This window comes from Rossellomorea sp. LJF3 (assembly GCF_037046045.1).
Lineage (GTDB): Bacteria > Bacillota > Bacilli > Bacillales > Bacillaceae_B > Rossellomorea.
Window position 1 is genome coordinate 1 of the sequence record NZ_JBANLY010000010.1, and the last position, 57,671, is coordinate 57,671.

55 protein-coding genes and 2 other annotated features (1 of these 57 running past the window's edge) are annotated in these 57,671 nt (G+C 47.1%); of the genes, 47 read left to right on the top strand and 8 right to left on the bottom strand.

Annotated elements, in window-relative coordinates; genetic code table 11:
• Window positions 1-149 precede the first annotated feature (149 nt).
• Window positions 150-476 (bottom strand): cyclic-phosphate processing receiver domain-containing protein, encoded by a 327-nt coding sequence (locus V8G47_RS11195; protein WP_034760934.1) that lies wholly within the window; start codon window positions 474-476, stop codon window positions 150-152.
• A 161-nt stretch (window positions 477-637) separates the two neighbouring features.
• On the bottom strand, window positions 638-1,573 hold the full coding sequence (locus tag V8G47_RS11200) for a glycerophosphodiester phosphodiesterase (protein ID WP_336200182.1): 936 nt from the start codon (window positions 1,571-1,573) through the stop codon (window positions 638-640).
• Window positions 1,574-1,796: 223 nt separating this feature from the next.
• Here V8G47_RS11200 and V8G47_RS11205 point away from each other — a divergent pair, with 223 nt between their 5' ends.
• The gene (locus V8G47_RS11205) at window positions 1,797-2,846 is read left to right on the top strand and encodes an ATP synthase beta subunit C-terminal domain-containing protein (RefSeq protein ID WP_336200183.1); all 1,050 of its coding nucleotides are present in this window, start codon (window positions 1,797-1,799) and stop codon (window positions 2,844-2,846) included.
• Window positions 2,847-2,989: 143 nt separating this feature from the next.
• Entirely contained in the window at window positions 2,990-4,300 is a 1,311-nt protein-coding gene (locus V8G47_RS11210) for an ATP-binding protein (protein ID WP_336200184.1), read from the top strand.
• A 40-nt stretch (window positions 4,301-4,340) separates the two neighbouring features.
• Here the strand turns inward: V8G47_RS11210 and V8G47_RS11215 are convergent, their stop codons facing one another.
• Window positions 4,341-4,988, bottom strand: coding sequence for a YczE/YyaS/YitT family protein (locus tag V8G47_RS11215; protein WP_336200185.1), 648 nt, complete (start codon window positions 4,986-4,988; stop codon window positions 4,341-4,343).
• Window positions 4,989-5,042: 54 nt separating this feature from the next.
• Between V8G47_RS11215 and V8G47_RS11220 the strand changes: the two genes are divergently transcribed.
• Window positions 5,043-7,313, top strand: a complete 2,271-nt coding sequence (locus V8G47_RS11220; protein ID WP_336200186.1) for a helicase C-terminal domain-containing protein — start codon at window positions 5,043-5,045, stop codon at window positions 7,311-7,313.
• A gap of 32 nt (window positions 7,314-7,345) precedes the next feature.
• On the opposite strand, the gene V8G47_RS11225 is transcribed toward V8G47_RS11220, so the two are convergent.
• On the bottom strand, window positions 7,346-7,783 hold the full coding sequence (locus V8G47_RS11225; protein WP_034760943.1) for a ferritin-like domain-containing protein: 438 nt from the start codon (window positions 7,781-7,783) through the stop codon (window positions 7,346-7,348).
• A 148-nt stretch (window positions 7,784-7,931) separates the two neighbouring features.
• Here V8G47_RS11225 and V8G47_RS11230 point away from each other — a divergent pair, with 148 nt between their 5' ends.
• Window positions 7,932-8,087 (top strand): hypothetical protein, encoded by a 156-nt coding sequence (locus V8G47_RS11230; protein ID WP_167562109.1) that lies wholly within the window; start codon window positions 7,932-7,934, stop codon window positions 8,085-8,087.
• 61 nt (window positions 8,088-8,148) lie between these two features.
• Window positions 8,149-8,388, top strand: coding sequence for a YkuS family protein (locus V8G47_RS11235; protein WP_336200187.1), 240 nt, complete (start codon window positions 8,149-8,151; stop codon window positions 8,386-8,388).
• A 91-nt stretch (window positions 8,389-8,479) separates the two neighbouring features.
• Here the strand turns inward: V8G47_RS11235 and V8G47_RS11240 are convergent, their stop codons facing one another.
• Window positions 8,480-9,442 (bottom strand): S8 family peptidase, encoded by a 963-nt coding sequence (locus V8G47_RS11240; RefSeq protein WP_336200188.1) that lies wholly within the window; start codon window positions 9,440-9,442, stop codon window positions 8,480-8,482.
• Between the two features lie 357 nt (window positions 9,443-9,799).
• On the opposite strand from V8G47_RS11240, the gene V8G47_RS11245 reads away from it, so the two are divergent.
• Window positions 9,800-10,321 (top strand): superoxide dismutase family protein, encoded by a 522-nt coding sequence (locus V8G47_RS11245; RefSeq protein WP_336200189.1) that lies wholly within the window; start codon window positions 9,800-9,802, stop codon window positions 10,319-10,321.
• A 46-nt stretch (window positions 10,322-10,367) separates the two neighbouring features.
• Here the strand turns inward: V8G47_RS11245 and V8G47_RS11250 are convergent, their stop codons facing one another.
• A complete protein-coding gene (locus tag V8G47_RS11250; RefSeq protein ID WP_336200190.1) occupies window positions 10,368-11,711 on the bottom strand; it encodes a sodium-dependent transporter in 1,344 nt (447 codons plus the stop codon).
• 74 nt (window positions 11,712-11,785) lie between these two features.
• Window positions 11,786-11,995 (bottom strand) — a binding site (T-box leader).
• Window positions 11,996-12,248: 253 nt separating this feature from the next.
• Between V8G47_RS11250 and V8G47_RS11255 the strand changes: the two genes are divergently transcribed.
• Both V8G47_RS11255 and V8G47_RS11260 read left to right on the top strand, forming a co-directional pair.
• Entirely contained in the window at window positions 12,249-13,364 is a 1,116-nt protein-coding gene (locus tag V8G47_RS11255; protein WP_336200191.1) for an NAD(P)/FAD-dependent oxidoreductase, read from the top strand.
• Window positions 13,365-13,467: 103 nt separating this feature from the next.
• A complete protein-coding gene (locus V8G47_RS11260; RefSeq protein WP_336200192.1) occupies window positions 13,468-15,024 on the top strand; it encodes an ABC-F family ATP-binding cassette domain-containing protein in 1,557 nt (518 codons plus the stop codon).
• A 48-nt stretch (window positions 15,025-15,072) separates the two neighbouring features.
• On the opposite strand, the gene V8G47_RS11265 is transcribed toward V8G47_RS11260, so the two are convergent.
• Window positions 15,073-15,756, bottom strand: a complete 684-nt coding sequence (locus V8G47_RS11265) for a GntR family transcriptional regulator (RefSeq protein WP_336200193.1) — start codon at window positions 15,754-15,756, stop codon at window positions 15,073-15,075.
• A gap of 239 nt (window positions 15,757-15,995) precedes the next feature.
• Here V8G47_RS11265 and V8G47_RS11270 point away from each other — a divergent pair, with 239 nt between their 5' ends.
• Both V8G47_RS11270 and V8G47_RS11275 read left to right on the top strand, forming a co-directional pair.
• Window positions 15,996-16,451: a MarR family winged helix-turn-helix transcriptional regulator gene (locus tag V8G47_RS11270; RefSeq protein WP_336200194.1), complete on the top strand. Its 456-nt coding sequence runs from the start codon at window positions 15,996-15,998 to the stop codon at window positions 16,449-16,451.
• 12 nt (window positions 16,452-16,463) lie between these two features.
• A complete protein-coding gene (locus V8G47_RS11275) occupies window positions 16,464-18,062 on the top strand; it encodes an MDR family MFS transporter (RefSeq protein WP_336200195.1) in 1,599 nt (532 codons plus the stop codon).
• 45 nt (window positions 18,063-18,107) lie between these two features.
• Here the strand turns inward: V8G47_RS11275 and V8G47_RS11280 are convergent, their stop codons facing one another.
• Window positions 18,108-19,016 carry a DUF899 family protein gene (locus tag V8G47_RS11280; protein WP_336200196.1) on the bottom strand — a complete coding sequence of 303 codons (909 nt, stop codon included), beginning with the start codon at window positions 19,014-19,016 and terminating at the stop codon, window positions 18,108-18,110.
• Between the two features lie 256 nt (window positions 19,017-19,272).
• Between V8G47_RS11280 and V8G47_RS11285 the strand changes: the two genes are divergently transcribed.
• The 37 genes from V8G47_RS11285 to leuD form a co-directional block, all read left to right on the top strand.
• Window positions 19,273-20,598 carry a phenylacetate--CoA ligase family protein gene (locus tag V8G47_RS11285; RefSeq protein WP_336200197.1) on the top strand — a complete coding sequence of 442 codons (1,326 nt, stop codon included), beginning with the start codon at window positions 19,273-19,275 and terminating at the stop codon, window positions 20,596-20,598.
• 73 nt (window positions 20,599-20,671) lie between these two features.
• Window positions 20,672-21,640: a 1,2-phenylacetyl-CoA epoxidase subunit PaaA gene (gene paaA / locus V8G47_RS11290; RefSeq protein ID WP_336200198.1), complete on the top strand. Its 969-nt coding sequence runs from the start codon at window positions 20,672-20,674 to the stop codon at window positions 21,638-21,640.
• A gap of 16 nt (window positions 21,641-21,656) precedes the next feature.
• Window positions 21,657-22,013, top strand: coding sequence for a 1,2-phenylacetyl-CoA epoxidase subunit PaaB (gene paaB, locus V8G47_RS11295; protein WP_034760966.1), 357 nt, complete (start codon window positions 21,657-21,659; stop codon window positions 22,011-22,013).
• The gene (paaC, locus tag V8G47_RS11300; protein ID WP_336200199.1) at window positions 22,010-22,828 is read left to right on the top strand and encodes a 1,2-phenylacetyl-CoA epoxidase subunit PaaC; all 819 of its coding nucleotides are present in this window, start codon (window positions 22,010-22,012) and stop codon (window positions 22,826-22,828) included. Before paaB ends, paaC begins: the two co-directional genes overlap by 4 nt.
• Before the next feature lie 13 nt (window positions 22,829-22,841).
• Window positions 22,842-23,321, top strand: a complete 480-nt coding sequence (gene paaD, locus V8G47_RS11305; RefSeq protein ID WP_336200200.1) for a 1,2-phenylacetyl-CoA epoxidase subunit PaaD — start codon at window positions 22,842-22,844, stop codon at window positions 23,319-23,321.
• A gap of 41 nt (window positions 23,322-23,362) precedes the next feature.
• The gene (locus tag V8G47_RS11310; protein ID WP_034760972.1) at window positions 23,363-23,671 is read left to right on the top strand and encodes an EthD family reductase; all 309 of its coding nucleotides are present in this window, start codon (window positions 23,363-23,365) and stop codon (window positions 23,669-23,671) included.
• Entirely contained in the window at window positions 23,664-24,443 is a 780-nt protein-coding gene (locus V8G47_RS11315) for an enoyl-CoA hydratase/isomerase family protein (RefSeq protein ID WP_336200201.1), read from the top strand. The genes V8G47_RS11310 and V8G47_RS11315 overlap by 8 nt, the downstream gene beginning before the upstream one ends.
• 12 nt (window positions 24,444-24,455) lie before the next feature.
• Window positions 24,456-25,229: an enoyl-CoA hydratase-related protein gene (locus V8G47_RS11320; protein WP_336200202.1), complete on the top strand. Its 774-nt coding sequence runs from the start codon at window positions 24,456-24,458 to the stop codon at window positions 25,227-25,229.
• Window positions 25,230-25,253: 24 nt separating this feature from the next.
• Window positions 25,254-26,771 (top strand): aldehyde dehydrogenase family protein, encoded by a 1,518-nt coding sequence (locus V8G47_RS11325; protein ID WP_336200203.1) that lies wholly within the window; start codon window positions 25,254-25,256, stop codon window positions 26,769-26,771.
• A 65-nt stretch (window positions 26,772-26,836) separates the two neighbouring features.
• A complete protein-coding gene (locus V8G47_RS11330) occupies window positions 26,837-27,712 on the top strand; it encodes a 3-hydroxyacyl-CoA dehydrogenase (protein ID WP_336200204.1) in 876 nt (291 codons plus the stop codon).
• Window positions 27,709-28,914 carry a thiolase family protein gene (locus V8G47_RS11335; protein WP_336200205.1) on the top strand — a complete coding sequence of 402 codons (1,206 nt, stop codon included), beginning with the start codon at window positions 27,709-27,711 and terminating at the stop codon, window positions 28,912-28,914. The genes V8G47_RS11330 and V8G47_RS11335 overlap by 4 nt, the downstream gene beginning before the upstream one ends.
• A gap of 74 nt (window positions 28,915-28,988) precedes the next feature.
• Window positions 28,989-29,210, top strand: coding sequence for a hypothetical protein (locus tag V8G47_RS11340; RefSeq protein ID WP_219167958.1), 222 nt, complete (start codon window positions 28,989-28,991; stop codon window positions 29,208-29,210).
• A 152-nt stretch (window positions 29,211-29,362) separates the two neighbouring features.
• Window positions 29,363-30,238 carry a phenylacetic acid degradation operon negative regulatory protein PaaX gene (gene paaX, locus V8G47_RS11345; RefSeq protein WP_336200206.1) on the top strand — a complete coding sequence of 292 codons (876 nt, stop codon included), beginning with the start codon at window positions 29,363-29,365 and terminating at the stop codon, window positions 30,236-30,238.
• 125 nt (window positions 30,239-30,363) lie between these two features.
• A complete protein-coding gene (locus V8G47_RS11350) occupies window positions 30,364-31,320 on the top strand; it encodes an NAD(P)H-dependent flavin oxidoreductase (protein WP_336200207.1) in 957 nt (318 codons plus the stop codon).
• A 372-nt stretch (window positions 31,321-31,692) separates the two neighbouring features.
• A complete protein-coding gene (locus tag V8G47_RS11355; RefSeq protein WP_336200288.1) occupies window positions 31,693-32,664 on the top strand; it encodes an ABC transporter substrate-binding protein in 972 nt (323 codons plus the stop codon).
• Between the two features lie 16 nt (window positions 32,665-32,680).
• Window positions 32,681-33,709 (top strand): ABC transporter permease, encoded by a 1,029-nt coding sequence (locus V8G47_RS11360; RefSeq protein ID WP_261748910.1) that lies wholly within the window; start codon window positions 32,681-32,683, stop codon window positions 33,707-33,709.
• Window positions 33,684-34,478, top strand: a complete 795-nt coding sequence (locus tag V8G47_RS11365) for an ABC transporter ATP-binding protein (protein WP_261748909.1) — start codon at window positions 33,684-33,686, stop codon at window positions 34,476-34,478. Before V8G47_RS11360 ends, V8G47_RS11365 begins: the two co-directional genes overlap by 26 nt.
• A 216-nt stretch (window positions 34,479-34,694) precedes the next feature.
• A complete protein-coding gene (locus tag V8G47_RS11370) occupies window positions 34,695-35,090 on the top strand; it encodes a thioesterase family protein (protein WP_336200208.1) in 396 nt (131 codons plus the stop codon).
• Between the two features lie 101 nt (window positions 35,091-35,191).
• Complete coding sequence (locus V8G47_RS11375; protein WP_336200289.1) at window positions 35,192-36,298, top strand: Leu/Phe/Val dehydrogenase; 1,107 nt, start codon at window positions 35,192-35,194, stop codon at window positions 36,296-36,298.
• Between the two features lie 62 nt (window positions 36,299-36,360).
• Window positions 36,361-37,425, top strand: a complete 1,065-nt coding sequence (pdhA, locus tag V8G47_RS11380) for a pyruvate dehydrogenase (acetyl-transferring) E1 component subunit alpha (RefSeq protein ID WP_336200209.1) — start codon at window positions 36,361-36,363, stop codon at window positions 37,423-37,425.
• 1 nt (window position 37,426) lies between these two features.
• On the top strand, window positions 37,427-38,422 hold the full coding sequence (locus V8G47_RS11385; RefSeq protein ID WP_336200210.1) for an alpha-ketoacid dehydrogenase subunit beta: 996 nt from the start codon (window positions 37,427-37,429) through the stop codon (window positions 38,420-38,422).
• 15 nt (window positions 38,423-38,437) lie between these two features.
• Entirely contained in the window at window positions 38,438-39,616 is a 1,179-nt protein-coding gene (locus V8G47_RS11390; protein WP_336200211.1) for a dihydrolipoamide acetyltransferase family protein, read from the top strand.
• Window positions 39,617-41,044 (top strand): dihydrolipoyl dehydrogenase, encoded by a 1,428-nt coding sequence (gene lpdA / locus V8G47_RS11395; protein ID WP_336200212.1) that lies wholly within the window; start codon window positions 39,617-39,619, stop codon window positions 41,042-41,044. It begins immediately after the preceding gene.
• A gap of 120 nt (window positions 41,045-41,164) precedes the next feature.
• Window positions 41,165-42,280 carry a 4-hydroxyphenylpyruvate dioxygenase gene (hppD, locus tag V8G47_RS11400; RefSeq protein ID WP_336200213.1) on the top strand — a complete coding sequence of 372 codons (1,116 nt, stop codon included), beginning with the start codon at window positions 41,165-41,167 and terminating at the stop codon, window positions 42,278-42,280.
• Window positions 42,281-42,460: 180 nt separating this feature from the next.
• A complete protein-coding gene (gene hisC, locus V8G47_RS11405) occupies window positions 42,461-43,570 on the top strand; it encodes a histidinol-phosphate transaminase (RefSeq protein WP_336200214.1) in 1,110 nt (369 codons plus the stop codon).
• Between the two features lies 1 nt (window position 43,571).
• Window positions 43,572-44,183 carry a flavin reductase family protein gene (locus tag V8G47_RS11410; RefSeq protein WP_336200215.1) on the top strand — a complete coding sequence of 204 codons (612 nt, stop codon included), beginning with the start codon at window positions 43,572-43,574 and terminating at the stop codon, window positions 44,181-44,183.
• A 6-nt stretch (window positions 44,184-44,189) separates the two neighbouring features.
• Window positions 44,190-45,155, top strand: coding sequence for a fumarylacetoacetate hydrolase family protein (locus tag V8G47_RS11415; RefSeq protein ID WP_336200216.1), 966 nt, complete (start codon window positions 44,190-44,192; stop codon window positions 45,153-45,155).
• Window positions 45,121-46,266 carry a homogentisate 1,2-dioxygenase gene (locus V8G47_RS11420; RefSeq protein WP_336200217.1) on the top strand — a complete coding sequence of 382 codons (1,146 nt, stop codon included), beginning with the start codon at window positions 45,121-45,123 and terminating at the stop codon, window positions 46,264-46,266. The genes V8G47_RS11415 and V8G47_RS11420 overlap by 35 nt, the downstream gene beginning before the upstream one ends.
• Window positions 46,267-46,765: 499 nt before the next feature.
• Window positions 46,766-47,665 carry a branched-chain-amino-acid transaminase gene (ilvE, locus tag V8G47_RS11425; RefSeq protein ID WP_336200218.1) on the top strand — a complete coding sequence of 300 codons (900 nt, stop codon included), beginning with the start codon at window positions 46,766-46,768 and terminating at the stop codon, window positions 47,663-47,665.
• Between the two features lie 15 nt (window positions 47,666-47,680).
• Complete coding sequence (gene ilvD, locus V8G47_RS11430) at window positions 47,681-49,348, top strand: dihydroxy-acid dehydratase (RefSeq protein WP_336200219.1); 1,668 nt, start codon at window positions 47,681-47,683, stop codon at window positions 49,346-49,348.
• Window positions 49,349-49,607, top strand: a binding site (T-box leader).
• Between the two features lie 114 nt (window positions 49,608-49,721).
• A complete protein-coding gene (gene ilvB / locus V8G47_RS11435; RefSeq protein ID WP_336200220.1) occupies window positions 49,722-51,443 on the top strand; it encodes an acetolactate synthase large subunit in 1,722 nt (573 codons plus the stop codon).
• A complete protein-coding gene (ilvN, locus tag V8G47_RS11440) occupies window positions 51,440-51,964 on the top strand; it encodes an acetolactate synthase small subunit (RefSeq protein WP_034761039.1) in 525 nt (174 codons plus the stop codon). The genes ilvB and ilvN overlap by 4 nt, the downstream gene beginning before the upstream one ends.
• A gap of 49 nt (window positions 51,965-52,013) precedes the next feature.
• Window positions 52,014-53,045, top strand: a complete 1,032-nt coding sequence (gene ilvC, locus V8G47_RS11445; RefSeq protein ID WP_079530754.1) for a ketol-acid reductoisomerase — start codon at window positions 52,014-52,016, stop codon at window positions 53,043-53,045.
• Complete coding sequence (locus tag V8G47_RS11450; RefSeq protein WP_336200221.1) at window positions 53,032-54,582, top strand: 2-isopropylmalate synthase; 1,551 nt, start codon at window positions 53,032-53,034, stop codon at window positions 54,580-54,582. Before ilvC ends, V8G47_RS11450 begins: the two co-directional genes overlap by 14 nt.
• Window positions 54,583-54,643: 61 nt before the next feature.
• The gene (leuB, locus tag V8G47_RS11455) at window positions 54,644-55,756 is read left to right on the top strand and encodes a 3-isopropylmalate dehydrogenase (protein ID WP_336200222.1); all 1,113 of its coding nucleotides are present in this window, start codon (window positions 54,644-54,646) and stop codon (window positions 55,754-55,756) included.
• A 104-nt stretch (window positions 55,757-55,860) separates the two neighbouring features.
• Complete coding sequence (gene leuC / locus V8G47_RS11460) at window positions 55,861-57,276, top strand: 3-isopropylmalate dehydratase large subunit (RefSeq protein ID WP_336200223.1); 1,416 nt, start codon at window positions 55,861-55,863, stop codon at window positions 57,274-57,276.
• 12 nt (window positions 57,277-57,288) lie between these two features.
• Window positions 57,289-57,671, top strand: the 5' portion of a protein-coding gene (leuD, locus tag V8G47_RS11465; RefSeq protein WP_336200224.1) for a 3-isopropylmalate dehydratase small subunit. 223 nt of this gene lie beyond the right edge of the window; the window shows 383 of its 606 coding nt (coding positions 1-383); the start codon lies at window positions 57,289-57,291; its stop codon lies beyond the right edge, outside the window.

Consider the following 57,671-nt stretch of genomic DNA (forward strand, 5'->3'; position numbering starts at 1 on the left):
ACTGGACATGGCGAGGGCCATGTCCAGCCTAGAAACAGGAGAAAAATCTTTTAAAATATCAGAAAACCCCACCTTCGGTTAAAGTGAAGGTGGGGTTTGTCTACAGTCTGAAAGAACTGTTCAGGGAACAGTTCTTTATATATGATAACTCATCTTAGAGGCAGTGGCCGTAATAGGATTTGGATCGACTGAGGCATCTTCCGGTCGTTCTGTGCCTCTTTTAAATACTTGAACATTCTTTTGCCCGCACCAGAGTTTGCAGAATGAATCGTGATTCTTTCTGCAAATAACTGTTTTTCCACCATGTAGTGGACGAGCATTAAACCATTACGAGTCTTACTCTCTAAGTCGTGATCCAGTGAAAGATGAGCGATAGAAAAATTAAGAAGCAGGTCAATACATTCATCGATGTCTTTCGCGAGAATGTACCCTTGGGGACAGTGTCGATAATCATCTAAAAACACATTTACTGTCATTTTTATTCTTCTTTCGTCATTTGACTTAATTTAAGCCTAACAGAGATTGACAAATACTTATATAGGTCGATAGTATGAACATTACCATTATATTTGTAATTTTTTTGTAGGTTTTTGATGAGTAATCTTTATATCATACACTTGTCGTAGAGAAGAAAGTATTATCTTTCCCCCAGTATGTTCAATAACAAATCAGGTCGATCGGTGATGATGCCGTCTGCACCAAGGTTTATGAGTCTTTCCATGGTTTCCCGGTCGTTGACGGTCCAGTAATGTACCTGAAGTCCGATGCGGTGGGCGCCTGAGATCAGAATCGGTTGTGTCAGGTCCAGATTTCCTTCTTGCAGGGGAAGTTGAAAAGCGTCGACACTCGTTTTATAAAGGTTTCGCATGAACAGTTTGTGCAGGATGACGAATTTCTTTGCTTCTTGTTTCCCTCCTTGTGTGGCAACCCTTCCTTTGGAGTAGGCTTCGACTAAATTGATGATGTCCTGGTCGAATGAGGCGATGAGGACTTTATCCTCCATATCGTATTCTTCAATCAGTTTCATTAATTTCCGGACGATTTCGTCTATCCGTTCTTCAGGGTTGTCGTCTTTCACTTCAATATTGATCCTCATATCGGGAAACCGCTGAAACACTTCCTCGAGGGTCGGGACATATATATGTTTTCCTCTGAAGGAGTACTCTCCCTTCAGATCCTGGAAATAGTATGCCGCATCAAGCCGTTGGAGCTCTTTCAATGTGTAATCTTTTACATATCCACGTCCGTCCGTTGTTGCATCCACTGTGGGATCATGAATCGTTACCAAATGGCCGTCTTTGGTAATATGTATATCCGTTTCGATGACATCGGCACCAAGATCCACGGCATTTTGGAACGCTTCAACGGTATTCCCGGGTGCAAGATGTTTTCCCCCCTGATGGGCAATGACAAGGGGACGCTCATTTTCCTTTTGCAAGAAAGGAGGAGGGTTTTCCTTTTCAACAGGCAACCAATACACGATGATGGAAAACAGGACAAAGAAAGCGACCATCATCTCGATTAAGATGAAGCGCTGATTTTTGGACGTTTCGGGTAAATTCGTATTTTTCATCTGCTTTCATCCTTTTAAATAAAGAATCTTATTTTTTATTATAAGTACGACCTTGGATATTTAGGACAATAATGTAAGAGAAATTCAGATTAATATTAAAAGTGGAATAAGGAATAATGATGGGTTTTTACTTTTAAGAGTAAAAAAATTACGCTTTAAACATAAAAATATTGCTTTTAAAAGTAAAATAGATTACCTTATAAAGTAAGGAGGGATTATTACCATGAAAGATCATTTGAGGTTAAATGTTTCATTGCTGCGTAAGCGTGTACCGAATCTCACATCTGCGGCCAAAACGGTGGGATTAAGGCCTGCCACTGTGTCAAATTTATGTACAGGGAAAATATCGGTGGGCCGCGCCGAGGTGAAAACGATCGTGACCCTTGCAAACCTGGCGAATTGCACGTTGGATGAATTAATTATTCAAGGAGGGAAAGTAAGTATGATTGAAACGGGGATTAAACCGCTTGATTTATTTGCGCCCATAGTTCAGGGAGGGACCAACGGATTCGTTGCGAGATCCCAGATCGGCCAATTTGTCGTATTGGCTGAAATGACACAAGTGTTGAAGGAGAAGGGTTATCAAGCCATTTTATTAACTCCGGATCGAACCTATCCCGGTTTAAGTGACCTTGAAGGGTTCGTCGATGCAAAATGCCACACGATCGGGGATGCCTTTGCGGAGGTTTCGCTGGTGGGGGATAAGGAAAGTATTATCTTGTATGTTGATCGTTCGTTTATCGTCTCAGGGGAGCTGTATGAGTTGAGAGAGAGGTTCGAAGCAGAGGGCTATCCGGACATCACGACCATTTTATTTGATCCAAGCGGAGAAGCAGTCGATGAAGATGACCCGTTCGGTCCACTTGATACCTTGTGTTATTTCGACATAGATCTCGCTACCCGTGGTATGTACCCGGCCATTCATCCCGTTCAGTCAACGTCAGTCCTACTCGAAGACGAAGCAATGGATGCAAGCCATGCCGAGACCCATAAGAAGGCAAAGAAAGTGCTGAGACGATATAAAGAAATCCGCGTTTTGATGAATACAATCGGTAAGGATAAAATCCCGGAATCTGATCTTGAGCTGTTCGAAATAGGGGAGAGACTCGAAGCATACTTGAGTCAGCCTTTCTATGTAGCCGAGGAGTTCACCAAGGTGAAAGGACAAAGTGTTCAGATACAGCAAACCATAGGGGATATACAGAAAATACTCCAAGGCCATTACAACCATCTCGCCCCTAAAGACCTCACCTATAAGGGACAATTGAATTAACCTTCTTATGAGGGACGGACCCCGGGCAGGAATGCCGGGGTCCGTCCCTATGACTTTTTTCGTTATTTTATATGTGTTGAGAAAGGATTTACCCAAATTTTGTCGTATGTGTAAAGTAATACTTTTTTCTGGGAGACATTTCGATGCTGATTGAGAAATTATTATTACATGTACTGATTATACTGGCTCCTGTTCTCATTCAAACCTCGCTCCTGGAGAATCACAGGCTGGGGAAATCCCCTGTTTTCGTTGGGGTATTACATGGGGTTGCAGCATTTATGTGTTTGATTTTCGCCTATGAAAGCTTCGGGTTGTATTGGGATTTCAGGTATATCCCTTTGGTGCTGGCGATGTTGTATGGGGGAAGGAAGACTGGGATCATTGTTTTTCTATTCATCTTGGCGGCACGCATCATCAATGGGGGGGACACGGTTGTCTTCGGGTTCATCAGTGCGTTTCTAGCAGGAATCCTGCCATTTTTGATTTCCAATCGTTTCTGGTCATTCCCGCCACGTAAGCGAGTGACATTTGCTGTGTTACTGGGTTTTTGGCCGGCCCTGGTCATGCTCGGCATCCTGCTTTCCTATGCCTTCATATCCGGTGTCCCTGTTTCGGGTAACCGGGAGATGGGGATCTATATTCTCATATTCGGCGGGATCCAGGTGCTGGGTGTGGGACTCGCAGCTCAACTGAATGAATGGATGATTGAAAAGAAGTTAATGCGGGAAGAAATCATGAAGTCGGAGAAACTCAATACTCTTGGTGAACTTGCAGCTTCCATCGCTCATGAAGTGCGCAATCCCCTGACCGTTGTGAAAGGGTTCCTTCAATTAATGAAAAAGCAGGTCAAAGGTGATCATGATGAATATTTGAAGATCGTACTAAGTGAATTGGGAAGGGCTGAGGACATCATCAATGATTATTTGAACTTTGCCAAGCCGGAGCTCGAAAAGGTCGAGAAGATCAATGTCAAAGAAGTCCTTTCAGATGTCACCGTCCTCCTCAATGCCTACGCATTGAAGGAAGGGGTTTATCTTGAGGCAGACTTGAGGGAAGATGGTTATTTATTATCAGATCGGAATAAATTGAAACAAGCATTCATCAATATTATCAAGAACGCCATTGAGGCAACTCCTCCCCAAGGCACTGTCACCATTCATCTGGAAGTCACACATTCACAGGTGATCATCACCGTCACGGATACAGGCAAAGGCATGACGAAAGAACAGATCGCACGAATCGGAACACTATTTTTCACGACAAAGGATCAGGGGACTGGTCTCGGTACATCCGTGTCCATGCGGATCATCGCTGCCATGGGTGGACATGTCCATTACTCAAGCATTGTGAGTAAAGGAACGGTGGCGACGATAAGCCTGCCTCTAAATAATGAAAAACTTGCAAAATTTGATTCGAAGCCTGCAAATGCTTATATAAATAATCAAAACGCTTAGGGGAGGGCTAAGTGTTTTTTTGTTGAGCTTAAAAAAATCTTCAACTCCATTTCCCGTACATACGTTCCATGATAGGATAGAAGATATGAATGATAAATCCTAACGTGCAGGCGACTATGACCGTTCCAATGCCGACAGCCCCATGGAAGACCATGGCGAGGGTGATGGCAATCGCTTCATTTAACAAACGGGAATTGCGCAAGTTCAATCCGAAACGTTGGTGGATAGCCACCATGAAGGTATCCATGGGACTTGAAGGGAGCTTTGCTTGAAGATAAATGGAAATTCCGATCCCGAGAAGCAGGATGCCGATCAAGACTAGAGATAATTGCTGCCCGAATCCAACGGGTTCAACTGTTTTGAGGCCGGCAGTGATCCAGTAATCAACCATCATCCCGATCACAAAGATGGAAAGGGCTGCTAACCACTGAATCCCTTCTTTTAACAGGAGTGCGTTTATGAGGATGAGAATGCATCCATTCATGAAAATGCAAGTCCCGATAGAAAGGTGAAGCAGTGTGGACTCCCCGACGGCAAGTGCATCCCAGGGAGCTGCCCCCAAATCCCCTTTGATAATAAGTGAAACCCCTAATGATAGAGACAGTAATCCAATGCAATAAAAGACGAATCTTGCCTTCATTCTCCCGAATCCTCCGTTCCAAACAGCTTGTCTAATATATATGTGCATCTGAAATCAGTTAGAATCATCATTTTCCTTTTGAAAACTGGAGGTGAAACATCTGTGAAGAAAACCATGAAGGTATCCATCAGGGAGTTAGTTGAGTTTGTTTATAAGGAAGGGAGCATTGATCTGAGATTCCAGTCCCGTTCCTCTATGATTACCGGCACAAGACTCCATCAGAAATTGCAGAAACAATATAAAGAAGGCGATGAGAAGGAAGTCTTCCTGAAAGGGGAGAAAGCAGCCGGTGGTCTCGTCTATCATCTTGAGGGCCGTTGTGATGGCATTCACTATAACGACGGAGAAGTGACTGTTGAGGAAATCAAATCGACGGCAAAAAATCTGGACTTGATTGAAGCAGGAAGCCGCGTTCACTGGGCTCAGGGTGAATGCTATGCTTACCTGCTGGCAAGGGAAAAGGAGCTCTCCCAAGTAAGTGTTCAATTAACCTATATCGAGGTTGAAACAGAAAGAACGAAATCATTTAAGAATACCTATTCCATTGAAGAGCTTGAACGCATCGTGAACGAAACACTGGTCGCGTATACACCGTTTGCCACTGTGATACTGACAAATGAAGAAAATAAAATGAAAAGTATCCCGGATCTGACATTTCCGTATCCTTCTTACCGGAAGGGCCAGAAGAAACTCGCAGGTGCGGTATATAAAACAGTAACCGAATCGAAATCCCTTTATGCCAATGCTCCAACGGGAACAGGCAAAACCATTTCCACCCTGTTCCCTGTCATAAAAGCAATGGCAGAAGGGAACAACAAGTGGTTTTATGTGACGGCAAAAACGATCACACGTACAGTGGCAGAAGAGGCACTCCTTCTTTTGGAAAAAGAAGGTCTGGTACACAGGACGGTTACGATTACGGCGAAAGACAAGATTTGCTTTAAAGAAGAAACGATATGTCAGAAAGAGTATTGTGAATTTGCAAACGGCTATTATGATCGCATTAACGGAGCACTGATTGATATTCTGACCCAGGAAACCATCATCACGCGTCCAATCATCGAATCATATGCGAGAAAGCATAAGGTGTGCCCATTTGAATATTCCATCGACCTTTCCTACCTGGTTGACGGAGTCATCTGTGACTATAACTATATCTTCGATCCGAGGGTTTCCTTGAAAAGAATGAGTGATGAAAGTAAGAGAAAGACGAATCTCCTTATTGACGAGGCCCACAATCTTGTAGGCAGGGGACGGGAAATGTATTCTGCCGCCCTGAAAAAGTCTGCTTTCTTACAAATCAAAAAACGGTATCCTGACCATGAAGGATTGAAGCAGGGAATTTCTGCTGTTAATAAGCAATTTCTGCGGTTGAAAAAAGAAGACGGTGCGGATACCCGGGTGGAATTGGACGGTACATTCGTTGAGTCGATTGTAGGCTTCATCGAAATAGCGGAAAAGTGCCTGGGGGAAACGGGCAGGGAGTGGTCGGAGGAATTTATGCAGCTGTATTTCGATAGCATCAGCTTTGTGAGGATTTCAAACCTTTACTCCGAAGAACATCGCTTTGTCATTGGTCGCAGCTCCCGGGATTTAGAAGTGAAACTTTATTGCATCGATCCCTCGAAGCTTATTAAGCAGGTTACACGTCCGTATCAATCATCGGTATTTTTCTCTGCTACACTACACCCGTTTTCGTACTATTTTCAGCAGCTGGGCGGGAGTGAAGAAGATTATCGATTCCTGATTCCTTCCCCATTCCGGCACAGCCAGTGGCAGGTGGGAATTCACCCGATTTCCACCCGATTCAGGGACAGGGAACGGACCCTTCCCATCATTACGCGTTCCATAGAGGAAACGTTCAATGGGTACAAAGGGAATTATCTCGTCTTCTTTTCTTCTTACTCTTATATGCAGGAAGCGTATGACAGGATGAATAAAGAATCATTGGACGCTAGTGTCCTCATTCAGGAGCCGAATATGAGCGAGAGAGAAAGAGAAGAATTCCTCCAGGAGTTCCGGAGTGATAGAGAACAACCTGTTATCGGTCTGGCGGTCCTGGGTGGTATTTTCTCAGAAGGGATCGATCTGAAAGGAGACCGGTTAGAGGGTGTGATCGTGGTAGGGGTGGGGCTGCCCCAGCCTTCTGTGGAACAGGAAATCATCAAGGATTATTTTAATGGTATGGGAATGAATGGGTATGATTATGCATATGTATATCCCGGGTTGAATAAAGTATTTCAATCAGGAGGCAGGCTTATCCGTTCGGAAGAGGACAGGGGGGTCCTGAAGCTGATCGATGATCGGTATTTGACCCCGAAATACCAGGGTATATTGCTGGATGAATGGAAAGAGTTTCGCATTATAACGTAAAAAAGACCGCTGAAAACAGCGGTCTTTTATCATTAGTTAAAGGAAGGGTCCTTTAACAGACGGTCAAATTCTTCAAGGTGATGAGTTTCATCAGCAATCATATCATCAAGCTTGATGCTGAGCTCAACAAGACCCAATTCTTCTGCTTGTTCTTTACGCTTCTTATAGCGCTCAATGGTATCTGCTTCGGCTTTACGTCCTTCTTCCAGCATTTCCTTCACATTATCCGTTTGTTTAACGGCTGCAGGCGTCGTTGTCGGTTGACCACCTAACGTTTTAATCTTTTCGGCAAGGTATAAAGCGTGACCCTGCTCATCAGGAATTTCCTCTTCAAAGAAAGGTTTTAAGATTTGACGATATAAGCCGCTGACTACAGCAGCGTAGTTAGTGTAAAGAATGACTGCCGCATATTCATTGGCTAAATCTTCGTTTAATCCATCAATCAATTCATGTAATTTTGCTTCATCCATGTAAATACCACCCTTTGCATTGTTGTTATAGAGACTATTTACCCGGGCCGATGTAAAAATAAACATTCCGGTGGGAAACGGATGCCCTTCAAATATTTTGTCTGAAAATGGGGATTCTAATTCTATAAAAGTCAGAGGAGGGATGAGCATGTCTAAGCAGGGTAGGAAGAGTATGGATCAAACTTCTCAACAGCTGGCAAAACAAAAGGCCAAAAACGATGTGGAATTTGCATCTGATACCCAGACGGGAAATACAGAAGGACAAAGTCAGAAAAAAAGCGGCAGACAAGTAAATAAAAAATAATGGACGAATATCTTTTTCATCGAAAGAAAAACCTATATGTAGAACCAGGAGGTGTAAAGGCATGAGAATTGGTGTTGAACAATCCTTAACAAACGTTGTTGAAGCCTTACGGGCACAGGGGCATGAAGTAGTGGAGCTTAAGCAGGAATCAGATGCAAACGGGTGTGACTGCTGTGTCGTGACAGGAATGGATACCGATGTAATGGGTATTCAAAATATAGCGACTCAGGGTCCTGTCATCGAAGCAAGCGGACTGAGTGCCGATCAAATCTGCCAAGAAGTCGAAAGCAGACTGCAATAACTCCAACACAAAAAAGAACAGCCATTGATGGCTGTTCTTTTTTGTAGGGATATTAAAAAGCGTGATGCGCGTATATTTAGATCCACATCCATCACCCAATCTGGGCAAGAGGCTGGTTTCTTAAGTGTTCGCGCAGGAGGTCAGGAGCGGTTAAAAAGATCAGACCATTCCCTTCCAATGTTTTCGGGAAGCCAAGTGGTACTGTCCGCTTAACGAGCTGCGCATATACTTCACATTCAGAAAGTTTCCGGTCAAAGGATGCCTGTTCAAATTCTTTGATCAGGGCTAATGCTCCAGAGATGTGGGGAGCTGACATGGAGGTTCCGCTGAGCTTGGCGTATTTTTCTCCGGGAATGGTCGATAGGATCTGTTCGCCGGGGGCCACCAGGTCAACTTCATTGTTGGAATTGGTAAAGTAGGAAGACTTTCTTTGAAGATCGATGGCGCCGACCGAAATGACTTCATTGTAGCAGGCAGGGTAGGAAAATTCATCAGTGCCGCTATTAGAGTCGCCTTCATTCCCTGCAGCGCACACCACCAGGATATTGGCATCCACCGCTTTTTGAATGGCTTCGTGCAGAGGGGCATAATCTGTTGGCCCTCCCAATGACATGGAAATGATGTCGACCTTTTGCTCGATGGCATAGAGAATACCATTCACGATCCAATCATACTGACCACTTCCACGGCTGCCGGCAAGGACTTTAATCACCAATAAGTCAGCCATTGGAGCTACTCCGATGACCCCATCACCATTTTCGTTTGCGGCAATTGTTCCAGCCACGTGGGTACCGTGTCCGCTGTAATCCGTCACATTATCTTCTACACCTTCATCATCGTCGGTGAAATTTCGGAATCCTTTCACCCTTCCTGTAAGATCAGGGTGGTTCATATCACATCCCGTATCAAGGATGGCTATGGTTACACCTTTCCCTTTATACCCATTTTTCCACATACTGGGGGCTTGGATTAAGTCAACGCCTTTAGGAATTTCATTTGCATCCACAATCATTTCGTCCATGAAATATGGAATTAACCTCATTTCACCTTGCATAGCAATCCCTCCTAAAATAGTGTTGGACACAGGAATAGAAATCAGAAGTTTCTGAAAATATAACATTTTTTGGACAAAATGAAAAGGGATAATAGTAATAGGAAAATAAAACCAATCATATTTTCGTTCACCTTAGCATATAGGGAGGATTAATCCATCTAATTGAGGGGATGAGCGGGGAGGTCGCTCCATTTGGGGAAGAAAATTTAAACAAACGTTTGACTAACGGTGCGAACCCTTGATCTGAAAAGGGTTTTCGGTGTTAAACAAACGTTTGGTTAAAATCAAGGTTCCAGGTTTTTCATCATGTCGCCCCGGATTCCAACATAAAATAGGGTGAAGAAAGGGGGCACACAGATGAATTATTATCAATATGGCTATCCTGCCTACTCCTATTATCGAAATGCTCCGAATATGGCCTACGCTCACATTCAGGGAGGTCCACTCGCTCCAGGGCTTAAAGGATATGTATTTTTTCGGGAAGTGCAAAATGGTGTGGAAGTATTTGCCGAGGTGACAGGTTTACCACCCTATAAAGAAGGAAAGGGTGATCAAAAGCCGATCGGTCCCCACGGATTTCACCTCCATGAAAAAGGGGCTTGTGAAATAGGGGATTCCAATGAACCTTTCACATCTGCAGGAGGGCATTGGAATCCGACCAATCAGCCCCATGGGAATCATGCAGGGGATTTTCCCGTTTTGTTTTCGAATGACGGCTACGCAAAGATGTCCTTTTTCACGAATAAATTCAAAGTGAAAGATGTGATAGGGAAGGGTGTCATCATTCATGAAAACCCGGATGACTTCAGGTCACAGCCTTCAGGAGATGCAGGTAAACGATTGGCGTGCGGAGTGATCATGGGGTATGGAACATCATAAAGAAAAGGGTTGACCCGAGGCTTGGGTCAACCCTTTTGTATGGGAACTAAAACACTCCCAGGACATCAAGCATGACGAATAGTATTAACACCGGCGCCACAAAGCGGATCAAGAAGAACCAGGTTTCAAATAATCCCCGTTTCAACCCGCTTCCCTGCTTTAATTCATCATATAAAGCGGTTTTCTTCATTTTGAGCGGTACAAAGAGAGCTATAAGCAATGATCCGATTGGAAGCAATACATTACTTACTGTAAAGTCGGCTAAATCAAAGATGGTTTTCCCAAACAACGTGATATCACCAAGCACCCCGAAAGATAAAGCTGATGGGATACCGCAAACGAAGATGGCGAGACCGATGATCCACGACCATTTCGTACGCTTTCCGGGGTCCCCCTTCGAAATGACCGAAACGATGATCTCAAGCATCGAGAACGCTGAAGTCAGTGCTGCGAACAAGAATAGCACAAGGAATGCAATGAAGAAGAGCATCCCGAAAGGAAGCTGACTGAACACGGTAGGCAGTACATTAAATAGCAGCACCGGACCAGCGCCAGGCTCCAGGTCAAAAGCGAAGACTGCCGGGAAAATCGCAAGTCCTGCCAGTAATACGATGAAGATATTCATCGCCACGATCGAAATGGCCGAACGGGGAAGACTCTGTGTTTTCGGAAGATATGAGCTGTATGTCACCATCACCGATACCCCGACACTTAACGTAAAGAACGATTGACCCATCGCTTCTAAAATCGTCTGTGACGTCACTTTGGAAAAATCCGGCTGGAGCAGGAATGTAACACCTTCCATTGCCCCGTCAAGGGTCACTGCGCGGATCACTAACAGAATGAAAAGAATAAATAATGCCGGCATCATGATTTTACTTGCGAGTTCAATCCCTTTTTCAATCCCCTTGGCCACCACGATGATGGTCATCAAGATGAAGAGGAGCTGAACGAATACACTTATCCCGGGATTTGAAATCGTTGTCCCGAACACTTCTGCGTATTGATCTGAAGAAAGACCGTTTAATTGCCCTGTAACAGCTTTGAATAAGTAAACGACGATCCATCCCCCGATTACACTGTAGAAGGAAAGCAGGATGAAGGATGTGATCATCCCGAGGATCCCGACCCAGTGCCAGTTGGTCCCGGGAGCGATCTTTCGGTACGAATCCACTGCATTGCTTCCAGCCGTACGTCCGATTGAGAATTCAGCCAGTAATAATGGAAGGCCGAGTAATAAAGTAAATAAAATAAAGATCAGGAAGAATGCTCCGCCTCCATTTTCACCGGCAATATAAGGGAATTTCCAGATGGCCCCCAACCCAATGGCAGACCCGGCTGCCGCTAAAATAAATCCGATTTTCGATGACCATTGTTCACGCTGACTCATTCTCATTCTCCTTTCTGTTTTTATTGACGTGTGAGGGCATTTTCAGACCAAATAAAAAAATCGCCCCTACATATCGTAGGGACGATTTGAATATCGCGGTACCACCCTAGTTATGAGAAAATGTTTCTCATCACTCTTCACACATAACGGTCTTACCCGTCTTTTGATCTCGTCAAAAGAAGCTCAGGAATCGAAATTCACTTCATCTTTGTACCGGTTCACACCAACCACCGGCTCTCTTAAACAGGGAAATGTCCGCTACTAGTTTCCTTCAAAGCTTATTCAATATTAGGTTATACAATTTTTATCATGAATTAAAACGTCTTGTCAATCTATTTTGGGAAAAGTAGTGAGAATTGTCTGGAATTGATGGTGGTTTTTGGTTTGGTACGGTGTGGGGATGATTGTGTACCTGGTACATATAGGTGGGGATGTACCAGGTACAAGCGGATCCCCGCCCATTGAAACGTGCAGCCATTGAGTTCGCCCTTCTTCTCAAGTAAAATAAAGAAAAAATGGACTGAAAAGGTGTTTTGCATGAAATCATATATGATTATTGGGGCAGGTATTCTCGGGGCTTCCACGGCGTATCATCTTGCGAAAGCAGGAGCGGATGTCACGATTATTGACCGGAAGGACCCTGGACAGGCAACGGATGCAGCGGCAGGAATCGTCTGTCCGTGGCTGTCACAGCGCAGGAATAAAGTGTGGTATCGCCTGGCAAAGGGTGGGGCGAAGTATTATCCGAGCATCATAGAACAGTTAGAAGCAGACGGAGAGACTGAAACAGGTTATAAACGTGTGGGGGCCATCAGTCTCCACACGGATGTGGATAAGCTCCATAAAATGATGGAGAGAGCGGAGAAACGCAGGGAGGATGCTCCGGAAATTGGTGAGCTGACGCTTCTGACTTCAGAAGAAACTTGTCAGCGTTTTCCGCTGCTATCAGAAGAGTTCCAGGCTGTTCACGTAAGCGGCGCTGCCCGGGTGGATGGCAGGGCACTGCGGGATGCACTCTTGAACGGGGCTAAAAAGAACGGAGCAACACTACGACATGGGGATGCCGGATTGTTACACGAAAAAAACCGGATCACTGGCGTTAAAATTGGTGATGAAGTGCTGCGGGCGGACGGGGTGATCGTAACAGCCGGCGCCTGGGCGAAGGAACTCTTTCAGCCTCTCGGAATAGACTTTCTTGTAACCTCCCAGAAAGCACAAATCCTCCATCTGGAAATAAGAGGGGAAGAGTCGGATGAATGGCCCGTCGTCATGCCCCCGAATGATCAATACCTCCTTGCCTTCCCCGAGGGGAAAGTCGTAGCAGGAGCCACCCATGAAAACGATGTGGGCTTTGATCACCGGGTAACAGCGGGCGGGCTATACGAAGTCCTTCAGAAGGCAACGGCTGTCGCACCTGGTATTGGAGACGGGGCAGTAGTGGAAACGAGAGTCGGATTCAGGCCGTTCACTCCTGGATTCCTTCCGGTTTTCGGAGCGGTGCCGGGGTTTGATGATCTCTGGGTGGCAAATGGTCTTGGGGCATCGGGTTTGACGGTTGGTCCATACCTTGGATCGGAGCTTGCCAAACTGGTGATGGGTGAATCGACTGATCTCGATCCCGCTGACTATGATGTTGCGGGGGCCATCGGGTAAGGGGTAGTAAAAAACACCAGCTCATTTCCCCCTATCTTCTAAGCAAAAGGACCCTTATAATAGAGAGAGCGAATTTAGTATAGAAAGAAAAGGTGTTTACGACATGAGTTTATTAACAGTCCAAAATTTAACTCACGGTTTCGGTGACCGTGCGATTTTTAATGACGTTTCTTTCCGTTTGTTGAAGGGTGAGCATATCGGCTTGATCGGTGCCAACGGAGAAGGAAAGTCTACATTTATGAATATCATTACAGGGAAGCTGGAGCCGGATGAAGGAAAAGTCGAATGGGCGAAGCGGATCCGCATCGGTTATCTGGATCAGCATGCGAAGCTTAAGCAGGGGATGACGATCCGGGACGTGTTGAAGACGGCCTTTCAATACCTTTTTGATATGGAAACAGAAATGAATGAGCTGTTTGCCAAGATGGGGGACGCCACTCCTGAAGAACTGGAAGAATTGCTTGAGGAAACCGGGACCCTTCAGGATGCCCTGACGAATAATGATTTCTACATCATTGATGCCAAGGTGGAAGAAATCGGCCGTGGTCTTGGGTTGGATGATATCGGTTTGGATAAGGATGTGCACGATTTAAGCGGGGGACAGCGGACGAAAGTCTTACTGGCCAAGCTATTACTTGAAAAGCCGGACATCCTGTTACTTGATGAGCCAACCAACTATCTTGATGAACAGCATATCAACTGGCTGAGACGCTATCTACAGGAATATGAAAATGCCTTTATCCTGATCTCTCATGATATTCCATTCTTAAATAGTGTCATCAATCTGATCTATCATATGGAAAATCAGGAATTGAATCGCTATGCAGGGGACTATCACGAATTCAAGCGTGTCCACGAAATGAAGAAGCAGCAGCTTGAGTCAGCTTTCAAGAGACAACAACAGGAAATCTCGGAGTTGAAGGATTTCGTGGCACGTAATAAGGCCAGGGTATCCACCCGTAACATGGCCATGTCCCGTCAGAAAAAGCTTGATAAGATGGATATGATCGAACTGGCTGCGGAAAAGCCGAAGCCGGAATTTCATTTTAAACAAGCGAGGACCGCAGGCAGGGTCATCTTTGAAACAAAAGATCTTGTGATTGGGTACGATGAACCGTTATCAAAGCCCCTCAACCTCAAGATGGAGCGCGGGCAGAAGATTGCTCTATCAGGAGCCAACGGAATCGGGAAGACGACTTTATTACGAAGTATCCTTGGTGAAATCAAACCGATATCAGGTACTGTGGAACTCGGGGACTATCTCCATATCGGTTACTTTGAACAGGAAATCAAGACAAAAAATAATAACACATGCATTGAAGAAGTGTGGAACGAGTTCCCATCCCTTAACCAGGCAGAAGTGCGTTCAGCCCTTGCTAAATGCGGATTGACGACGAAGCATATCGAAAGCAAGGTAGAGGTGCTGAGCGGTGGGGAAAAAGCCAAGGTGCGTTTGTGCAAATTAATGAACAAAGAATCGAACGTCCTTGTATTCGATGAACCGACCAATCACTTGGACGTAGAGGCTAAGGAAGAGTTGAAGCGGGCATTGAAAGAATACAAAGGCACCGTGCTCTTAATCAGTCACGAACCTGATTTCTACCAGGATGTAGCGACGGAAGTATGGAACTGTGAGAACTGGACGACAAAACTATTCTAATTCAAAAAGCCGATCCCTGTGAATTCAGGTGATCGGCTTTTTTTATGTCTACTCTGTCAATACCGATTCGAGTGTCGAATATCCATGATCCTCCATCCGCAAATCGTCAAAGCTGTGCTTCATATGTAGGTCGATCAATTCAAGGAGCGCCTGCTGATCCCTATTTTCAATGGCCCTTACCATTTCTTCATGTTCCCGGAAACGGACGTTTTCCCCTGGCTCTACATGATAGAATACATCGAATAAGAATAGATATACATTGGATTGAGTCAGCATTTCATCCATATAACGCATCAGGAACTTGTTGCCGCTGACTTCTGCGAGGAACAGATGAAACTGCTTATTGAGCTCCACATACTTTAACAAGTCTTTCTGTTTGTACGTTTCCTGTTCATCTTCGAGGAAGGTATGCAGCCTCTGTAAATCCGATTTCCTCACTCTAGGAAGACCATATTTCACCGTTAAAAATTCCAGTTCCTTTCTTAATTCAAAGAAAGAAATGATTTCTTCTTTTGTCGGATGAACGACGAAAGCACCCCGATTCGGGATGAGCTTAACGAGTCCTTCTGATTCCAGGCGTTTCAACGCATGGCGGATCGGTGTCCTTGACACGGACATCTTTTCAGAGATGATTTGCTCGACAAGCTGTGTACCCGGTGCGATTTTTCTGGCAAGCAAGGCGTCCTTCAAATGCCCATATACTCTTAACTCTGCGGTTTGTCTCTTTTTCACCATCATCATCCATTCAATCAATAATTTCCTGACATCCATCATATACGAAAAAGGGGCTGATACAAAATTGTGGGTCCCGGGATTTTCATGATGAAAAAGTTTTTATAATGCATGTTTTCGGAAATCTCCGCTGCCGAAAATAGGGCAGAAAAAAATGTTGACTTTTTTACATAAGGTCATTAATATTTAAACAGGTTAAATATTAAATGGTTGAATAGAAATAGAAATGGGGAATGATCTTGGACCTGGAACAGATCCAACACTCTTATATAGATCGCTTGTTTACAGCATTTCACGTAACGAATCGCCATATTCAGCAGGAAACGGCAGTTGCATTGAAAGATATGAATTTAACAGGTCCTCAGTTTTTCATACTATATCTTTTGTCGACTTCAGATGATATGAAATCCACGGAGCTTGCTGAGAAGTTAGATGTAAAGCCAAGTGCCATCACGGTCATGATCGATCGACTGCTTAAGAATGATCTGGTCTCGAGGCAGAGAGATGAGAGTGACCGCCGGATTGTGAAGCTTGAACTTACCTCATTCGGTCGGGAGATTTTCGAGAAGGCGAAAAGGAAGAGAAGAGAAATCTTCTCCCGGTACCTCGCCTATCTGGATGAGGCTGATGTCGATCAGCTTGTAACGATTTACGAAAAGCTCGCTGCAGCCGTTGAGAACAATACAGAAGAATAAGGAGAGAAACATATGTCAGTACAACCAGGGATAAATAAACGTTTAGTTCTGACCGGTCTGATCATCGGTATGTTCTTTAGTGCCCTTGAACAAACGGTGGTCGGTACCGCGATGCCGACAATCATCGCAGAATTGAACGGGTTTTCCATCTTTGCGTGGGTAACCACGGCTTATCTGATCACTTCCACAACGGTTACACCGATCGTAGGGAAATTATCGGATTTATATGGCAGACGATTATTGTATTTAATCGGAGTCATCATCTTTATTATCGGGTCAGGTCTATGTGCCACGGCCACTTCCATGGAGCAGCTCGTGCTGTACCGCGGCCTTCAGGGGATCGGCGGGGGTATGATCATGCCTTTATCCCAAACCATCATTGGCGATATTTTCACTGCTGAGCAGCGTGCAAAGTGGCAGGGTGTGTTCGGGGCTTTATTCGGATTGAGCTCGGTCATCGGGCCGTTCATTGGCGGCTTCATCGTTGATACAATCAGCTGGCACTGGATATTCTTGATCAACGTACCGTTTGGATTGTTATCAGCACTACTATTATTCATCGGATTGAAATATGAAAATGCCGGTCGCCTGACGGATAAGGTAAGCATTGATTACCTGGGAATCATCACCCTGATCCCGGCACTGGTCCTCCTATTGCTCGGACTGAATTTCGGTGGGGATAAATTCGAGTGGATGTCAGGAACGAGCTTCATGCTCTTTGGCGGATCCATCGTCTTGCTTCTGGTCTTTGGTTTCATTGAAAACAAAGCGAAGGAACCGATCCTTGATTTATCCCTGTTTAAAAACCGGGTGTTCGCCACGACGAATGCCCTTGGATTCCTTCTCGGGTTGGGGATGTTCGGAGCGATCATGTTCGTACCGATGTTCATGCAGGGGATCCTCGGGGTCACACCGACTCAAGCCGGGTCCACCATGACGCCGATGATGATCGCATTGATCACGGCAAGTATCATCGGCGGCAGATTATTATTAAGGTTGCGATACCGTACAGTGTTGACGGCTGGTATGCTGATCACCGTGGCTGGATTCTTCCTGATGAGTACGATGGGCCCTGCTTCCAAGGAGTATACAGCGTATATGTATATGATTGTGATGGGATTCGGAATGGGGCTTGTCATGCCGACCCTTATGATCGCGGTTCAGAATGAATTCCCTAAATCGAGACTTGGGGCTGTAACATCTTCAGCAACGTTCTTCCGTTCCATCGGTGGGACGATCGGGATCACCGTATTAAATGCTGTGATGAATCAATCTCTTCAGGAAAATATGAAGGATGTGGCGGCACAGCAGGATAATCCTGCGGCAGCTCAGATCCTTGGCGGGTTAAGCGAAAAGACGGATGCGCTATTTGGACTCCTTGTGACACCAGGATTACTGGAAGTACCGAAAGAAATCGGCAGCATCGTGATCGCTTCGATTGAAACCGCTTGGTCCGATGCGTTCACAAGCGTCTTCTTAACAGGTCTGATCTTCATTGCCATCGGCGTCGGAGTGGCCCTGTCGGTTGGAAACGGGAAGATTAAACGTGATAAAGAATTACTGGAAGAAGCGGAAAAGGAAGAGACCATCCTTAAACCGGCTACTGAATAATATGGAAAGAGCCTGCCTTGGATGATTTCAGGGCAGGCTTTTTATTTAATTGTTTTTTCGTACCTCATACAAATGAAACGTCAATCCAAAAGGATCCGATATCATTTCACTTTTCGAATGATAGACGTGGTCTACCCTGCAGCCGCTGTCCAGGAGCTTTTGCTTACTTCTTTCAAAATCATCCACAGCGAACTCGAAATGCACGGTGTTATGATCACTATCTTCAATGAAGAAATTCCGGCCATTCATTGAGAACTTTGTTTCCTTTTGTCCCTGCTTTTCAACCTTCATTCCAATGATATTCGTGTAAAATTGGATCGCCTCAGGGTAATGCTTCACTCCGATTGCAACATTATGAGTGAGCTGAAAGGGTGAACGATGATTATGCTTCAACTGAGGGACAAAATCTTCTGATGGAGCATGTAATAAATCCAGTAAGGAATAAATGACGCAATATTCGTCCCCGGGCCCGAAGTAAGCAGAGCTGAAATGATAAATCATACCCTCTTCATCTTTCTTGAACGTGGATACTCCAGGCATGAAGGTTTTCTCGTTTTTAAATCCGAGGTCTTGTGAAAACGTGTTTTCTTTCGATGATACAAGCGGAAAGGTCCACCCTTTTGAAGCCGCAAAGTCTTCTTGAACGGTCGGATCGTCTGGAGAGGATAGAACAAATTCACATCGGCTTAACAAATGATGATACACCCCATTAAAGCCATCCCCCCACATGGAACAATAGCGACAATTCCCCCCCATATTATGGATGATAATAAGTTCATCCTTGTCCTTGAAAAGTTCCTCGAGTGTAACGGTTTTTTGATCTGTTGTAAAAAAGAGATAGTTTTCAACCTTTTGTGGCGCTTGTTCTTTGCGTAGCTGTGCAAGCTGCTTTTTCTTTTCCATGATTTCCAACTCTAATGCTTGTATTTCTTTCGTTCCTTCAAATGTGGTCATTTTTTTTCCCTCCTTTTAGAACTTGTCATATATAAGATTTCTGTATTGGTGTGAGATGTCCTGCTTTACTTTTCCACAAGCTCGCTTCTTACCTGGCCGCCAACGCATTTACTTTGATTAAATTTTCTGAAAATATATTGACAATTTTCAGCAGACACGTTATCTTTTGAGTAGTTAAATATAACACAAATTTTTATAAACGAATTAATAACGTTATATAAATATATTTTTATATCATGACAGGGAGGCCGATACATTGATTTTGCATGAGATTGAAACTGCCGGTCGATCGCAAATGGAGCGCCTTCAGCTAGAGAGACTGCAACATGTTGCTTCAGTCGTTTACGAGAGAGTTCCCTTTTACCGGGAACAGTTTGAGAGAAGGGGCATCAAGCCGGAGGATATAAAGTCTTTGTCAGACTTAAAAATGTTACCGCTTACAATTAAGAAAGACCTTCGGGATCATTATCCATTCGGCCTGTTTGCCGTAGAGCGTGAGGAAATGGTAAGGGTGCATGCTTCAAGCGGTACGAGCGGGAAGCCCACAGTCGTAGGCTATACCCAGAATGATATTGATATGTGGGGGAGCATCGTCGCCCGTGCCATCGCCATGGCAGGCGGGAAACCGGGGGATGTCCTGCATAACGCATACGGATATGGCCTTTTTACCGGCGGACTGGGCCTGCATTATGGAAGTGAGAAGCTCGGGATGATCACGGTTCCGGTGTCAGGAGGAAACATGTCCAGGCAGATCACATTATTGGAAGACTTCAAGCCGTCCATCATATGCGGTACGCCTTCTTACGTTCTCAATTTAGCTGAATCAATGGAGGCACAAGGAAAGGATCCGGCTTCCCTTTCTGTGAAGTATGGAATTTTCGGGGCCGAGCCGTGGTCGGATTCGATGAGGAAGACGCTGGAGCGGAAGATGGATATTAAAGCATGCGACATTTACGGGTTAAGTGAAGTCATCGGTCCCGGGGTTGCCATGGAATGTCATGAAGCACGGGACGGTCTTCATATTGCAGAGGATCATTTCCTCGTGGAAGTCATTGACCCTGATACGTTAGAGACCCTGCCGGAAGGGGAAGTCGGGGAGCTTGTGTTTACGAGCTTAACGAAGGAAGCCTTTCCGATCATCCGGTATAGGACCGGCGATATCGCTTCGATCCGGCACGGAACATGCTCATGTGGACGAACAACGGTGAAGATGTCCAGGGTGAAAGGAAGAGTCGATGACATGCTCATCATCAGGGGAGTGAACGTGTTTCCATCTGAAATGGAGCATTTTCTGCTTCAGATAAATGAACTTGCACCACATTATCAAGTTCACTTAAAGAAAAAAGGGGCACTGGATTTGGTGGAGCTGCAGGTTGAGGTTTCGGATGAATGTTTCAATGGGGTATCGAACGACTTACATCACGACCTGCTGAATGAACTGGAAAGAAAAGTGAAGAGCCTGATGAAGGATCGTTGCTATGTTTCCATGGATGTCAAAGTGAGAGCTCCCAGGGAAATACCCCGATCGGAAGGAAAAGCCATCCGGATTGTCGATCTTAGGGGAGAAGCCATGCTTCAATAAATTTTTTTGAAAAAAATAACTATCACACGATTTCGCTATAACGTGGAAATGGTGTGATGAAGGAGGGGCTGCAATGAGTGACGTATTGACAAATCAACCATTGACGGAAGATGAGCGTATGGCTCATTTTATGAAAAAGATCGAAAATGACGAAAAGATCGAAGCCGATGATTGGATGCCGGATGAATACCGGAATGCGCTGATCAAGCTGATCTCCATGCACGGCATCAGTGAAATCATGGGGGCACTCCCTGAGAAGGAGTGGGTCCCGAAAGCACCTACCCTCAGAAGAAAATTGGGGATCATGGCAAAGGTTCAGGATGAAATGGGGCACGGACAGCTTCTGCTTCGTGTAGCAGAAGATTTGATGAAGCCTTACGGAAAAACGAGAGAGCATATCATGAGAGATTTGTTTTCCGGAGACTTAAAGTTTCATAACGTCTTTCATATGGAGGCACCGACCTGGGGGGACGCAGGATTGATCGGCTGGCTCGTGGACGGAGCGGCGATCATTACCCAAACGAATATGCTTCATGCTTCCTACGGACCGTACGCCAGGGCGCTGAAAAGGATTTGTGCCGAGGAGGTATTCCATGCCCAGCATGGTGAGGCAATCATCATGGCTCTCGCAGAAGGAACACCGGATCAGAGGGCATTGGTCCAGGATGCGGTGGACCGTTGGTGGGAATCGCTCCTGATGTTCTTTGGACCGGGTGATGCGAAGACAACGGGCTCTTCGAAACAGGATATTACCATCAAATACAACATCCGAACGAAAACGAATGAACAGCTTCGCCAGGACTTTTTCACGAAATATGTTCCAAGAATGTTGTCATTGGGACTGACGCTCCCGGATGAAACGATGTACTTTGATGAAGAACAGAACTTATGGATCTATAAGCAGCCCGACTGGAGCCGCTTTAAGGAAATCATTCGCAACAACGGGCCTAAATCGAAGGACCGCCTCCGTTTAAGGGAATTATCCTACGATAACAATGCGTGGGTCCGGGAAGCGTTAAGCCCTGGTGACCGAGTAAGTTAGAAGGGAATGAGAAGAGATGTCAGACAAGGGTCAGAACTTTTATCAGGAGTTTGAAGTGTTCAGTAAACGGTCGGACGGGGCACAGATGCAACATCAGTTCAGTCTGCTGGCTCCCAACCATGAGCTTGCCATGGTGATGGCTCAAGAGAATTTCATGAGAAGAGAACCAGTTTCGGATATATGGGTAGTGAAACGGTCGGATGTCCGGATGATGACGCCTGAAGAAAGAGAGAGCGTCTCCCGTCTTGATAATAAAGATTACCGTAACGCCAAGGGCTACGGCTATTTGAAAAAGAAGTGGAGACAGTACGAACAGGAAATGCTTGATGAGAAAGAAATCATGTCGTGGGGAGAGTTGGTGAAGAAGAAATGAACGTGAAAAGTCCACAGGACATTCCGAATGCAGATTACAAGGAAGCCCTCTTGAACCTCTTATATCAGCTGGCTGATGACGATTTTATCCTTGCTTACCGGGGATCTGAATGGCTGGGGCTCGCTCCCCATATCGAGGAAGATGTAGCGTTTTCATCCATTAACCAGGACACAATGGGGCACGCGACCATGTTTTATCAGCTTCTTGAAGAGTTGGGAGAAGGCGATCAGGACCATCTCGCACATGGTCGGAAAGCGACAGAAAGAAGAAATGCCATTCTCCTTGAAGAAGTGAACGGACCCGGAAACTACATGGAAGAACCACGCTATGATTGGGCCTTTGCTGTGGTGCGTCATTATTTTTACAGTGTGGCGAAAAAAGTGCGGATCGATGCGCTTAAGAATTCTTCCTATAAACCACTAGCCGAGATGGCCGTCAAGATCAACACAGAATTGTACTACCACCTGCTTCACTGGAAAACCTGGTTCATACAGCTGATGAATGCAGGCGGGGAAGCAAGGGAGCGTATGAATAAGGCAATGGAAAGAGTGCTGGAAGAATTCGCGGGAGTCCTGACCCTGGGGCCAAAGGGGAAAGAAATGTCCCTTATGGCTTTGATAGAAGGGGAAGAAAGTTTAACAAAGCGTTGGGAGCTCGCCCTCGAGCCGGTCTTCAGGTCCTGTCAACTATCCTTTCCACCGATGGTAAGCATGAAAAAGGGGAATGGACGCTTAGGTGAACACACCCCTGAACTGGATACGGCACTTTCGACCTTAAGCGAAGTCTATCAAACAAATCCGGCTGCAAGCTGGTAAAGGATGAGGGTAAATGACTGCAACCGTTTTAGATGTTCTTCAAACAGTGAAAGATCCTGAAATCGATTCCATCAGCATTGTGGATCTCGGAATGGTCAATCGCGTCGATCAACAGGAAGGGGATCTTGTGATCGAGCTTCTTCCCACTTTTGTAGGCTGTCCTGCACTGGACATTATTAAAGGCAATGTGGAGAAGGCGTGCAGGGAACAACTGGACGTAAGGTCCATACAGGTGGAGTTCGTCTATTCTCCGCCATGGACATCGGATCGACTGACGGTGAATGGACGGGAGCGGCTGAAGGACTTCGGCATTGCGCCGCCGCCGGAACATTTTACAGGGGAAGAAGATTGGAAGATTCACTGCCCGTACTGTGATTCCCCCTATACATCCATGGAGAACCTGTTCGGGCCCACCGCCTGCAGAAGCATCCTCTACTGCAAACAGTGCCGGAACCCGTTCGAAGCCATGAAACCCATATCCACGATGATGTGAAAATCTAGTAAACTACTGAAAATTAAAGGAGAGATTCCATTATGGTAAAACTGATCGCGTTATATAAGCACCCTGAAAATAAAGAGAAATTCGATGAGCATTACTTCAATACCCACGGTCCGATTACAGCGAAGATTCCCGGCTTGAAGAAGATGGATGTCACACGCATTGTCGGATCTCCGATGGGCGGGGAAGGAAAATATTACTTAATGTGTGAAATGTACTACGAAAGCCATGAAGCACTGAAGGCAGCCATGAAATCAGACGAAGGAAAAGCTTCCGGGAAGGACCTTATGGGCTTTGCAGCAGATCTTGTCACCCTTATGATCGGCGAAGAAGTGAATGAATAAAGAGTACGAATATATCACAGTGAGCGAGAGGGACGGACTTGGTTTCATCGAACTGAACAGACCGAAAGTCCTGAACGCCATCAATCGTCCCATGGTATCGGAGCTGGTCCGTGCTTTTGAAGCGTTTGACCGGAACGACAATGTGAAAGTGATGGTGTTATCCGGCAGGGGAAGAGCGTTCGCAGCAGGAGCCGATATTGATGAAATGGCAGAGGACGGGGCCATTGATCTGGAGCTCTTGAATCAATTCACCGAATGGGACCGTCTGGCCTGGATCAAGAAACCGATTATCGGAGCGGTCCAGGGGTTTGCATTAGGTGGGGGATTTGAGCTTGCTCTTTGCTGTGACCTTTTATTCGCAACGGAAGATGCAAGCTTCGGTTTTCCCGAAGTGAATCTAGGGGTCATGCCGGGAGCAGGGGGGACACAAAGGCTCACGAAGCTGATCGGTAAATCCCGTGCTATGGAATGGCTGTTATCAGGAGATATGTTTACAGCCGCCCAAGCACTCCAATGGGGAGTCATCAACCGGACGATCCCTAAAGAGTTATTAATGGAAGAAACAGAGAAATTTGCGAGGAAACTGGCTGCCAAGCCTCCGCTTTCCCTTCGCTTGATCAAGGAGTCTGTACATAAAGCCGTGGATTCCTCGATTTATGAAGGAATGCAGTATGAGCGTAAGAACTTCTATCTGCTTTTTGCCTCGGAAGACCAGAAAGAAGGCATGAAGGCTTTCGTGGAAAAACGCAAACCTGATTTCAAAGGAAAATAAGGAGGCTGCAGTATGTTTGAAACGATTACCTATGAAGTGAAAAATAACGTAGCCTGGATCACCCTGAATCGTCCCGATAAGCTGAATGCGTTCATTCGTCAACTGAATCTGGAAATCCAAAAGGCGGTAAAAGAATCTTCGCGAAATGAAGAAGTGAGAGCCATCGTCATCACGGGGGAAGGCAGGGCCTTTTGCTCGGGGCAGGATCTGAGTGAAGTGGATGAAAGCATGGATCACGGTGAAGTGCTGCGGAATCATTACGGACCGATGGTGAAGGAAATCGAGCAGTGTGAAAAACCTGTCATCGCCGCTGTCAATGGGGTGGCGGCAGGAGCGGGGTTCAGCCTTGCACTTGCATGTGATTTCAGGCTCGTGTCAGAGAAAGCGAGTTTCGTTCAGGCATTCGTGCATGTCGGACTCGTTCCGGATTCAGGGAATCTCTATTACTTATCGAAGATTGTTGGATATGCCAAAGCCCTTGAGATGGCCGTTTTTGGAGAGAAAATCAAAGCGGATGAGGCGGAAAAACTGGGTCTTGTCACGAAACTCATTTCACTTGATGAGTGGCATGAAGAGACGAGAGCCTTTGCCGAAAGGATCGCCTCCATGCCGACAAAGGCAATCGGCTTGATGAAGCGCTTATTAAAGGGAAGTGCGGATCTGTCCTTTAACGAATACTTGGAAAAAGAAGCATGTGCCCAGCGGATCGCAGGCAAGACAGCGGATCATCGCGAAGGTGTATCAGCATTCATGGAGAAAAGAAAACCAGCCTTTCACGGAAAATAATTCAATTATTAAGGAGATGGAGTTATGTCTACAGTAAAAGAGCAAAGCTTTGAAGTCCTTGAAATGAAAAGAGAGCATTATTCATTGGTGATCAACGGTCAGCGTATGGAAAGCACCTCTGGGGAAACCTTCACGACATACAACCCGGCAACAGGTGAGGCGATCGCCACTGTTTCACTGGCATCAACAGAAGATGCGGAAAAAGCGGTAGAGGCAGCAAGGAATGCATTCGACTTTGGTAAGTGGAAGAAGTTCCCGATCAATAAACGTTCCCGTGTCCTCAATAAAATTGCAGGCATTATGAGATCCCGTTTCAATGAACTTGTATCCCTTGAAATCATGGACAGCGGAAAGTCGTTATCCGCGGCACAAGGTCAAGTGATGCAGGCAATCGAAGACTTCGAATTCTATGCAGGCGCGATCGTGGGTCACCGCGGAACCGTCAATAACGTACCGGGTCAATTCACAAACGTCGCAGAGAAAGAACCGGTCGGTGTCTGTGCCCAGATCATCCCTTGGAATTATCCATTAATGATGGCTGCATGGAAAATCGCCCCTGCCATTGCCGCAGGCTGCTCGGTCGTCGTGAAACCAGCAACCCTTACTCCCCTGACTGCCATTGTACTGGGTGAAATCTGTATTGAAGCGGGAATACCTGAAGGGGTCGTCAACGTCATTCCGGGAGCGGGTTCTTCAGTAGGTAATTACTTAGTGGAGCATGAAAAGGTTGATAAAGTGGCCTTCACAGGTTCCACTCCGATCGGAAAAAACATCATGGAAAAAGCATCTCAAACATTAAAGAGGGTCACTCTCGAATTAGGCGGGAAATCCCCGAATATCGTGTTTGATGATGCCGATATAGATGCTGCTGTGGATGGTTCCCTGTTCGGAATCTTCTATAATACAGGACAGTCCTGTGAAGCGCGTTCCAGATTATATGTGCACGAAGATATCTATGATGAATTCATGGAGAAGTTCGTTGAGAAGACGAAGAAGCTGAAACTTGCCGATCCTCATGACAAAGGAACACATATCGGGGCGATCATCAACCAGGGTCAGCTGGATACAATTGATGGATATGTCCAGTCGGCCAAAGAAGAAGGAGCAACGATTTTAGCTGGAGGAAGCCCGGCCAAGGTTGAAGGCTTCGAAAACGGCTATTGGTACGAACCGACGATCATCACCGATGTAAACCACGATATGAAGGTTGTAAAAGAAGAAATCTTTGGCCCTGTCGTGGTTGTGATGAAATTCAAGGATGAAAAAGAAGCGATCAAACTGGCAAACGACAGTGAATATGGTCTCGGTTCAGCGGTTTGGACCCAGAATCATGGGCGTGCGACAAGAGTATCGAAGGCGATCCAGGCAGGTATCGTCATGGTGAACTGCCCGTTCTCGGCATTCCCGGGGACTCCATTCGGAGGCTACAAGCAGTCCGGGTTCGGCCGTGAGCTCTGTGTAGAAACGCTTGATCTGTATACTGAAACGAAGAGTATCATTTCGTACTTCGGAAACCGTCCGTTAAATCCATTTGGAGTATAAAAAACATCAAAGAGGGGTTGTCCTAACAAGGTCAACCCCTTATTGCAAGAAAGGGGAAATGAAGGATGACACAGCATATCGTGGTAGTGGGTTCTGGTGTGATGGGTAGAGGGATTGCCTATGTAAGTGCAACAGGAGGATTCAGAACCACACTGGTTGATATTAAACAAGAGCAGTTGGATCACGCGAGAGAAGAAATCGAGCTCTTACTCCAGAAGGGGATTGAAAGAAACAAGCTTACACAGCAGGAGTATGTAGAAGCAAAAGAGCTGATGAGCTATTCAACGAATCTATCGATTGCCGTCAGGGATGCCGACGTGGTCATCGAAGCCGTTCCGGAAAAGACAGATATCAAGCGTGGCGTATTCGAGGTACTGGATGCCCATGCACCTGAGTATTGTTATCTGGCGACCAATACGTCCACCATGAGTCCGACTGAAATCGGATCCTTTACGAAACGTCCGGATAAAGTGATTGCCATGCACTTTTTCAATCCTGTACATAAAATGCCACTCGTCGAAATCGTGAGGGGATTGGAAACGAGTGATGAAACAGCGGAGGTCATCGGGCAGGTGGCCCGCCTGATGGGGAAAGAGACAGTGGTCATCAATGAATTCCCGGGGTTTGTTACAAGCAGGATCTCGGCACTCGTCGGGAATGAAGCCTTCTACATGCTTCAGGAAGGACTCGGGTCTCCCGAGGAAATAGATAAAGCGATCAAACTTGGCTTAAACTACCCAATGGGTCCCTTTGAACTCGGTGATTTAGTCGGATTGGATACACGACTGAATAATTTAAAGTACCTTCACGAAAAGCTTGGCGAGAAGTATCGTCCCGCACCATTGTTAGAGAAGTACGTGAAGGCAGGCCGCCTTGGCAGAAAATCAGGCAAAGGGGTCTATGATTATTCATCAACAAAAGAAAAGGAGCCCCAATCATGAGGGAGGTTGTCATTGTCGATGCCGTCCGGACCCCGATCGGAAGATATAAAGGAGCATTAAAAGAAGTGCGTCCTGATGACCTGGGGGCTCATGTAATAAAAGCCCTGGTAGGAAGGAATCCCCTCGTACCCGTCCATACGATTGAAGAAGTGGTACTGGGAAACGCCAATGGCGCCGGAGAGGATAACCGGAATGTCGCACGGATGTCGACTCTCCTTGCGGGTCTTCCTGTCGAGGTCGGTGCGACGACCATCAATCGTCTGTGCGGATCGGGACTGGACGCTGTGAACTATGCAGCAAGGGCCATTTTAGCAGGAGAAGGGGAGGTCTTCATTGCAGGCGGAACCGAAAGTATGACGCGTGCCCCGTACGTCATGGCCAAGCCTTCAAAAGAATTCCCGAGAGGCAATATGGAAATGTTCGATACGACGATCGGCTGGCGCTTCGTCAACTCCCGTCTGAAAGAAAAATACGGGACCGACTCCATGCCGGAAACGGCTGAAAACGTGGCGAAGCAATTCGGTATTTCACGTGAAGAACAGGATCACTTTGCTTATTGGAGCCAGGTGAAGGCGAAGCGTGCCATGGACGAAGAACGTTTCAAAGAAGAGATTGTACCGGTGGAGCTTCGTGACCGCAAAGGAAATGTCTCTACCTTTATGATGGATGAGCACCCAAGACCCGACACCAATAGTGAGAAGCTCCAGAAACTTAAGCCCCTGTTCCAGGGGGGGACCGTGACTGCCGGGAATGCTTCCGGTGTAAATGACGGGGCATCGGCCCTTCTTCTCATGAGCAGGGAAAAGGCGGAAGAATTAGGCGTCACCCCCCTCGCCCGCTACGTGACGTCAGCCACTGCGGGGCTTGAGCCTTCAGTCATGGGACTGGGTCCGATCTATGCCACACAGAAGGTCCTGAAGCGTTCAGGCCTCGCCCTTGATCAGATCGGCTTGGTGGAGCTGAATGAAGCCTTCGCGGCCCAGTCCCTCGCCTGCATCCGTGAACTTGGACTGAACGAAGAAATCGTCAACGTCAACGGGGGAGCCATCGCCTTCGGTCACCCGCTTGGGGCAAGTGGAGCCCGTATCCTTACCACCCTTCTCTATGAAATGAAGAAGAGGAAAGTACGATATGGCCTTTCCACTATGTGCATCGGAGTAGGTCAGGGAATCGCAACCCTCGTTGAGAATATAGAATCGTAAGTGCCCTGTTTTTGCAGGGCTTTTTGTGATTAAGAGGTTCCCTTTTTAGAAAGGATAGACGTGAGGTGATAAAGATGGAATTTGAAATCATGACAGTCGAAAGCGAAATTCCTTGTCTCGTCGTCGCAGATGAAGATAACGGCAGATTTATGATCAGGAAGGCGGACACGAGCGGGGAAGTGTTCAACAGCCAGGAGGAGCTTGTAAATTGGATCGAGGCAAACTGGTCCAAGGAAAAGGTCGTGAACACGTATGATTTTGTGAAGATGCTGGAGATGTTGAGGGTGTATCATTGAGGGACAGGCTCTTTGGGGGAGCCTGATTTTTTATTTTATTATTTAAGATAAAGAATATTCATTTATTTTTCAGGAATTTTTATGCTATTATATTTACTAAACGTAAAATTAACGTCATAAATGAATGCGATAGGATAAAAGGAGAGGCAGCAATGAATACAAGATCAATGATCTTTACACTATACGGGGACTATATTCGCCACTACGGAAATAAAATATGGATCGGCAGCTTGATTCGCCTGCTGAATGAATTTGGTCATAATGATCAGGCCGTCCGTGCCGCGATTTCCCGGATGAACAAGCAGGGATGGGTACAGGCAGAGAAACAAGGGAACAAAAGCTATTACTCCCTGACTGAACGCGGTGAGGTCCGCATGGAAGAAGCGGCCAACAGGATATTTAAGCTGAAGCCTGAGCAATGGGACGGAAAATGGAGGATCCTCATGTATTCCATTCCTGAAGAAATCAGGAGTATCCGTGATGAGCTGAGAAAAGAACTGGTTTGGAGCGGTTTTGGAACGCTGTCGACGAGTACGTGGATTTCTCCGAACAACCTGGAGAAGCAGGTACAATCCCTTATCGGCAAGTACGATATTAAAGAGTACGTCGATTTCTTCATCGCAGAACATAAAGGTCCTAATGAAAATCAGCGGTTAATAGAAAAGAGCTGGGACCTGAACGAAATCAATGACCGATACCAGGAATTCATTTCCCGTTACAGCCAACAATACATGATTGATAAGAGTAAAATCAGTAAAGGGCAAATGAGCGACGCCGAATGCTTCGTGGAAAGAACGAAGCTCGTCCATGAATACCGGAAATTCCTCTTCGTCGACCCAGGGCTTCCGGAAGAACTCCTGCCCGAAAAATGGCTCGGAGCCCACGCAGCCACTTTGTTCGGAGAATACTACAAAGAACTCGCAGAACCGGCATCCCGATTCTTTGAAAGTGTATTTGAAGACGGAAACGAACTGAAGAACAAAGATGTGAGCTATAACGTGATGACACATCCGTTATTGCTTGATTGAAAAAAACCACCTGCCGTTTTGAATCGGCAGGTGGTTTTTTGAGGGACGGACCTCTTGAATTTGACGAAGGCTCTTGCCGACCAATCCCAAAAAGTATAACATAAATTTAACGAAGGGGGATTATAATGAATAACCTAACGAACGTCTTACATATAAAATATCCTATCATTCAAGGTGGCATGGGGAACATCAGCAATGCCCCGTTGACGGCGGCAATCTCTGAAGCAGGAGCACTTGGTACGATCGGGGTCGGAACCATGGGCGTGGAGGAAGTGGAAGGGATCATCATTGAAACGAAAAAGAGAACCAGCAAACCTTTCGCCCTGAACATACCGGTTTCTATCACTCCCCACCTGAAGGATATGATCAGGCTCGTCGTAAAACACGGCATACCGGTCGTTTCCATATCAGCGGGAAATCCAGCTCCCTTTATTCCTTATTTTCACGAACACAACGTAAAGGTGATATGTGTCGTCGCTTCGAAAAAACAGGGGAAGAAAGGGGAAGAGGCAGGTGCGGATGTGATCGTCGCGGAAGGGTATGAAGCCGCCGGGATCAACTCCAACCTGGAAACGACCACTCTGGCTCTTATTCCTCAGCTCGTTGATACTGTAAGGATCCCGGTAGTGGCTGCAGGAGGGATCGGTGATGGACGGGGACTTGCTTCCATGCTTGCCCTTGGTGCGAGCGGAGTTCAAATGGGGACACGGTTCATCGCGACCAAGGAAGCTCCATTTCATGAAAACTATAAATCCACCCTGGTGGATGCAAAAGACGATAGCACAGTCATCGTGGGCCGTTCAGTCGGCAGGGTGAGACGTGTGATGAAGACACCTTATGCAGATGGGTTGCTTCAAAAAGAGCTGGAGGGGGTCGCCCCTGATGAGTTCAACCACATGACTTCCGAGGATTATCACAGGATTGGGGCCCTTGAAGGGAAACTGGATCAGGGCTTCATAAACGGCGGGCAGGTGTCAGGACTAGTAGAGGATATTCCAACGGTAGAGGAGCTTCTGGAAAGAATGATGAGCGATGCACACAGGATTTTCAAAGAGCTTTCCAGTTACGGAATGCGATCTTAATAGATTGAGGTTTTCTAAGCGCTTACCCTTGTAGGGAGAGCGCTTTTTTGGGTGGAGTTCACAAGGTGGTACAAGTTCAACAATCCCCTTCACGGTTTCTATCCTCATGTCAGAAAGCTATTGCACAAAAATTTTCCTCAACTCCCTCTAGATATTCCCCCTAAGACCGACTATACTATTATTAATTTTTAAATTTTCCGAATATTATTGACTATTTTGTGACTGGAGTGATAATATAACGTTGTATTTACGTTCGTTCATATTTTTATCATACATGGATTTGCTAGTCTAGTAGACTACTGATCATATATCAGGAAGAGAAAAAGGGGGATTTCTGTGAAGAAGAAGAGTTTATTACTGGTTGTGATCTTAATGTTATTTGGAATGCTGATTCTATCAGGATGTGGTAGTGATAAGAGTTCCGGCGGTGGAGATGGTGAGAAGCAATATGTCATCGGGGTAACCCAGATTGTGGAACATCCATCATTGGATGCGGCATTTGAAGGTTTTAAGAAAGCTCTGGATGAAAACGGTTTCAAAGAAGGCGAAAACGTTAAGTATGATGTTCAAATCGCTCAAGGAGACCAAAGTAACTCACAAAGCATTGCGAAGAACTTTGTCGGGGATGGTGTAGACCTTATCTTTGCAAACTCTACCCCAAGTGCACAAACTGCCCTGAATGCAACGAAAGACATTCCGATCGTATTCACCTCTGTCACGGATCCTGTCGGTGCTGAACTGGTCAAGTCATTTGACGAGCCGGGTGAGAATATTACAGGTACGACGGATACTCACCCAGAAGCGATTTCAAAGACACTCGAATTCATTACGGATGAAATGAAAGCGAAGAAGATCGGGATTGTATATAATTCCGGAGAGCAAAATGCTGTTGTGCAGGTAGCTGAAGTGAATAAGCTTGCGAAGGAAAAAGGCGTGGAAGTGGTTGAAGCAACGGTTTCAACGTCTGCAGATGTTAAGCAAGCGACTGAATCCATGGTGGGAAGGGTCGATGCCCTTTACATCCCGAAAGATAACACAGTCGTTTCAGCCCTTGAGTCGGTCATCACGGTAGCGAATGAAAAGGATATTCCTCTATTCGTCGGGGAACTCGATTCATTGAAAAAAGGAGCCATTGCAGCGAGTGGATTCAACTATGAAGATCTTGGTTACCAAACCGGGTTGATGGCGGTGAAGATTTTAAAAGGAGAGAAAAAACCTTCTGAACTCCCTGTACAGGCCCCTGAAAACTTTGAGTTGATGTTCAATAAAGCGGCAGCTGAAGAACAAGGTGTGGAAGTGCAGGAAGCCTGGTCAGATCTTGGGAAGTTTATCGAAGAAAAATAGGAAGGGATGATGATTCGTGCCAACAGCAATATTCGCATCCTTTGAATCTGGAATCATTTACGCTATTATGGCCCTCGGAGTCTATCTGTCCTTTCGGATATTGGATTTTCCTGATTTAACAGTCGATGGCAGCTTCGTAACAGGGGCCGCTGTCGCTGCAACCATGATTGTCAGTGGCGTAAACCCCGTCATCGCAACGATTACGGCGATAGTGATCGGATTTGTAGCAGGATGTATAACAGGTTTACTTCATACGTTTGGTAAAATCAATGCCTTATTATCAGGGATCTTGATGATGATCGCCCTATATTCCATCAACCTCCGGATCATGGGAAGATCGAATGTACCCCTGCTCAGTCAGGATACCGCGTTTACAGGGATAGAAGGATTCTGGTCCCCTCTTGGAATCGATGCCGCCCTTAATAAAGTATGGACAGGCATCGGACTTGGAGAACCCGTTCCGGGAACGTGGAGCATCCTATTTATCATGACGATCATCACGCTTGTGATCAAATTTTTGACAGATGCATTTTTGAAAACGGAAATCGGGTTGGCGCTGAGAGCGACAGGGGATAATCAACGGATGATCCGCAGCTTCTCTGCCAATACGAATCTGATGATCATACTAGGATTAGGGATCTCGAATGGAATGGTGGCGCTATCCGGTGCCCTGATCGCCCAGTACAGCCGATTTGCCGACGTGGGAATGGGGATCGGGATGATCATCATCGGGCTTGCCTCTGTCATCATCGGGGAAGCATTATTCGGAACGAAGACGATTGCCCGTACGACCTTAGCTGTTATCGGCGGGGCGATCATCTATCGATTGGTCGTTTCCATGGCTCTTCGCGTCGATTTCCTTGAAACAGGAGATATGAAACTGATCACGGCGACCATCGTCATTCTGGCCCTTGTCATGCCTAAGGTGATGGATCGTTATAAGGATAAGAAACGAAAGGCGCAGCGGATGGCGGAACGGGTAAACCAAACGCCGATTTCAGAGAGAAAGGGTGATGGCGGTGTTACAATTAAATCGAATTCATAAAGTATTCAATGAAGGGACACCCGATGAGAAAATCGCCCTTGATGATATTCAGCTCTCTCTGAATCCAGGTGATTTCGTCACGGTCATCGGGAGTAATGGAGCCGGGAAATCGACACTGATGAATATCGTCTCAGGGGTGTTGATTCCTGATATCGGAAATGTGTTGATCGATGACCACGAGGTATCGAAGGTTTCTGAGTATAAACGTTCAAAGCTGATCGGGCGCGTATTTCAGGATCCCATGGCAGGGACGGCACCATCCATGACCATAGAAGAGAACCTGGCCATGGCGTATTCACGCAACCGGACGAGGACCTTCAGGATGGGGGTCACGAAGAAACGGAAAGTGTTCTTTAAAGAAGTACTTGAAACCCTTCATCTCGGACTTGAAAACCGCCTGAATGCCAAGGTAGGGTTATTGTCGGGTGGAGAACGGCAGGCCCTTTCCCTCTTGATGGCAACATTCACAGAGCCATCGATCCTGCTGCTGGATGAACATACGGCTGCCCTTGATCCGGCCCGGGCGGATCTGATTACGAACCTGACAAAGGAAATTGTGGAGAAGTACAAGCTCACTACATTGATGGTCACCCATAACATGCAGCAGGCCCTGGATCTCGGGAACCGCTTGATCATGATGGATAAGGGACAGATCATCCTTGAAGTGAATGAAGAACAGAAGAAGCATCTCACCGTCGAAGGATTGCTCCATGAATTCCAGAGGATCCGTGGCAGTCAACTGGCAAGTGACCGTGCCCTTCTATCATAGAACGTTAAAAAGAATAAACAACCTTCTGTAAAAAGCAACGGGACTTTGGTTCCGTTGCTTTTTTGCGTTAATAGAATCACTTTGCATAACTTATATTAATATAATATTTTAAATATTTTAACAATTTATTGACTATTTATAAAACAAAATGTTATTATATCGTTGAATTAACGTTATATAAAAATGTATGATTCGTTGGTTTAAAGGGGGAAAGCAATGAAGTCTGGATTAGCAGTAGGACATACCGCCATCGTTACGACTGAAGTCACCCCCGGCATGTATGCCCAGTTTGAAGGAAACGTGGTTCATCCCGTGTATTCAACGGTATCGATGGTATATCACATGGAATGGGCATCCAGGAAAATCATTCTACCCTATTTGGAAGATCACGAAGAGGGAATGGGGGCAGAGGTGAACGCCCGGCATGTGGCTCCGGCGAAAACAGGTTCCCTTCTTGAAATTAGAGCGAACGTTATTGAATATGAACGAAACGTCATCGTAACGGAAGTGACTGTCAGAGATAGAAAGAGTGACAGACTCATCGGAAAAGGTGAAGTGAAGCAAGTGGTATTACCGAAAGAGATAATCAAAGAAAGAATACAAGATAGCTAGAATCATTTATGAAGCGGGTAGTAAAAGGAGGAAGCAAAGTGTCTAAAGTATCGACTGAATTGAAAGCGGTTACAAACAGAGAGCTTGTAGGGGGAAATGATATGGATATGTTCCAGAAAATACAGAACCATGAACAGGTCGTTTTTTGCAACGATGAGGAAACAGGGCTTAAAGCCATCATCGCCATACATAATACCACCCTCGGTCCAGCTCTTGGCGGATGCCGCATGAGACCTTATTCATCAGTAGATGAAGCACTTGAAGACGTCCTGCGCCTATCCAAAGGCATGACGTATAAATGTGCAGCGGCCGACGTCGACTTCGGTGGAGGGAAGGCGGTCATTATCGGTGATCCGGAAAAAGATAAACATCCGGAGCTGTTCCGTGCCTTCGGTCAATTCGTTGAATCCCTTAATGGACGATTTTATACAGGGACGGATATGGGGACCACGCCTGAAGATTTCGTTTATGCCTTGAAAGAGACAAATTGTATCGTCGGCGTCAATGAAGAGTACGGCGGAAGCGGTGATTCATCCATCCCGACGGCCATGGGCGTGATTTATGGGTTGCAGGCGACAAACCAAAATGTCTGGGGTTCGAAAGACCTTTATGGAAAAAGCTACGCCATTCAGGGGCTCGGGAAAGTCGGGTTTAAAGTAGCCGAGCGACTGCTGGAAGAGGGAGCCGATCTGTATGTAACGGATATCAGTCAGAAATCCATCGATCTATTGGTTGCGAAAGCGAAGAACATGGGTGCGGCCATCAAAGTCGTATCGGGAGAGGAAATTTATTCTGTCGATGCGGATGTCTTCGTGCCATGTGCCATCGGGGGAGTCATCAACGATCACACGGTGGATCAGTTGAAAGTAAAGGCGGTCGTGGGTTCTGCCAATAATCAGCTATTAGATCTTTCCCATGGGTTGAGGCTTCACGAAAAAGGGATCCTGTACGCACCTGACTACATCGTCAATGCCGGCGGGCTGATCCAGGTGGCGGACGAATTATATGAGCCGAACAAAGAACGGGTCCTCCAAAAGACGAGTGCCATCTACAACAGCCTTCAAAACATATATTTGCAGTCAGAAAATGAGCACATGACCACGGTGGAAGCGGCCAACCGTTTCTGCGAAGACCGGATCCATGCACGCACGAGAAGAAACAGCTTCTTCTCCCATGCGAAGCGTCCGAAGTGGTCGGTGAGAACGTAAATCCAGGCAGTTTCATGATTATCCTTAATCTCCAACAATATTGCACCACACGAGGTGATGAAATGATCGAGGAATTTCAACTGGTCCAAGTGATGGACCAACAAGGACAACTGGTTCAAAGCGAGTATGAAAAAGATATTTCAGAAGAATTGGCCCGTACGTTTTACCGGCATCTCATCAGGATCCGCACTTTCGATCGTAAAGCCGTCAGCCTCCAGCGCCAGGGGCGGATCGGAACGTATGCACCATATGAAGGCCAGGAGGCATCCCAGGTGGGGAGCGCACTTGCCCTGCAGGAAAAAGACTGGTTATTTCCATCCTACCGCGATCATGGCGCAACCATGACATTCGGACATTCGCTCCTTCACATCCTTCTTTTCTGGAAAGGGAGGAATGAAGGCTGTGTGCCTCCTGAAGGGAAGAACATCTTCACTCCAGGCATCCCGATTGCGACCCAGCTTCCACATGCGGTAGGCGCGGCTTTCGCCGAGAAGAGAAAAGGAACCCGGAATGCGGCGATTGTCTATTTCGGAGACGGCGCCACTTCTGAGGGGGATTTTCATGAAGGATTGAATCTGGCAAGCGTATGGGGGGCTCCGGTCGTCTTTTTCAATCAAAATAATCAATATGCCATATCTGTCCCCATGCACAAGCAAATGAAGACGAAGACCATTGCCCAGAAAGCACTGGCCTATGATATTCCAAGCATTCGCATCGACGGCAATGATATTTTTGCCGTATATTTTGAAACATTGAAAGCACTGGAGCGAGCAAGGAACGGGGACGGACCTACCTTGATCGAGTCCGTGACATGGAGATACGGTGCCCATACGACAGCCGACGATCCGACGAAGTACCGTGATCAGCAGGAAAGCGAGTCCAGGCGTAAAGGTAATGACCCTGTCGATCGTTTAACAAAATACATGAAGCTGAGGGGCTGGCTTGACGCGGAATGGACGGCTTCTGTCCAAAAGGAATGTGCGAAGGAAGTGGACCTTGCCGTTGACGAACTGGAAGCATATCCAGCCGCAGATCCCAGCTTGATCTTCGATTATGTGTTTGCCACCCCGACGTGGACGATCCAGGAACAAAAAGAAAAGCTCCTTGAGCAATTGAGAGGTGAATAGAATGAGCACCTTAACGAAAATGAAAACATTGACGATGGTTCAGGCCATCACGGATGCCATGAGAGTGATGCTTCAGGAAAACGAGGATGTCCTGTTGATGGGGGAGGATATCGGGACGAACGGGGGAGTGTTCCGGGCGACTGACGGCCTGCAACAGGAATTCGGTGAAGACCGGGTGCTAGATACACCCTTAAGTGAAGCCGGCTTTATCGGTGCCGCCATCGGGATGGGGTTGAACGGATTCCGCCCGGTGACGGAGGTCCAGTTTTTAGGATTCATCTACCCGGCATATGAGCAGATCATGACCCATGCTTCCAGAATACGGGCACGCACACTCGGGTCTTTCACCTGCCCACTGGTCATCAGGGCTCCTTATGGGGCCGGGGTCCGGGCGCCGGAAATCCATTCCGATAGCACAGAGGCGCTTTTCACTCACATGCCGGGAATCAAGGTTGTCTGTCCGGCCACACCGTATGATGCCAAAGGTCTTCTGATTGCGGCGATTGAAGACCCCGATCCCGTCCTGTTCCTTGAGCCCATGAGATGTTACCGTTCTTCCAAAGAGGAAGTGCCGGAAGAGAAGTACACCGTGGAAATCGGGAAGGGCAAGGTAGTAGCAGAAGGGGAGGATGTCACGATCATTGCATGGGGGGCGATGGTGAAGATAGCCGAGGACGCAGCGAAGGAAGCGGCGGATAAAGGCATCTCCTGCGAGGTGCTTGACCTTAGAACCCTCTATCCCCTTGATAAGGATCTGATCTCGAACTCTGTCCAGAAGACGGGGAGAACCGTCATCGTCCACGAAGCCCATGCAACGGGTGGGGTAGGGAATGATGTGCTTGCGATCATCAATGACAAATCCTTTTTATATCAAAAAGCGCCTACAGAGCGCGTAACAGGATTCGATACGCCTGTTCCGTATTTCGGATTTGAAGATTTCTATTTGCCTGACACTAAACGAGTGCTTGCTGCAGTGGAGAAAGTGGCACGCTATTAGACAAGGAGGGAGTCCATGGAAGTTAAGCTTCATGATATCGGGGAAGGGATGACCGAAGCCAATATCAATCACTTTCTTGTGAAGGTGGGGGATGTCGTGAGAGCGGATCAACCACTTGTAGAGGTACAAACGGATAAAATGACGGCGGAGATCCCCGCACCGTTTTCAGGTGTGATCAAGGAATTCACCGTAAGTGAAGGTGAGACGATTCCAGTTGGATCGACGGTATTGTTGATGGAAAAGGAAAGCAGGGATGCAAGCCGTCGTACTGTTCCCCAAACGACTCAGGTCTTCAAGAAGAAGAGGATCCTTGCTTCGCCGTATACGAGAAAAATCGCAAGGGAAAATGGGGTAAATATAGAAGAAGTGGTCGGTTCAGGGGCCGGGGGGAGAATCGTCGATGAAGATGTTCTCCTCTATATGAAAGGCGAAATAGGGGCACCACCAAAACCTGAAGAGGAAACTGTGCCTGCTGTTCAAACGAAGCCAGCAGAAACCGTGCAGAAGACCATCCCTTTCAGGGGCAGACGAAAACAAATTGCTTCCAAGATGGCTCATTCACTCAGAACCATCCCGCACTGCACCCATTTTGAAGAAATCGACGTGACGAATCTATTAGTTTGGAAAGATACGATGAAAAGAGGAGGCCAGTCCGTTTCCATGGGGGCGTTTTTTATCAAAGCTCTTTCTGTCTGTTTAAAAGAGTTCCCGATCTTCAATGCCCGCCTCAATGAAGAGGAAGAATGCATAGAGCTTCAGCCACACCATAATATCGGTGTCGCAGTGGACACGGATGAAGGTCTGATCGTTCCTGTCATCAAAGGAGTGGAAGGAATGACAATGAAAGAAATCCAGGCCGAAATGAAGTCACTCACCGTCAAGGCGCAGGAAGGCAAGCTTGCGATGAAAGAGATCAAAGGAGGTACCTTCACGGTCAGTAATGTCGGCCCGCTGAACGGATCGATCGGGGCCACCCCGATCATTAACGAGCCGGAAGTGGCCCTCATCGCCTTTCATAAAACGAAGAAGCGTCCGATGGTGAATGAACACGATGACATTGTCGTCCGCTCCATGATGAATGTATCCATGTCCTTTGATCACAGAGTGGTGGATGGGGGGACGGCCGTGACATTTACAAATCGTTTGAGAGATTTGATCGAAGAGCCTCAATCCATGCTTTTGGAGTTGATATAAATGGTAGTGGGAGAAATTACAGAAGAAAAAGACGTCATTGTCATCGGAGGAGGTCCCGGAGGCTATCACGCAGCCATCAGAGCAACCGGCCTAGGTAGACAGGTCACGCTGATCGAACGGGGGGATCTGGGGGGCACCTGCTTGAATAAAGGCTGCATCCCATCAAAGGTATTCACCCATTTTGCCCAGGAATTCAAAAAGACGAAGCATTTGAAGGAGATGGGGATGGAGTTTGGGGAAGTAGAAGCAAACCTTGCGACTCTTCACCACTATAAAAATAAAAAAATCACCCAGCTCCGAACGGGTGTGGAATCCCTATGTAAAGCAAACAAGGTTGAAATCATTAAAGGGACGGCTTCATTCCTGTCAGAATCACGTATCGGAGTCGAAAACGGACATGAGTTCAGTCTTCTGAATTTTAAAGAGGCGATCATAGCAACAGGTGGTGACTTTCACTATCCGGATGAAATCGTCTTCAATGATGTTACGGTCCTGAAGGAAAGACAGGTTTTTGAGCTGGAGGATATCCCCCGGGAACTGATCATGTATGGTGCAGATTATATTTCATTGGAGATCGCGTCCGTTTTCTCAACATTGGGAAGTCGTGTCACGTTAATCCTGAGTGAAGAATTAGCATTGGATCCCTCCATTTCCAAAGAATTGTCCAGGCAGTTAAAAAAGCAGAAGATCAGTGTCATCAAAGATTGCGTACTGAAAAAGGCCAGTGAGAGGGACGGACATGTCCTTGCAGAGCTCGAAAAAGAAGATGGAGAAACGGTCTCCATCGAAGGCTCTCACTTTGTTGTGAGCGGCCAAGTAAAACCGAATCTATCAGATCTCGGTCTGGACCGCCTTCGTATAGAGATAACCGGGCAGGGATATATCCAGACAGATCGTGAGGGACGGACCTCCATTCCCCATATTTGGGCGATCGGGGATGTGACGGAAGGTCCGTCCCTCGCAGTGAAGGCGATTAAGCAGGGGAAGGTGGCTGCTGAGGCAATGGCCGGCCTTCCGGTAGAGGTGGATCTGCGTTTTGTGCCTACGGTGGTGCAGATGAGTCCCCCGATTGCGTACGCGGGCCTTACAGAAGAGGAAGCGCAGAGTGAAGGCTATTCGGTCACAGTGAGTGAGAACCCTGTCAGGGGAAATGGGTACGCCCAGCTCACAGAGGAGAAGGACGGATTCGTCAAAGTCGTGTCAGACAGTGAAACGGATGTGGTCCTTGGTATTCATATGATGGGAATGGGTGCGGTCGAGCTGATCACTGCAGGTGTAATGGGACTAGAAATGGCAGCGAGGGATGAGGACTTTCGCTTTCCGCTCTATCCCCACCCCAGCATGAATGAGACAATGCTCGAAGCGGTCGAAGGTTTAAAGGGGGACGCCGTCCATATGCCTCCCAGAAAAAAGGAAGCAGTGAGATGAAAAGAGGGACGGACTTCATCACAGAGAAGCGTTTAAGCTTTACTAGCCATTCTTGAGAAGTTAAATAAAAGGATTTAATATAATATTCAGAATATACTTACGTTTAATGGAGGGGTTAATATGCAAGAGAACGTGGCAAAAAAGCAGGTTAAGGTTGAAGAGGTCTTCCCGGTAAGAGATGTCGATTATTTAGAATATTATACAGGTAATGCAAAGCAGGCAGCCCACTTCTTCTGTACAGCATACGGATTTAAGACCGTTGCCTATTCAGGGCTCGAAACAGGCAATCGTGACACGGTATCCTATGTACTGCAACAAAACAAGGTGAGATTGCTCATTACAGGAAGTCTGCATGAAGGAAGCCGGGTATCCCAATTCGTGAAGAAACACGGAGACGGCATCAAAGACATCGCACTTGTCGTGGATGATGTTGAAAAGGCTTACAATGGAGCGGTGTCACGAGGTGCCATTGAAATCATGCCCCCTTCAACACTGGAAGACGACAACGGAAAAGTGAAGAAAGCCGTGATCGGTACATACGGGGACACGATTCATACACTTGTGGAACGTAAAGATTACAAAGGGATTTTCATGCCTGGCTTTGAAAAATATGATACCGCGCTTAAAAACGAAGATGCCGGCATCATCGCTGTCGACCACGTCGTCGGAAACGTGGAGCGCATGGAAGAGTGGGTGGAATACTACGAAAAAGTGATGGGCTTCAAGGAAATGCGTCATTTCACAAATGAAGACATCACAACAGAATATTCTGCCCTGATGTCCAAGGTCATGCATAACGGCGGACGCATCAAATTCCCGATCAATGAACCTGCTGAAGGGAAACGCAAATCACAAATCCAGGAATATCTTGAGTTCTACGGCGGTCCGGGAGTGCAGCATATTGCCATCCTGACAGAGGATATTGTGAAGACAGTCGGGATCCTTAAGGAAAATGGAGTAGAGTTCTTAAGCACTCCGGATTCCTACTACGAAATGCTCTCAGAACGTGTAGGTGAAATTGATGAAGAGATTTCGCAAATCAAAGAGTTGAATATTTTAGTAGACAGAGATGACGAAGGGTATCTGCTTCAAATTTTCACGAAGCCTATCGTGGATCGTCCGACACTATTCATCGAAGTGATCCAGCGTAAAGGGGCGAGGGGATTCGGCGAAGGAAACTTCAAAGCATTATTCGAATCCATCGAACGCGAACAGGAGCGCAGAGGAAACCTATAAAAATAGATAGATAGAATATATATAACGGGGGTCAAAGGACCGGTCAGGGGGTTAACTCATGAAGAGATTAGCTGCTTCTACGCTTAATATCGTACAGATTGCAGGTACATATTTTAACGGGAAGATAAGCTAACACATGAGTCAACCCCCTTCATCCATGAGGAAGGCGAGGGTATATGTATGGCATTGAAGTTCAAAACAAGGGAAGCGGTCACACATATCGCTCCATATGTGCTGGGGAAGACGCTTCTGGACTTAAAGAAGGAGCATGGACTCAGCTCGATCAGAAAGTTATCAGAAAATGAAAATATATATGGCTGCTCCCCTAAAGTGAAAGAATGGTTCAAAGAAAACGGTAGCGACCTGTTTTTATATCCCGACGGGGCTGCGGTTGATTTGAGTCAAAAGGTTTCAGCGTTCTTAGGCGTTCCGAAAGAACAACTCGTATTCGGAAACGGATCGGATGAAGTGATCCGATTGTTGACGAGGGCCTATTTGAGCAACGGCGACGAGGCGATCATGGCCGATGTGACGTTTCCGAGGTACCAGACCAATGTGTTGCTAGAGGGAGGCACACCTGTCATTGTCCCTCTCGTAGACGGTACCCACGATTTACAGGGCATGCATGACCACATCACTTCAAGAACAAAACTGATCTTTGTATGTAATCCCAATAACCCTACAGGGACCATCGTCGGGAAAAGAGAACTACTGCAGTTTATCGAAAGTGTCCCATCACACGTTCTCGTGGTGGTGGATGAAGCCTATATGGAGTACGTGACAACCGATGATTATTTAGAAACCCTGCCGCTTCTGTCGGCATTCGAAAACCTGATCGTCCTCAGGACATTTTCGAAAATTTATGGGCTGGCCGGGTTAAGGGTCGGTTTCGGGGTCATGAATGAGGAAGTTGCGGAACAGCTCCGTAAAGTGAAGGATGTCTTCAATGTGAATACCGTTGCCCAGAAATCGGCGATCATCGCCCTGGAAGATCAGGCATTTATAAGGGAGTGTACCCATAAGAACGAACAGGGTCGTCATTACTTGGAGGGGGAATTCGACCGGATGGGCTTATCCTATTTCCCTTCCCAATCGAACTTTATCATGGTGGACACAGGATTGAATGGGGACGTGGTTTCCCATGAACTTGTAAAAGAGGGTCTCGTCGTCCGTTCAGGGACGCTTCTGGGATACCCGAACACGGTAAGGGTCACGATTGGAACAGAAGAGGATAATAAACGATTCGTTAGAGCTCTGGAAGTCATTTTGAATAACGAAGGGGTGAAGTGAAATGGACATCAAACCCCAGACGCTTGAGTGGCAGGCAGCTTATAAATTGATGATCGGCTCGATTCTGCCAAGGCCGATTGCCTTCGTTTCCTCCATTGATGAAAAAGGGAATGCGAACCTCGCTCCATACAGCTTCTTTACGGCGATTTCTGCAGAGCCTATGCTCGTCTGCTTCTCTCCCATGAGAAGAGGGAAAGATGGCAGCAAAAAGGATACCCTCAGAAATATCGAGACAACGAAGGAATTTGTCATCAACATCGTCAGTGAAGAGTTTGTGGAGGAGATGAACAACTGTGCCATCGAATTTGAATCCGGCGTGGATGAATTTGAACAGGTCGGGCTGACGAAGAAGGAGTCCATTACGGTAAAGCCTCCTGGAGTAACGGAAAGCAAGGTTCAGTTGGAATGCGTGCTTCATGAGGTCCTTCACTTCGGCAATCATCCCGGTGCAGGAAGCCTTGTCATCGGGAAGGTGGAGTGTGTCAGGATCAATGATGAACTCTACTATGACGGGAAAATAGATTCAGAGAAACTCAAACCGGTGGGAAGGCTTGCAGGCCAAATGTACACCAAACCATTATCCGATTCATTTGAATTGATTCGAAAAAGGTGATGACACGTGAAGTTGGTGAGTTTTTTAATAGATGGTGAAGTAAAGGCGGGGATGGTTCAGGATGAACTTGTCGTGGACATCCATGCCGTGAGCGGAGGCTCACTCCCTAAAGATATGATATCCTTCATCGAACTTGGTGACGAAGGCTTAAAACGGATGAAGGAGCTCGGAAGCTTTTTGGAAAAAGACAAGGGAGTGCATTCAATACATGATATCACCCTGAAGTCGCCGATTCCAAGGCCTGTGAGCATCCGGGATTTCTATGCCTTCGAGGAGCATGTGAAAACGGCCCGTAAACAAAGGGGGCTCGATGTGGTTCCGGAATGGTATGACATTCCCGTGTTTTATTTCACCAATCACTTGGCTGTAAAAGGTCCCGGTGACCACATCGGGAAACCTGCTGGCTGTGAGTGGCTCGATTACGAGCTGGAAATCGCCTGCGTCATCGGAAAAGCAGGCCGGAACATTTCCCGAGACAACGCGGAAGACTTCATTTACGGCTATATGATCATGAATGACTGGAGTGCAAGGGACATCCAGAAGCATGAAATGAAAGTCGGGCTCGGTCCCGCGAAAGGAAAGGATTTTGCCACGTCATTCGGACCTTATTTAGTGACGAAGGATGAGATGGATACGTATCAGAGCGGGGATCGTCTTGACCTTCCCATGACGGCAAAAGTAAACGGGAAGCTATTATCCGAGGGGAATTATCAGGATATTCATTATACATTTGGAGACATGATCGAACGCGCATCGAAAGACGTCACCCTGTATCCTGGTGAGGTGATTGGATCCGGTACGGTAGGAACCGGCTGCATTTTAGAGATCGGTACCGAGAAGCACCCGTGGTTGAAGCCCGGGGATGTGGTGGAATTAGAGATTAAGGGATTAGGAGTTTTAAGTAATACGATTGTAGAGAGAAGAGAGGGGGAAGACCATGTACTATCGTCAATTGGGGAACATACCTCATAAACGTCACACCATGTTTAAAAAGGAAGATGGCACGCTTTACAGGGAGCAGGTCATGGGAACGAAGGGATTCTCGGGAACCCAGTCGATCCTGTATCATCATCATTTGCCCACGGCTGTGGCGAGAACAGAGTATTTAGGCAGTTATTTGCCGGAATTTGAAGAAGAGGGTGCTCTGCGCCATCGACATTTCTTTACAGACAAGGTAGAAAAGAAAGGCTGTGCCTTAAAGAGCCGTGAGTATTTACTTGGTAATTCCGATTTATTGATTGGAACCGCCTATGTCACGGAAGAGATGACAAGCTTTTACCGGAATGGTGACGGTGATGAAATGCTTTATATCCATTTTGGTAAAGGGAAGGTAGAGACGATGTTCGGAACGATCACGTATGGAAAAGGTGATTATGTGGTGATTCCGATCGGAACCATCTACCGTGTCGTTCCTGAAGAAGAGACGAAGATGCTGATCGTCGAGTCCTTCAGCCAGATCACCACTCCCCGTCGCTATCGTAACGAGTACGGTCAGCTGCTGGAACACAGTCCGTTTTGTGAGCGTGATCTCCGGGGGCCGGAGAAGCTTGAAACGAAGGATGAAAAGGGAGAGTTTGAAGTGATCACCAAATCAAGGGGCGCGCTTCATTCCCACGTATTGGATCATCATCCACTGGACGTTGTCGGATGGGATGGATATTTGTATCCATGGGTATTCAACATAGAGGATTTCGAGCCGATCACCGGCCGTGTCCATCAGCCGCCGCCTGTCCACCAGACGTTTGAAGGTCATAACTTTGTTGTGTGTTCATTCGTGCCGCGATTATATGATTATCATCCGGAGTCAATCCCGGCTCCCTACAACCACAGCAACGTGAACAGTGATGAACTGCTATATTATGTGGAAGGGAACTTCATGAGCAGGAAGGGGATCAAGGAAGGGTCGATCACCCTCCATCCGAGCGGAATTCCACACGGGCCTCATCCTGGAACGACGGAAGCCAGTATCGGAAAAAAAGAAACGTTGGAGCTCGCTGTCATGATCGATACCTTCAAGCCGTTGAAAATTGTCAAAAAAGCAAACGATGTCGAAGATCAGAATTATATGTTTACATGGGTATAGAAGAATCAATCCAGAGGCCCCGCTCTGGATTGATTCTTTTTTTGTTGAATGAACATGCCAATTGCTAAAATAGTTTTCAGCTTTCTCATTCCGGATTCGATCCGATTGGGTACAAACTCCCCGAACGCCCATTCCTGTAGGATTTTGTCGAAATTTTTTTGAAGAGGTATTCTCTAAATCTGAACCATCATTCACCCCCCCTTAACAAAAAAATCTCAAAAAAAATTTTCTTACCACAAACTCTATGAGGACAAAGATGTAAGCGTTTACTTATAATCAGATTAATCTAAATAGTCAAATAATTTACAAAAAGCCTGTTGACCTTCCAGGGAAACGGGAGTAATATTGTCCTCAATATAAAAAACAAAGCCGGCGGGAAGCGGCAGTCACAAACCAATCAGCCGCGTTCTGAGTAGGCTTATTCAGCTAACGTACTTTCGTTGCAAAAATAAATTTCTGAATAGTCAAATAAATTTCAACCGGGAAAGGAATGATTAACATGAACGAACAGTGGATCTACTTAGACGGACAATACGTAAAAAAGGAAGACGCAGTTGTATCTGTGTACGACCATGGTTTTTTATATGGAGATGGAGTGTTCGAAGGGATTCGAATGTACGATGGGAACGTGTTCCGTCTGGATGAACATGTTGATCGCCTTTATGACTCAGCAAAATCCATCATGTTGCACATTGAACTCTCTAAAGAAGAGATGAGCGACATTATCGTTGATACATTGAAAAAAAATCAGCTCGAGAATGCCTACATACGGGTGGTCATTTCCAGGGGTGTTGGAAACCTGGGGTTGGATCCATTCACTTGCAGGAAGCCGCAGGTCATCGTCATTGCTGAACAACTGGCCCTATTCCCTAAAAGCTTATATGAAACGGGCATCGATATCGTTACCGTCGCAAGCCGGCGAAATCGTGCGGATGTACTCTCACCCAAAGTTAAATCATTAAACTACTTAAATAACATTCTCGTTAAAATCGAAGCAAATCTTGCAGGCGTCAGCGAAGCCTTGATGTTGAACGATCAAGGATATGTAGCAGAAGGATCCGCCGATAACATCTTCATTGTGAAGAAAGGAAAAATCCTTACACCTCCAGGATATGTAGGAGCGCTTGAAGGGATCACCCGGAATGCCATCATCGAAATCGCCGAAAAGTCGGGTTTCGAGATGAAAGAAGAAGTCTTCACCCGACATGATGTATACACAGCAGATGAAGTGTTCTTAACAGGAACAGCCGCTGAAGTCATTGCGGTTGTAAAAGTTGACGGCCGTGTCATCGGAGACGGAAAACCTGGAAAGTATACAAATCAATTATTACAGGAATTCAGAAACACTGTCACGCAGGATGGAAGAAAAGTTTACAAACAAAATGCTCAAGTTGGCTAAGTTGGAGGTGATGACGTGCGAAGTGACATGATCAAGAAAGGGATCGACCGGGCTCCCCACCGCAGTTTACTCTATGCGACGGGAGTCAAGCTCGAAGACATGGAAAAACCATTTATCGGGGTGTGTAACTCTTACATCGACATCATCCCCGGTCATATGCATTTAAACGGATTCGCCCAGGTGGTGAAAGAAGCGATCCGGGAAGCGGGGGGAATCCCGTTCGAATTCAATACGATTGGTGTGGATGACGGAATCGCCATGGGACATATCGGGATGAGGTACTCACTCCCAAGTCGCGAACTGATCGCCGACTCGGCAGAAACCGTCATCAACGCTCACTGGTTCGACGGGGTGTTCTACATTCCAAACTGTGACAAGATCACACCGGGAATGCTGATGGCATCAGTCAGAACAAATGTCCCTTCCGTTTTTGTATCGGGTGGTCCGATGGAAGCAGGAGTCTCAAGTGACGGGAAGCCATTATCACTCGTATCCGTTTTCGAAGGAGTCGGAGCCCATCAGTCAGGAAGGATGACGGCAGAACAGCTTCTCGACATCGAAGCCAATGCCTGTCCGACCTGTGGGTCATGCTCAGGGATGTTCACGGCGAACTCCATGAATTCCTTGATGGAGATGCTTGGAATGGCTCCTCCGGGTAATGGAACGATTGTGGCTACTTCTGATGAGCGGCACCAGTTAATCAAGGATGCAGCAAAGTACCTCGTGGAAATGGTAAAGAAAGATATCAAACCGAGGGATATCATAACTGAGGATACCATCGATGACGCATTCGCCTTGGATATGGCGATGGGAGGTTCAACGAATACGGTCCTCCATACGCTGGCGATTGCCAATGAGGCGGAAATCGATTACGACATCAACCGGATCAATAAAGTCGCTGAACGGGTTCCCTATTTATCCAAGATAAGCCCGGCATCCGATTACTCCATGCAGGATGTTCACAATGCAGGAGGGGTCAGCGCCATCATTAAAGAGCTGTGTGAAATGGAAGCCGTACACAAAGACCGCATCACCGTTACAGGAAAGTCACTTTATGAAAATGTGAAGGATGCTCATATTCAAAATGATGATGTCATCCGCCGCAGGGAAAATGCCCACAGTCCAGTCGGGGGATTATCCGTCCTCTTCGGGAATATCGCTCCAAATGGCGGTGTCATCAAAGTGGGGGCAGTCGACCCATCCATTAAAACATTCATGGGTGAAGCGATTGTATATGAATCCCAGGATGATGCCCTTGCCGGAATTGAAAGCGGAGAAGTGAAAGAAGGTCATGTTGTCGTCATCAGATATGAAGGTCCAAAGGGCGGTCCGGGGATGCCGGAGATGCTTGCACCGACGGCAGCCATTGCAGGACGCGGGCTTGAGAAGAAAGTCGCCCTCATGACAGACGGCAGATTTTCAGGAGCATCCCGGGGCATTTCAATCGGGCATGTCTCCCCTGAAGCAGCTGAAGGAGGGCCGATCGGTGTGGTGGAAAATGGAGATCCCATCTTCATTGACCTCACCAACCGGACGATTTCCCTCATGGTTTCTGAAGAAGAGATGAAGTTCAGACAACAGGAGTGGGTACAGCCTCCTCCGAAAATCAAAAAAGGGTATCTTGCCAGATACGCAAAACTTGTTACATCAGCGAGTACAGGTGGAATCTTGAAAACGGAATAAGTGAAAGCGTTGAAGAGGTAAAAGGATTGGGAGCTGTATTTTCAGAGAGCTGGTGGTGCTGCAAACCAGTAATACAACCAATACCGACATCCCCTCTGAGTATCGTTCTGAACCGTGTAAGTAGGAACGATCGAGTAGATGATACTCGTTACAAAAACAAAGGCTGGTGAAACCGATCAGCCTGCCAAGGGAGATGATATCGATCATCTCTGAACTAGGGTGGTACCGTGGAAAGGATGAAGACCTTTTCGCCCCTGCGAAAGATGAACTCTGTCGTAGTGGGTGGAAAGGTCTTTTTTGTTTGAATGAATTGGATGAACCATGCTGAGTGAAAAATCAATCATAGCAATTTAATAAGGGGAGGAGATAGGCAATGAGAGCGAAGGTAGAGGCAGAACCGGCTTCACAGACACTGACAGAAAACGGCAACGGTGCTGATATGCTCATGAAAGCTTTGAAGGAGGAAAAGGTTGAGATTCTGTTTGGGTACCCTGGAGGAGCGGTCTTGCCGATTTACGATGCTCTATACAAAGCCCCGATCAAGCACGTACTCGCCCGCCATGAACAAGGGGCCATCCACGCGGCTGAGGGATATGCAAGGGTATCGGGGAAGCCGGGTGTGGTCATAGCCACGTCAGGACCCGGTGCTACGAATCTCGTGACAGGGATTGCCGATGCCATGATGGATTCCCTTCCACTGGTCGTTTTTACGGGGCAGGTGGCTTCAGGGGTCATCGGGACCGACGCATTCCAGGAAGCGGACGTGGTAGGCATCACGATGCCGATCACCAAGCACAATTACCAGGTGCGGGATATTAAAGATTTACCGAGGATCGTGAAGGAAGCCTTTCATATCGCATCAACCGGGAGGCCCGGACCCGTACTCGTCGATATTCCAAAAGACTTGACCTTGCAGCAGGCCTACCCGGTACACGAAGTGGAAATGGACTTACCCGGTTATCAGCCCAACTTTTATCCGAATCCCCTCCAAATCAAGAAGCTGGTGGATGCGATCAAGGTGTCGAAGCAGCCCGTCATCCTTGCAGGGGCAGGGGTGCTTCACGGAAAGGCGACGGAGGAATTGAAGACCTTCGCTGAACAATATGACATTCCGGTGGTTCACACCTTATTGGGATTAGGGGGATTCCCTGCAGACCATACCCTGTTTCTCGGCATGGCAGGGATGCACGGATGTTATGCGAGTAACATGGCCATCCATGAATGTGACTTGCTCATCAATATCGGTGCCCGTTTCGATGACCGTTTAACAGGGAATCTCGCTACCTTTGCACCAAGGGCCAAAGTGGTTCATATCGACATCGACCCGGCTGAGATTGGGAAGAACGTTGAAACCCAGATCCCGATTGTGGCCGATGCGAAACAGGCGCTTACAAGACTCCTTCAACATGAACCCGGGAAGCCCGATTTCGATGCCTGGCATCAGCATCTTAAATCATACAAAAGGGAATATCCTTTCTGGTATAACCAGGCTCATGATGTATTGTCCCCTCAGCGTTTGATTGAGCAGGTGTACGAAATGACGAACGGGGAAGCCGTCGTCACAACGGACGTGGGTCAGCATCAAATGTGGGCGGCACAATACTATTCTTTTAAAAAGCCGAATAACTGGGTCACATCCGGAGGACTTGGCACGATGGGATTCGGATTCCCCGCAGCAATCGGGGCACAGTTAGCAAACCCGGACAGTACAGTGGTCGCCTTTGTAGGAGATGGGGGATTCCAGATGACCCTCCAGGAGCTTGTCCTCCTGAAAGAATTGAACCTTCCTGTGAAAGTGGTCCTCCTCAATAACGGCACACTTGGAATGGTAAGACAGTGGCAGGAAACGTTCTTCGAAGAGAGATACTCCCAATCAGTGTTCTCCACCCAGCCTGATTTTGTGAAACTGGCTGAATCATATGGGATCAAAGGATATAAAGTACAAACCCAGGAAGAAGTCGATTCTGTTTTAAAAGAAGCCTTAACAAGTGATGAACCGGTGCTCATCGATTGCTGGGTGAACCCGAAGGAGAATGTCTACCCGATGGTGGCTCCAGGAAAAGGATTACACGAAATGTTAGGAGTGAAACCATGAGGAAACGGATTGTAACAGCCCTTGTTCATAACCGGAGCGGTGTCTTGAACCGGGTGACCGGATTGTTTACAAAGCGTCAGTTCAATATTGAAAGCATTTCGGTCGGATATACAGAGACGGAAGGGATTTCGAGGATGACCTTCGTCGTCAACGTAGAAGACGATCGTAAAATCGAACAGCTCCTGAAGCAGCTCCATAAACAGATCGATGTCCTCAAGGTTTCAGACATCACGGATCAAGGGGTGGTCGCCAGGGAACTTGCCCTCATCAAAGTGTTGAGTACAGGGCAGACCCGATCCGAAATCAACGGCATTGTAGAACCGTTCAGGGCCGCCATCATTGATGTTGCAAGGGACAGCGTAACGGTTCAGGTAACGGGGGAGACATCCAAGATCGAAGCCATCATCGACCTGTTGAGACCATATGGAATCAAAGAGATCGCCCGTACCGGCATCACGGCATTCGCCAGGGGAAATGGAAAGTCGGTCACAGACCTGAAACAGTATTCTATTGTGAATTAGAAGCGACCTGAAAAAACTTATTATTCAAAAAATGGAGAGGATGAGGGAAATGGTAAAGGTATATTATAACGGAGATGTGAATGAAGAGGTTTTAAAGGGGAAGAAAGTAGCGGTTGTCGGTTATGGCTCACAAGGTCACGCACATGCTCAAAATCTGAAGGAGAGCGGATTTGATGTAGTAGTGGGATTGCGAAAAGGAAAGTCGTGGGACCAGGCGGAAAAGGACGGATTCGATGTCTACTCCGTCCGTGAAGCGAGTGAACAGGCGGATGTCATCATGGTTCTCCTGCCGGATGAGCATCAGCCGAAAGTATATGAAGCAGAAATCAAGCCGGCCCTGTCATCAGGCAAAGCACTCGCATTTGCACACGGATTCAATATCCATTTCCACCAAGTGGTCCCTCCTGAAGATGTGGATGTGTTCCTTGTTGCCCCTAAAGGACCCGGACATCTTGTAAGAAGGACATTTGAAGAAGGAGCCGGGGTACCTGCACTCTTCGGGGTTTATCAAGACGCTTCAGGTCAAGCCGCAGAACTGGCCCTGGCGTATGCAAAAGGTGTCGGTGCAGGACGTGCAGGAATCTTGGAAACATCCTTCCAGGAAGAAACAGAAACGGATCTGTTCGGGGAACAGGCAGTCCTTTGTGGAGGGGTGACATCCCTAGTGAAAGCAGGATTTGAAACACTGGTCGAAGCCGGTTATCAAAAAGAAGTCGCCTATTTTGAGTGTTTACACGAATTGAAGCTGATCGTTGATTTGATGTATGAACAGGGATTGGAAGGGATGCGCTATTCGATCTCGGACACGGCTCAGTGGGGAGATTTCGTTTCAGGTCCAAGGGTAGTGAATGAGGAAACGAAAGCCCGCATGAAGGAAGTACTGACGGATATCCAAACAGGAAAATTTGCGAAGGGATGGATCCTGGAGAACCAGGCGAACCGTCCGGAATTCAACGCCATCAATCAGCGTGAAAGTCAGCACCCGATCGAAGTCGTTGGAAGAGAGCTTCGTAAAATGATGCCATTTGTACAGAAACCTTCTACTAAAGAAAAGGAAGTGGTAGCGAGTGCGAACCATTGAGATCTTTGACACGACTCTACGTGACGGAGAACAGTCAGCAGGCGTAAATCTTAATACGATTGAAAAGATCGAGGTAGCGAAGCAGCTGGAGAGACTCGGGGTGGACGTCATTGAAGCTGGATTTCCTGCAGCTTCAAAAGGGGACTTCGATGCCGTGCAGCGGATCGGTTCCACGATCAAGAATAGCTCGGTAACGGGACTTGCGCGGGCGCAGCAGCGGGACATCGATGCCGTATGGGAATCCCTTAAAGGAACGGCGGAACCAAGGCTGCATGTCTTCCTTGCAACCTCCCCGATTCACATGACCCATAAGCTGAAGATGACACCCGATCAGGTCATCGATACGGCCGTGCAGGCTGTTCAGTACGCGAAGAAATTTTTCCCGGTCGTTCAGTGGTCGGCGGAAGATGCTTGCAGGTCGGATCTCAACTTTTTAGTGAAGATCATGGAGAGGGTCATTGATGCCGGAGCATCCGTCATCAACCTTCCCGATACGGTGGGGTATATCACCCCTCATAAATACGGTGAATTGTTTCGGTACGTAAGAGAAAATGTACCGAATATCGATGGGGTAAAGCTATCGGCACATTGCCATGATGACCTGGGGATGGCGACGGCCAATTCCCTTGCAGCGATTGAAAACGGAGCCGATCAAATTGAGGGAACCATCAATGGAATCGGTGAACGTGCCGGGAATGCAGCCTTGGAGGAAGTCGCTGTTGCCCTTCGCATCCGTGAAGATTTCTACGGAGCGACGACCAGACTGAAGCTGGATGAAATCAAGAAAACAAGCTCTCTTGTCAGTAAGCTGACGGGGATGAGGGTACCGGCTAACAAAGCGGTTGTAGGGGATAATGCCTTCGCCCATGAATCAGGCATCCATCAGGATGGCGTATTGAAAGAGAAAACAACTTACGAAATTATCACACCGGAACTGATCGGAGTGAATTCAAACCGACTTGTTCTTGGAAAACATTCAGGACGTCACGCATTCAAGAATAAAGCCGTCGAGCTGGGCTTTGACTTAACGGATGAAAAGTTGAACGAAGCATTCCACACATTTAAAGATCTTGCGGATAAGAAGAAGGAAATCGTCGATGAAGATCTCTTCAGCATCTTGACGAATAAGCAGACGGAAATGACTGAAGGTGTCGGATTCACACTGGAAAGAATGCAGGTTCAATATGGGATGGACAATATCCCGACGGCCACGATCGAATTGAAATTTGAAGACGGAAACGTCACCCGCCTTGCTTCAACCGGATCCGGAAGCGTGGAAGCCATCTACAATACCATCGAAAAAATCCTGCCTGGCAAGTCAAAGCTGTTGGATTACAAAATCAACTCAGTGGGCGGCGGCCGTGATGCACTCGCCGAAGTGTATGTCCGACTGGAGTATGACGGTGAAAATACAAGCGGACGCGGAACCGCTCAGGATGTATTGGAAGCATCAGCCCGCGCTTATCTAAATGCAGTGAACCGGTCGGCACAGCGATCACACACGAGAGAGAAAGAAGCGATGCAAGTCAGCTTATAAACCACGGGAGCCTTGAATTTCAAGGCTCCTCCTAAACCAAAAAAATCAGGAGGTAATTCTAATGAAGAAAAAAATCGCTGTACTACCAGGAGACGGTATCGGTCAAGAGATTATGGACGGGGCATTAGAAGTACTGAAGGCAGTGGGTGATTGGTTCGGTCATGAATTCGAAGTGGAGAAAGGATTCATCGGCGGATCGGCCGTTGATCGCTTCGGTACACCGTTACCTCCTGAAACAATCAAGCTTTGTAAAGAGAGCGATGCCGTCCTATTAGGGGCGGTCGGAGGACCGAAATGGGAGCACTTGCCGAAGGAAATCCGTCCTGAAAAAGGGCTCCTGGCCATCCGGAAAGAGTTCGACCTTTTCGCGAATCTGCGCCCGGTGAAGGCATTTGAAAGTTTACTGGGGGCATCCCCACTCAAACGGGAGATTGTTGAAGAAGTAGATTTGGTGATTGTCAGGGAGCTGACGGGAGGATTGTACTTCGGTCAGCCGTCCGGTCGCCAGGGGAAGCGGGATGAAGTGGCCGTTGACACCCTGGTATATGAAAAAAGTGAAATCGAACGGATCGTTCATAAGGCATTCAAGCTGGCTCAAAAACGCAAGAAGAAAGTAACGTCAGTCGACAAGGCAAACGTTCTGGAAACCAGTCGAATGTGGCGTGAAGTCGTGAACGAAGTGGCCGGTGAATATCCGGATGTAGAAGTCGAACACATGCTTGTGGATGTCGCAGCCATGAAGCTGATGTATCAGCCGAAACAATTCGACGTGCTTGTGACCGAGAACATGTTCGGAGACATCCTGAGCGACGAAGCCTCCATGATCACAGGCTCACTTGGAATGCTTCCTTCCGCCAGTTTACGGGGGGATTCATTCGGCCTTTACGAACCGGTTCACGGATCCGCCCCTGATATCGCCGGAAAAGGAAAAGCAAATCCCCTGGCTATGATTCTATCGGTAGCCATGATGCTTCGCCATTCCTTCGGCTTGAAAGAAGAAGCGGAAATGATCGAAATGGGGGTCCAGGAAGTCCTGAATGCAGGTTACCGGACAGGAGACCTTTGGACGATGGGACGCGGAACCGTCGTCGGAACGGGTGCCATGAGTCAGCTGGTCGTAGAGCGTCTGGAAGCGGATCATGCCCTGTCCTCCATCCTGGCAGCGTACTTGTAATAATATATTTTATGGGGAGGGTGACCGGAGCGGAAATCAACGGTCACTCTCTCCACCAAAGCAGTCTTCATTAAAAAAAATCTTACCAAACCAGGAGGGAGTTCATGGCAGGGAAAAATATCATCGAAAAGATATGGGAAAAGCACATCGTACACAGGGAAAAGGGCAAGCCGGATTTATTATATATCGATCTTCACCTTGTACATGAAGTAACGTCCCCCCAGGCATTCGAGGGGCTGCGCCTGAAAGATCGCAAGCTCAGGAGGCCGGATCTGACTTACGCGACCATGGACCACAACGTTCCGACAAGGGAGCGTCACATTGTCAGAGATGAGATCGCCCGACTGCAAATGGAGACGTTGAAGAAAAACTGTGCAGAATTCGGCGTCACCCTGGCTGACATCCATCATCCCGATCAAGGAATCGTCCACGTCATCGGTCCTGAATTGGGTCTGACCCAACCGGGGAAAACGATCGTGTGCGGAGACAGCCATACTTCCACACACGGAGCGTTCGGGGCACTGGCCTTTGGGATCGGAACCAGTGAGGTGGAGCATGTACTGGCGACTCAGACACTGTGGCAATCGAAGCCCCGGACCCTTCAAGTCGAAGTCTCAGGGGAACTCGGATTCGGTGTCACGGCAAAAGACGTGATCCTGAACATCATTTCCACCTATGGAGTGGGTTTCGGCACCGGATATGTCATCGAATTCACTGGAGACGTGATTCGCAATCTGTCCATGGAAGAAAGAATGACCGTCTGTAATATGAGCATTGAAGCAGGTGCGAAAGCCGGATTGATCAGTCCCGATGAAACGACCTTTGACTATTTAGAGGGCAGGGAATACCTTCCCAAGAACAAATCATTCCAGCAGTGCAAGGAAGAGTGGCAATCCCTGACAAGCGATCGTGACGCCACCTATGATCACAGAATTGAGGTGAAGGGTGAAAAGATCGAACCTCATGTGACATGGGGGACGAACCCGGGGATGGGAGCCGGGATTTCAAGGTCCGTCCCTCATCCGGATGAGTACGGTGACCCTTCTGAAAGGGAAGGGGTTGAGCGGGCGCTTCATTATATGGGGCTTGAAGCCGGAATGAGAATCGAGGACATCGAGGTTGATTATGTATTTATCGGTTCTTGTACGAATTCACGCTTGAGTGACTTGAGAGCGGCAGCTGAAGTGGTGAAAGGGCACAGCGTTAAGCAGGGCGTCACCGCATTGGTTGTTCCCGGCTCCTTTAAAGTAAAGAAAAAGGCAGAAGAGGAAGGCTTGGATACGATCTTTACAGAAGCTGGTTTTGAATGGAGGGAAGCGGGATGCAGCATGTGTCTCGCCATGAATGACGATATCGTCCCACCCGGCAAACGCTGTGCATCGACTTCCAACCGGAACTTTGAAGGCAGGCAGGGTAATGGTTCAAGAACCCATCTTCTCAGTCCTTCCATGGCAGCAGCGGCGGCCGTGACAGGGAAATTGACCGACGTACGAAAGCTTGAAAAAATGCCGATTTCATAGGAGGTGAAAAGGGTGGCAATCAATCATGTGGAAGCGAATGTATTTCCTCTCAGGAGGGACAACGTAGATACGGATCAAATCATACCGAAACAATTCTTGAAAAGGATCGAGCGTAAAGGCTTCGGTCAGTTCTTGTTTTATCATTGGCGGTTTGAAGACGATGGGAAGTCCCTGAGACACGACTTCTCATTGGATACCCCAAAATACCGGGATTCCGAGATTCTTCTCGGCGGAAAGAATTTCGGATGCGGGTCTTCACGGGAACATGCACCCTGGGCCCTTCAGGACTATGGATTTCAAGTGATCATCGCGAAGAGCTTCGCAGACATTTTTTATAACAATTGTTTAAAGAATGGGATCCTGCCGATTCAGTTGGATGATAAAACAGTCGATGC

Coding starts and splice junctions, on each gene's coding strand:
- V8G47_RS11390 (WP_336200211.1), top strand. CDS start 38,438: ATGGAAGTTAAGCTTCATGATATCGGGGAAGGGATGACCGAAGCCAAT.
- V8G47_RS11325 (WP_336200203.1), top strand. CDS start 25,254: ATGTCTACAGTAAAAGAGCAAAGCTTTGAAGTCCTTGAAATGAAAAGA.
- V8G47_RS11255 (WP_336200191.1), top strand. CDS start 12,249: ATGAAATCATATATGATTATTGGGGCAGGTATTCTCGGGGCTTCCACG.
- V8G47_RS11275 (WP_336200195.1), top strand. CDS start 16,464: ATGTCAGTACAACCAGGGATAAATAAACGTTTAGTTCTGACCGGTCTG.
- hppD (WP_336200213.1), top strand. CDS start 41,165: ATGCAAGAGAACGTGGCAAAAAAGCAGGTTAAGGTTGAAGAGGTCTTC.
- paaC (WP_336200199.1), top strand. CDS start 22,010: ATGAACGTGAAAAGTCCACAGGACATTCCGAATGCAGATTACAAGGAA.
- V8G47_RS11245 (WP_336200189.1), top strand. CDS start 9,800: ATGAATTATTATCAATATGGCTATCCTGCCTACTCCTATTATCGAAAT.
- V8G47_RS11235 (WP_336200187.1), top strand. CDS start 8,149: ATGAGAATTGGTGTTGAACAATCCTTAACAAACGTTGTTGAAGCCTTA.
- ilvE (WP_336200218.1), top strand. CDS start 46,766: ATGAACGAACAGTGGATCTACTTAGACGGACAATACGTAAAAAAGGAA.
- V8G47_RS11320 (WP_336200202.1), top strand. CDS start 24,456: ATGTTTGAAACGATTACCTATGAAGTGAAAAATAACGTAGCCTGGATC.
- V8G47_RS11350 (WP_336200207.1), top strand. CDS start 30,364: ATGAATAACCTAACGAACGTCTTACATATAAAATATCCTATCATTCAA.
- V8G47_RS11315 (WP_336200201.1), top strand. CDS start 23,664: ATGAATAAAGAGTACGAATATATCACAGTGAGCGAGAGGGACGGACTT.
- ilvB (WP_336200220.1), top strand. CDS start 49,722: ATGAGAGCGAAGGTAGAGGCAGAACCGGCTTCACAGACACTGACAGAA.
- V8G47_RS11210 (WP_336200184.1), top strand. CDS start 2,990: ATGCTGATTGAGAAATTATTATTACATGTACTGATTATACTGGCTCCT.
- V8G47_RS11385 (WP_336200210.1), top strand. CDS start 37,427: ATGAGCACCTTAACGAAAATGAAAACATTGACGATGGTTCAGGCCATC.
- V8G47_RS11335 (WP_336200205.1), top strand. CDS start 27,709: ATGAGGGAGGTTGTCATTGTCGATGCCGTCCGGACCCCGATCGGAAGA.
- V8G47_RS11375 (WP_336200289.1), top strand. CDS start 35,192: ATGGATATGTTCCAGAAAATACAGAACCATGAACAGGTCGTTTTTTGC.
- V8G47_RS11370 (WP_336200208.1), top strand. CDS start 34,695: ATGAAGTCTGGATTAGCAGTAGGACATACCGCCATCGTTACGACTGAA.
- paaB (WP_034760966.1), top strand. CDS start 21,657: ATGTCAGACAAGGGTCAGAACTTTTATCAGGAGTTTGAAGTGTTCAGT.
- V8G47_RS11250 (WP_336200190.1), bottom strand. CDS start 11,711: ATGAGTCAGCGTGAACAATGGTCATCGAAAATCGGATTTATTTTAGCG.
- leuC (WP_336200223.1), top strand. CDS start 55,861: ATGGCAGGGAAAAATATCATCGAAAAGATATGGGAAAAGCACATCGTA.
- V8G47_RS11205 (WP_336200183.1), top strand. CDS start 1,797: ATGAAAGATCATTTGAGGTTAAATGTTTCATTGCTGCGTAAGCGTGTA.
- V8G47_RS11310 (WP_034760972.1), top strand. CDS start 23,363: ATGGTAAAACTGATCGCGTTATATAAGCACCCTGAAAATAAAGAGAAA.
- V8G47_RS11340 (WP_219167958.1), top strand. CDS start 28,989: ATGGAATTTGAAATCATGACAGTCGAAAGCGAAATTCCTTGTCTCGTC.
- V8G47_RS11230 (WP_167562109.1), top strand. CDS start 7,932: ATGTCTAAGCAGGGTAGGAAGAGTATGGATCAAACTTCTCAACAGCTG.
- V8G47_RS11200 (WP_336200182.1), bottom strand. CDS start 1,573: ATGAAAAATACGAATTTACCCGAAACGTCCAAAAATCAGCGCTTCATC.
- V8G47_RS11215 (WP_336200185.1), bottom strand. CDS start 4,988: ATGCACATATATATTAGACAAGCTGTTTGGAACGGAGGATTCGGGAGA.
- paaA (WP_336200198.1), top strand. CDS start 20,672: ATGAGTGACGTATTGACAAATCAACCATTGACGGAAGATGAGCGTATG.
- hisC (WP_336200214.1), top strand. CDS start 42,461: ATGGCATTGAAGTTCAAAACAAGGGAAGCGGTCACACATATCGCTCCA.
- ilvC (WP_079530754.1), top strand. CDS start 52,014: ATGGTAAAGGTATATTATAACGGAGATGTGAATGAAGAGGTTTTAAAG.
- leuB (WP_336200222.1), top strand. CDS start 54,644: ATGAAGAAAAAAATCGCTGTACTACCAGGAGACGGTATCGGTCAAGAG.
- V8G47_RS11330 (WP_336200204.1), top strand. CDS start 26,837: ATGACACAGCATATCGTGGTAGTGGGTTCTGGTGTGATGGGTAGAGGG.
- V8G47_RS11195 (WP_034760934.1), bottom strand. CDS start 476: ATGACAGTAAATGTGTTTTTAGATGATTATCGACACTGTCCCCAAGGG.
- V8G47_RS11260 (WP_336200192.1), top strand. CDS start 13,468: ATGAGTTTATTAACAGTCCAAAATTTAACTCACGGTTTCGGTGACCGT.
- V8G47_RS11355 (WP_336200288.1), top strand. CDS start 31,693: ATGTTATTTGGAATGCTGATTCTATCAGGATGTGGTAGTGATAAGAGT.
- V8G47_RS11225 (WP_034760943.1), bottom strand. CDS start 7,783: ATGGATGAAGCAAAATTACATGAATTGATTGATGGATTAAACGAAGAT.
- V8G47_RS11410 (WP_336200215.1), top strand. CDS start 43,572: ATGGACATCAAACCCCAGACGCTTGAGTGGCAGGCAGCTTATAAATTG.
- pdhA (WP_336200209.1), top strand. CDS start 36,361: ATGATCGAGGAATTTCAACTGGTCCAAGTGATGGACCAACAAGGACAA.
- V8G47_RS11420 (WP_336200217.1), top strand. CDS start 45,121: ATGTACTATCGTCAATTGGGGAACATACCTCATAAACGTCACACCATG.
- lpdA (WP_336200212.1), top strand. CDS start 39,617: ATGGTAGTGGGAGAAATTACAGAAGAAAAAGACGTCATTGTCATCGGA.
- paaX (WP_336200206.1), top strand. CDS start 29,363: ATGAATACAAGATCAATGATCTTTACACTATACGGGGACTATATTCGC.
- V8G47_RS11280 (WP_336200196.1), bottom strand. CDS start 19,016: ATGACCACATTTGAAGGAACGAAAGAAATACAAGCATTAGAGTTGGAA.
- ilvN (WP_034761039.1), top strand. CDS start 51,440: ATGAGGAAACGGATTGTAACAGCCCTTGTTCATAACCGGAGCGGTGTC.
- V8G47_RS11240 (WP_336200188.1), bottom strand. CDS start 9,442: ATGCAAGGTGAAATGAGGTTAATTCCATATTTCATGGACGAAATGATT.
- paaD (WP_336200200.1), top strand. CDS start 22,842: ATGACTGCAACCGTTTTAGATGTTCTTCAAACAGTGAAAGATCCTGAA.